This window comes from Saccharothrix carnea, from assembly GCF_003014735.1.
Classification (GTDB): domain Bacteria; phylum Actinomycetota; class Actinomycetes; order Mycobacteriales; family Pseudonocardiaceae; genus Actinosynnema; species Actinosynnema carneum.
This window is the reverse complement of the sequence record NZ_PYAX01000007.1, coordinates 224687-282357: the sequence shown is the minus strand read 5'-3', so window position 1 is coordinate 282357 and position 57671 is coordinate 224687. Positions and strand designations below refer to the sequence as shown.

Genomic DNA, 57671 nt, shown 5'->3' with positions numbered 1-57671 from the left:
ATTGCCCATAACGCCACCGGCTGCCCGAGGGGGGTTCCGGCAGGTGGCCGACTTCGTGCCGGCCGACGCCCCCGGCGTGAACGCCTTACGGAACGTGGATGCCCGCCGCGACACCGGCGAGCGAAGGACTTCCCTGAGCGTCAACGGGGTCAGTTCGCCGGTGAACGTGTTCTGCCTGCTCGCCCCGGTGTCGCGCGGTCGAGTTCCCGGAGCAGGTCGTCGACCAGTGCCACCATCGACATCTTGATCTCGTCGGGATCGCCGAAGCCCGACTCGGCGTCGGCCGCGTCGGTCGTGGTCGGCGCGGTGACGAAATCGGCGTCACCCGCGTGGAGGTAGACAGCCTGCGCGCCGACGAGCACCACCGCGTCCCGGTGGGCACCGAGTCCGTCGAGGGCATCCAACGACACCGAACGAGCCTTGACGTACTCCTGCGGGATCACGACACCCAACCTCGATCACCGGCACCGAGCACAGCCATCAACTGCTCGGCCTCTTCGCTCGACCGGCCAGGCCCGGTCAGGAGGTCTGCCACCACTTGCGCGGGTGGGGCGAAAGCGATCCCGTCGACGATCGTCGCCTTCGTGTACACCACCTCGTCGTACGGCCGCAGGACCAGGACGTTCGCGCCCCGGTCGACCGCTCTCAGGCGCAACTGCTCGATCAATCCGATCGGGTCCTCGGCGTACAGGCTCAACGACACGAGTGGCGATACCGGCGTCACGCCGTCCGGGAGGTACGCGCGCACAGCGGCTGAGCCGGTCACGGCGATACGCGTGTCCGCCTTCGACAGCGCCTGCAGCGCGTGGTTCAGCCCGCGCGGGTCCAGCGTGGTCACGACCTCGTTCGAGGTCATGACGTGGTAGTCCTGCACCCAGCGCTCGATCAGGGCCCGTTTGCGGACAACGGTGACCGAGCCGTGCTCTTCGCGGTCGATGACGGCTTCCCGGTCGAGCAGGTCGAGGACCCTCGCGCTGGTCGCGGCACCGACCTGTGCTCGTTCGGCGAGGTCGCGCACCCCCATGGGGAGCAGCGTCTCGCACAGCTCCAGGAGTACTTTCGCGGCGGCCGGCCCGCGCAGTGACTTGAGCAACCGATCCGCCGGGTCACGCAGCACGCTCCGATCCGCACCAACGCGATCGAGGAACACCGCCGGCCGGTCCAGCCTGAGGCGGAAGTTGCCGGTGGTGTCGAACCAACCCAGGCCGTGCACGTCCAGCTGAGCGCGGGTCGTGGGGGAGACGAACGGGACGGCCAGCAACGCCCCGCCGATCGCCCGGCCCTCCGACCCCTCCGTGTTGGCGTACAGGTGCAACTGCTCGGCCAGCGAAGCGACGTCACGCGGCACCACGGCCGCCTTGCACTCGATCAGCACACCGACCTTCGCGCCGTCTGGTGCGGTGATCGTGGCCACTCCATCCGGCCGGTAACCGCGGCGTGAGCCACCCGACGGCAAGTCGCGATCGACGGAGATCGACCACGTCCGGGGCAGCGTCGAGAGCAGGGCTTGCTCAACGAGCGACAGCAGTTGCACCGTTGGGGCCGTTCCGCGTTTCACCTGGTTCCGTGACACATGGAACATGTTAGTTTGCGGAACACGGTGGAACTGCCACAACAGGGTCACTCGATGGTGGCCAATCCGGCCGCGGTGGCGGCGGCGCGGAGGACGTGTTGGAGCATCGGCTGGGTCAGCTTGCCGGTGAACGTGTTCTGCTGGCTCACGTGGTAGCAGCCGAACAGGTGCAGAGGGGCGCCGCCGTCCTGCGCGGGCAGTTCCACGTGCGCGCCGTGGCCGAAGGCGGGGCGGGGGCGGGGGACCTGCCAGCACGCGGCCAGTACCGGGAGGGCGGCCTGCCAGCCGAACGCGCCCAGCACGAGCACCGCGCGCAAGGTCGGCCGCAGCAGTTCCAGCTCGCGGATCAGCCACGGGCGGCAGTTGTCGCGTTCCTCCGGGGTCGGCTTGTTCTCCGGCGGCGCGCACTTCACCGGTGCCGTGATGCGGGTGCCGATCAGCTCCAGGCCGTCACCGACGTGCGTGGCCGTAGGCTGGGTCGCCAGGCCCACCGCGTGCATCGCCGCGTACAGGAAGTCGCCCGAACGGTCGCCGGTGAACATGCGGCCGGTGCGGTTGGCGCCGTGCGCGGCCGGCGCCAGGCCGATGATCGCCAGCGACGCGTCCGCCGGCCCGAAGCCGGGCACCGGACGCCCCCAGTACTCCTGGTCGCGGAACGCCGCCCGCTTGACCCGCGCGACCTCCTCGCGCCACGCCACCAGCCGCGGGCAGGCCCGGCAACTGGTAACCCGTTCGTCAAGAGCGGAAAGCGGGAGCACTGACGACGACTCCGATCGTAGAGTTCGACCATGACCGACAAGAACGGCGACGAGCAGGCCGGCAAGGACAACGGCGACGAGCAGGACCTCCCGGTCGACGACCTCGTCACCACCCAGCACAGCATCACCGTCAAGCGGCGCAAGCTGAACTACACCACGACCACCGGTCGGGTGGTGCTGCGCCAGGAGGTGCTGACCGAGGGCAAGTTCGACGGGCACCTGCCGAAGGCCGAGGTCTTCGTCACCGCGTACACGTTGGACGGCGCGGACCCGGCGAAGCGGCCGGTGACGTTCGCGTTCAACGGCGGTCCCGGCTCGTCCAGCGTGTGGCTGCACCTGGGCCTGCTCGGACCGCGCCGGGTCGTCTCCGGTGACGTCGGCGCGCTCACGCCACCGCCGTACGACCTGGTCGACAACGCCGAGACGCTGCTCACGCACAGTGACCTGGTGTTCATCGACCCCGTGTCGACGGGCTACTCGCGGGCGGTGAAGGGCGAGAAGCCCGGCCAGTACCACGGTTTCCAGGGCGACCTGGAGTCGGTCGGCGAGGTGATCCGGCTGTGGACCTCGCGCAACGGGCGGTGGATGTCGCCGAAGTTCCTGGCCGGCGAGTCGTACGGGACCACGCGCGCCGCCGGGCTGGCCGACTACCTGCAGTCGCGGTACGGCATGTACCTCAACGGGCTGATGCTGATCTCGTCCGTGCTGGACTTCGCGACGCTGGACTTCAGCGAGGGCAACGACCTGCCGCACACGCTGTTCCTGCCGACGTACGCGGCGATCGCGCACTACCACGGGCTGCACGGCGACCGGTCGCTGGAGGACGTGCTGGCCGACGCGGAGGACTTCGCGTCCCGCGACTACCCGTGGGCGCTGGCGCGCGGCAACCGGCTGTCCACTGAGGAGCGTGCGGCGGCGGTGGCGCGGCTGGCCGGGCTGACCGGGCTCGGCGAGGACTACGTGGACCGGGTGAACCTGCGGATCGAGCACGTGCGGTTCTTCACCGAGCTGCTGCGCTCCGAGCGCAAGGTCGTCGGCCGGCTGGACTCGCGGTTCACCGGCGCGGACGCGGACTACGGCCGCGAGCACTTCAGCGAGGACCCGTCGTACTCGGCGATCCTCGGCCCGTACACGGCGGCGTTGAACCACTACGTGCGGGCGGAGCTGGAGTACGAGAACGACCTGCCGTACGAGATCCTGACGATGAACGTGCGGCCTTGGTCGTACAAGGAGTTCGAGGGCACTCACGTGACGGTGGCGAACAAGCTGTCGTCGGCGATGCGCGCGAACCCGCACCTGAAGGTGCACATCGCCTACGGCTACCTGGACGGCGCGACGCCGTACTACGCGGCCGAGCACGTGGTGGCGCACCTGCAGATCCCGGACGAGCTGCACGCCAACATCGAAGCCGCGTACTACCCGGCGGGGCACATGATGTACGTGCACGAACCGAGCCGGTTGCAGCAGTCGAAAGACCTCGCGGCATTTGTGGAATCGGCCTCGAACCGCTGAGCCGCGTGGGACGGATGTGGGACACGAGGGTCCCGGTGCACGCGTTGCCGCCGGGACCTTCGCCGCATCACGGCACGACGTGACGTTCCTCGGCGAAGTGGCAGGCGCTCGGGTGGTTGCCGACGCGGGTCACCAGGGCGGGTTCGTCGGTGGCGCACACGTCCCGCGCCTTCCAGCACCTCGTGCGGAACCGGCAGCCGGAGGGCGGGTCCACCGGTGACGGCACGTCCCCGGTCAGGCGGATCACGTCGCGGCGTCCCCGCAGGGCCGGGTCCGCCACCGGCACGGCGGACAGCAGCGCCTGCGTGTACGGGTGCGTGGGGTGCCGGTAGATCTCCTCCTCCGTGCCGATCTCGACGATCTTGCCGAGGTACATCACGGCCACCCGGTCGGACAGGTGCCGCACCACCGACAGGTCGTGCGCGATGAAGATGTAGGCCAGCCCGAACTCACCTTGCAGCTCGGCCAGCAGGTTCATCACCTGCGCCTGGATCGACACGTCCAACGCGGACACCGGCTCGTCGCACACGATCACCTTGGGCCGCAACGCCAACGCCCGCGCGATCCCGATCCGCTGCCGCTGCCCGCCGGAGAACTGGTGCGGGTACCGGTTGAGGTGCTCCGGGTTCAGCCCGACGACGTCCAGCAGCTCGCGCACCCGCCCGGCCCGCGACCCGCGCGGCGCGACCTCCGGGTGGATCTCGAACGGCTCGCCGACGATGTCGCCCACGGTCATCCGCGGGTTCAGCGACGTGTACGGGTCCTGCAGCACGATCTGCATGTCGCGCCGCCACCGCCGCAACGCCGCGCCGCGCAAGGAGAACATCGGCTCGCCCTCGAACAGCGCCGTCCCCGACGTCGGCGGCTCCAGCCGCATCAGCACCTGGGCCAACGTCGACTTGCCGCACCCCGACTCGCCGACCACACCCAGCGTCTCCCCCGCCCGCAACGAGAACGACACGCCGTCCACCGCGCGCACGTGCCCCACGGTCCGCCGGAACGCCACCCCGCGCGTCACCGGGAAGTGCTTCACCAGGTCGCGCACCTCCAACAGCTCAGCCACCGACGCCCCCTCCACCGACGACACCCTCCGCGAAGTGGCACGCGCTGGTCCGCCCGAGCCCCAGCCGCACGTCCGGCGGCACGTGCGTCACGCACACGCCCTGCGCCCGCGGGCACCGGGGGTGGAACGGGCAGCCGGGCGGGATGCGCAGCAGGCTGGGCGGCAGCCCGCGGATCGTCTCCAGCGCGGTGCCCTTCGAGTCCAACCGCGGCAGCGAGCGCATCAGCGCCGCCGTGTACGGGTGGCCGGGCGCGCGGAACAGCGACACCGCGTCGGCCTGCTCCACGATCCGCCCCGCGTACATCACCACGATCCGGTCGGCCACCTCGGCGACCACCCCGAGGTCGTGCGTGATCAGGACCAGCCCCATCCGCCGCTCGCGCTGGATCTCCGCGAGCAGGTCCATGATCTGCGCCTGCACGGTCACGTCCAGCGCCGTCGTCGGCTCGTCCGCGATCAGCACCTCGGGGTCGAGCGCCAACGCCATCGCGATCATCGCCCGCTGCCGCATCCCGCCGGAGAACTGGTGCGGGTACTCGCGGACCCGTTGCCGGGCCGCCGGTATCCGCACCAGGTCCAGCAGCTCGACCGCGCGCGCCCGCGCCTGCGCCCGGCTCATCCCGCGCCGCAGCCGCAGCTGCTCCTCGATCTGGAACCCGACCGTGAACACGGGGTTCAGCGCCGACAGCGCGTCCTGGAAGATCATCGCCACGCCCTCGGCGCGGACCGCGCGCCGCCGTTCGGGCGACGCCGTCAGCAGCTCCTCGCCGTGGAACCGCACCGAACCCCGCGTCACGTGCGCGGGCGGCGTGTCCAGGATCCCCATGATCGCCTGCGCGGTGACGCTCTTGCCCGACCCGGACTCGCCGAGCACGGCCAGCGTCTCCCCCGCCGACACGTGGTAGCTCACGCCGTTGAGCACGCGCGCCACCCCGTCCCGGGTGCGGAACTCCACGTGCAGGTCCTCGACCTCCAGCACGGTCACCCCTTCCTCAGCGGAGCTTCGGGTCGAGGGCCTCGCGCACCGCGTCGCCCAGCATCACGAACGCCAGCACGGTCGCGGTCAGGAAGCCCGCCGGGAACAGCAGCGCGTGCGGCGCGACGCGCAGGTAGTCCTTGGCGCTGTTGATCATCACGCCCCAGGACACGACCGGCTGCCGCAGCCCGATCCCGAGGTAGGACAGGGTCGCCTCGGCGCCGATGAACGCACCCAGCGCGATCGTCGAGTAGACGAGCACGGGCGCGACGCAGTTGGGCAGCATGTGCTTGCCGATGATCCGCCCCGACGACGCGCCCAGCGCCCGCGCCGCCTTCACGTAGTCCTGCTGCTTGGCCGCGATCGCGGTGGACCGCATGATCCGCATCGCCACCGGCCACGACAGCACCGAGATCGACAGCACCACCTGCGCCACGATCCGCACCGGCCCCGCGTCACCGCCCGCGTTCAACGTGGTCAGGATGACGATCGCGCCCAGCACGAACGGCACGCCCACGAACACGTCCGCGATCCGCGACACCACCGCGTCCAGCCACCCGCCGTAGAACCCGGCCAGCATCCCGATCGTGGCCCCGACCAGCACCACGCCCGCCGTGGCCAGCAGCCCGACCACGATCGACGCCCGTGCGCCGTGGACGACCCGCGTGTAGATGTCGTAGCCCTGGTTGTCGTACCCGAACCAGGCGGCCGACGACGGCGCGCCCCGCGACCGGGACAGGTCCGCCGCGTTCGGGTCGCCGGAGGAGAACAGCCCCGGGAACGCCGCCATCAGCAGCACGAGCAGGATCAACGACACCGAGACCCAGAACAGCGGTCGGCGCCGCAACGCGTGCCAGGCGTCCCCGAACAGCCCGCGCGGCCGTTCGGCGACGAGTGCGGCCACTTGGTCAGTCATAGCGGATCCTCGGGTCCAAGACCGCGTAGAGCAGGTCCACCAGCAAGGTCATCAGCAGGTACACCAGGACCAGCACGGTGACCACGCCGGTCACCATCGCGCCGTCCTTGGTCAGGATCGAGCGGAACACCAGGCCTCCGACACCGGGCACGTTGAAGATGCCCTCGGTGACGATCGCGCCGCCCAGGAACGCGCCCAGGTCGGTGCCCAGGAACGTGATCACCGGGATCAGCGAGTTGCGCAGCAGGTGCACGCCCACGATCCGCCGCGTCGGCAGTCCCTTGGCCAACGCCGTGCGCACGTAGTCCGCCCGGCGGTTCTCCGCGATGCTCGCGCGCGACAGCCGGGCGACGTAGGCCATCGACAGGCTGGCCAGCACGAACCCGGGCACGACCAGGTTGCCGAACGTCGGCGAGGTGACCGTCGGCGCGATCCACCCGAGCTGCAGCCCGAACACCAGCTGCACCACGTACCCGGTGACGAACACCGGGATGGAGATCAGGAACAGCGTCGACACCAGCACCAGGCTGTCCAGGAACCCGCGGTTGCGCAGGCCGGACACGACGCCCGCGGTGATGCCGATGACGGCCTCGACCAGCAGCGCCACCAGCGCCAGCTTCAACGTCACCGGGAACGCCGCGGCGATCCGGTCCACCACCTGCACGCCGGACGACGTGACGCCGAAGTCGCCCTGGACCAGGTTCACCAGGTACTTCCAGTACTGCAGCAGCAGCGGGTCGTCCAGGTTGAACCGCTCCCGCATCATCGCCACGTACGAGGCGGGGCAGTCGCGTTCACCGCACTTGCCCTCGAACGGGTCGCCCGGTACCGCCCACACCAGCACGTAGATCAGGAACGTGGTGCCCACGAACACCGGCACCATCTGCAGCAACCTGCGCAGCACGTACTGCCCCAACTCCGCACTCCCCTCGGTCGGGGCCGGCCCGGGGATCGCCCGGACCGGCCCGAAGTGCCGCGGTACTAGGCCACTTCCACCGTGTAGAGGTCGAGCACGCGGAACGGGTCGAGGTTGGCCACCTTCAGCCGGTCGGACCGGCCGCCGATGGTGTTCTGCGTCCACAGCGGGACGGACGGCAGGTCGTTGGCCAACATGCGCTCGGCTTCGAGGTACAGCTCGATCGCCTCGTCCTCGCTGGTCGCCCGGTCGGCCTCGGCGAGCTTCGCGTCGAACGCCGGGTTGGAGTACAGCCCGTCGTTGGACGACGCGCCGGTGCGGAAGATCGGCGTGAGCCAGTTCTCGATCGACGGGTAGTCGGCGACCCAGCCGGCCCGGTACATGCCGGTCATCTCGTGCGCGTTCACCTTCTGCCGGAACTCGCCGAAGCTGGTCGACGGCACGAACCGGGCCTCCACGCCGAGGGTGTTCTTGATGCTGTTGACCACCGCCTCGGCCCACTCCTGGTGCCCGCCGTCGGTGTTGGAGAGCAGCACGATCTCCCCGGTGTAGCCGGACTTGGCCAGCGCCTCCTTGGCCTTCTCCGGGTTGTACGTGCAGTACTCGCCGCACTGGCCCGGCCGGTAGCCCTTCATCAGCGGGTGCACCCAGCCGTCCGCGGGCTTGCGGGTGCCCTCGAAGATCCGCTCGGTGATCTCGTCGCGGTTGATCGCCATGGAGATCGCGCGCCGCAGGTCCACGTTGTCGTAGGGCTCGAGGTAGAACGGGAACGCGATGGTCTGGTTGTTCAGCGTCTCGCGCTGGACGACGCGGTCGCCGAGGTCGGTCTCGTACTGCCTGCCCGCCAGCGCGTTGGGCGGCAGTTCCTCCATGAAGTCCAGGTTGTTCGCCACCAAATCGGCGTAGGCCGACTCACGGCTCTGGTAGACCTTCAGCGTCAGGTCTTTGAACTTCGGCTTGTCGTTGCCCTTGTAGTCGTCGTTGCGGGTCAGCTTGATGTCGGTGCCGACCGTGCGCGAGACGTACTTGAACGGGCCGTTGCCGATCGGGTTGGCCTCGAAGGCGGCGCGGTCGGCGAAGAACGCCTCGGGCAGCGGGGAGAAGACCTCGTAGCCGATGGTCACCGGGAACACGGCGAACGGCTCGGACAGCGTGATGGTGAACGTGTGGTCGTCCACGACTTCGAGGCCGGACAGGGTCTCGGCGGTCGGCGCGGGCGGTTCCTGGGGGCCGTCGGCGCCATCGGGGTCCTTCGGGTGGACCGCGTCGAAGCCTTCGATCTGGGAGAAGAAGCTGGCGCCCTGGGTGGCGTTGGGCCCGTAGGCGGTCCAGTTCCAGGCGTCCACGAAGCTCTTCGCGGTGACCGGCGTGCCGTCGTGGAACAGCCAGTCCTTCTTGATCGTGACGGTGAAGACCTTGGAGTCGGTCGTCTCGATCGACTCGGCCATGGCGTTGACCGGCTGCGCGTCCTGCGCGCGGTACTCGACCAGGCCGGTGAACAGGGGGTCGAGGACGCGGCTGCCGCCGACCTCGGTGGTGTTGCCCGGGACGAGCGGGTTCTCCGGCTCGGTGTTGAAGATCGTGATGCCGGCGTCGGTGTCGGAGCCGGTCGGGGTGTCCGCCGAGCCGCAGGCGGTGGCCGCCAAGGCGACCGCCACGGCTGCGGGGACTAATCGTGCACGGGACATGGGTCCTCCCACCTGATCGGGCGTGACCGAGCAGAGTCGACCGCTTTCACAGCGTGAGAGTGAACCTAGGGGCCGCGTGACGGAGGCCACACGGGTGAGGGCGTTACGACCTGGTCACGATCAATCCCAGTTGACAGGAATCGACCGTTGCGGCCCTCAGACCAGCGCGAACGCGATGCCGTCGAGGATGTCGTGCTCGCTGGCCACGAGTTCGGTGACGCCCTGGGTCTCCAGGTGGTCGGCCAGCGTGCGGACGACCAGCGCGCCGCCGCAGATCACGTCCACCCGGCCGGGGTGCATCGGGCCGAGGGCCGCGCGCTCGTCGTGACCCATGGTGAGCAGCTTGGCGGTGACCTCGCGGATCCGGTCCAGGCTCAGGCGGGCGAGGTGGATCTCCCGCGGGTCGTAGCGCGGCAGTTCCTCGGCCAGGGCGACGAGCGTCGTGACGGTGCCGGCCACGCCGATCCACGTCTTGGCGCCGGCGGTCGGCACGGCCGCGAACGCCTCGGCGAGGACGTCCCGGGTGACGCGGACGGCCTGCTCGACCTGCGCCTCGGTCGGCGGGTCGTCGCGCAGGCAGCGCTCGGTGAGCCGCACGCAGCCGATGTCGACCGACCGGGCGGCCTCCACCTCGCCGTGCACGCCGTCCCACGTGCCCAGGACCAATTCCGTCGACCCACCGCCGATGTCGGAGACGAGGAACGGGCCCTCGTCGGCGTCCAGGTCGGACACGGCACCGGTGAACGAGAGGCGGGCTTCCTCGTCACCGGTGATGACCTCGGCCTCGACGCCGAGCACCTCGCGGGTCATGTCGAAGAAGGCGGCCTTGTTGGCGGCGTCCCGGGTGGCGGAGGTGGCGACCATGCGGACGCGCTCGGTTCCCTTGCGGCGCAAGATGTCCGTGTAGTCGACGAGGGCGGCACGGGTGCGCGCGATGGCGTCGGGGTGCAGCTCACCGGTGGCGTCGACGCCCTGGCCGAGCCGGACGACCCTCATCTCCCGGTGCACGTCCCGCAACCACCGCTCCCCACCGTCCGAAGTGGTCACGTCGGCCACCAGCAGGCGGATCGAGTTGGTCCCGCAGTCGATCGCGGCCACGCGCGCCATACCCGACGTCCTTCCGCTGGTGAGTGGTGCTCACCGCAGGGTAGTGGTGCCGGGGCCGGTGGCCGGACTCCGGTGGGGAGTCGCCGTCCTCCGGCTCTCAAGCGGGCCGGCTCAGGTGGCCTGCATGGACGACGTGATCGACGGCGGTGCGGACGAACCCGAACCGGTCGAGGACGTGCCGCTCGACGTGCTGCCGGGCACCGTGTCGGCCGAGGTCGTCGCGACGGGCGGCGTGGTCGCCTCGGTCGTCGTCGTCGTCGTGGTCGTGGTGGTGGTCGTCGGCGTGGGGCAGCCGGGCGGGATCGACGGCGTCGTGGTGGGCGTCGTCGTGGTCGTGCTGGTCGTCGTCCCGGTCGGCCACGTGGGGCACGTCGTCGTGGTGGTCGGCACCGTCGACCCCGGCGGGAACGTCACCGTGACCGTCACCCCGGGCGGCCGGGTCGTCGTCGTGGTGGTCGTGGTGGTCGGCGGGTTGGACGTGCCGGAGGACGGCGGGGTCGTGCTGCCGGGCGGCGAGGCGTTGCTGTTGCCCGGCGTGGTGCCGTTGCCCGCGTTCTGCCCGAAGTCGTCGTCCGAGCCGACCAGGTCCGGCAGCACCGGCACGCCGTTGGCGTACACGTCCGCCCAGTACAGCACCGTGGCCACGTACTCGTTGGAATGGTTGTAGCGGAACACCGAACGGGCGCGCTGGACCGGGTCGCCCAGGTCCGAACCGTGCGCGCACAGGTAGTTGCCCGCGCCGATCGTGGCGTCGTAGATGTTGTTCGGGTTCTTCTCGCCGTCCGCGTTGCCGTCCGCCGCGTAACCGGCCCAGGTGGAGGGGATGAACTGCATCGGGCCCACGGCCCGGTCCCACGAGCGGTCGTCGTCGAACCGGCCGCCATCGGTGTCGCGGATCGCGGCCATGCCGGGCGCGCCGTTGAGCACCGGGCCCAGGATCTTGTCGACCGTGGTGCCGTTCTCGGTGACCCGGCCGCCGCGGGCGTGCCCGGACTCGATGCGGCCGATGCTGGCCAGCAGCGGCCAGTCCAGCCGGCAACCGGGAGTGGTCTGCGCCAGGCGGTCCGCCGCGCGCATGTACGCGTCGAGCATCACGCCGGGGATGCCGTGCTGGCCCTCGCGCAGGAACCCGCCCTCCAACGGGGGCAGGTCGTCCTCGAACTCCGAGGGCTCGTCGGCGTCGGCCAGCAGGCGGGCGCTCAGGTCGTCGGTCTCCGGCAGCCGGCCGGTGGCACCGAGCTTGCCCCGGGCGTCCAGCGCGAGCGTGCCGAGCACGTCACCCGGACCGGGCGGGACGGCTTCGGAACCGGCGCGGTCGGCGAGGGAGGTCCAGTCGATCGGCGAGGCCGTGTGCAGCAGCGCGGGCACCAGCATCGCCGCCGTCGCGGTGGCCGCGATGCCCCATTGCCGAGGCGTCATCGTGCCCGGATGGACCTTGGTCCGCTTCCGCCCCCGACGCTTCGACTTCGGCACAGCCACGAACTCCCCATCGACTCGTCACCCGGCCTGCAGACCAGCCTGCCTGATCCGAACGGCGGTGTCACGGGCACGCCTGAGCTTTGTGCCCGAAGAACTGCCCGTACGGTCAGTTTTTCACCTTTGACGCGCATTCACCGCTCGGCCACCACTGCGCGAGCAGGTCAAGCGCCTCGTCGCCGAACGGGTTCACCCCCCGGCCCGCGGCCAGCGAGTGCGCCACGTGGACGTGCAGGCACTTGACGCGGTCCGGCATGCCACCCGCGGTGACGGTCGTGCCGAGCGGTTCGATCGCGTCGCGCTCAGCCAAGTACACCTCGTGCGCCCGGCGGTAGCGTTCGGCCAACTGTTCATCCGCGGCCAACCGGTCGGTCATCTCCTTCATCAGCCCGGCGCCTTCCAGCCTGCTGACGTAGGAGTTCAACCGCGAGCAGGTCAGGTAGTACAGGGTCGGGAACGGCGTGCCGTCCTCCAGCCGGGGACTGGTCTGCACGACCGCCGGGTGCCCGCTGGGGCACCGCGCGGCGACCGCCCGCATCCCCCTCGGCGCGCGGCCCAACTGCGCCGCGACCGCCGCCCGGTCCTCGTCGCTCACCGTCATCGTGCCGCCGCCGAATCCCACAACTGCTCGTACCACGCCTTGTCCTCGGCCGGTTTGGTCTCCGGTCGCTGTTGGTCCAGTTCACGCTCCGCGTCACCGGGGAGCTGCACGATGTAGGGCGTCTCGCCCGGCCGCACGTAGTGCAGCCTGCGCCGTGCCTCGGCCTCCACGTGCGCCGGGTCGGCCAGTTCCCGCTTGCGCTGCTCCAGCTGCCCGACCTCGGCCCGCAGCGTCTCCTGCGAGGCCGTCACCTCGCGCAGCTCCTCGCGCTGCGCCAGGTACGTGCGCAGCGGCACGGCGATGCTCAGCGCCAGCGCGCAGACCACCATCGCCAGCAGCGCGGCCCGGCGCGTGCCGGTCATGCCGAACGCGCCACCCGTGCCCGCGCCCGCCCTGGTCCGCGCCCGGGACTGCGGCTTGCGCGCCGCCGGCCTCGGGCGCGGTGGCGTCTCGCGGCGCTCGCGCGGCTGCCCGTCGCGGGCGCGTGCAGGGCGGGACCTCGGCGTGGCCTCGCGACCACGCCGGGGTTCCCGTTCCCGTCGTGCCATCAGCTCTCCGGCGTGTACCGCGGGAAGGCCAGGTCACCGGCGTAGCGCGCGGCGTCGCCCAGGGCTTCCTCGATGCGCAGGAGCTGGTTGTACTTCGCGGTGCGCTCACCGCGGGCGGGGGCGCCGGTCTTGATCTGGCCCGCGCCGACGGCCACCGCGAGGTCGGCGATCGTGGTGTCCTCGGTCTCGCCGGACCGGTGCGACATCATCGACTTGTAGCCGTAGGACGTGGCCAGCGCGACCGCGTCCAGCGTCTCCGACAGCGTGCCGATCTGGTTGACCTTCACCAGCAGCGCGTTGGCCGCCCGGCGGGAGATGCCCTCCTCCAGCCGCTCCGGGTTGGTCACGAACAGGTCGTCGCCGACGATCTGCACGCGCTCGCCCAGCTCGGCGGTCATCTGCACCCAGCCGTCCCAGTCGTCCTCGGACAGCGGGTCCTCGATCGACACCATCGGGTAGGCGTTGACCAGCTCGGTGTAGTAGCCGGTCATCTGCTCGGCGCTGCGCTTGGTCTTCTCGAACGTGTAGGCGCCATCGGAGTAGAACTCCGTCGCGGCCACGTCCAGCGCCAGCGCGATGTCGCGGCCCGGCGTGAAGCCCGCCTTCTCGATCGCGACCAGGATCAGGTCCAGCGCGTCGCGGTTGCTCGACAGGGACGGCGCGAAACCGCCCTCGTCGCCCAGGCCGGTGCCCAGACCCTTCGACTTCAGCACCGACTTCAGCGCGTGGTAGGTCTCCGCGCCCCAGCGCAGGGCCTCGCGGAAGCTCTCCGCGCCGATCGGCGCGATCATGAACTCCTGGATGTCCACGTCGGTGTCGGCGTGCGCGCCACCGTTGAGGATGTTCAGCATCGGCACCGGCAGCACGTGCGCGTTCGGGCCGCCGACGTACCGGAACAGCTCCAGGCCGCTGGACGCCGCCGCCGCCTTCGCCACCGCCAGCGAGACGCCGAGGATGGCGTTCGCGCCCAGGCGGGACTTGTCCGGCGTGCCGTCCAGGTCGACCAGCTTCTGGTCGACCACCCGCTGCTCGACGGCCTCGATGCCGACCAGCTCGGGGCCGATCTCGTCGAGCACCGCCGTGACCGCGCGCTCGACGCCCTTGCCCAGGTAGCGCTTGGCGTCGCCGTCCCTCAGCTCGACCGCCTCGTGCTCGCCGGTCGACGCGCCGGACGGCACCGCGGCGCGCTCCAGCGTGCCGTCGTCCAACGCCACCTCTACCTCGACGGTCGGGTTGCCTCGCGAGTCCAGGATCTCGCGGGCGCCGACCTGCTCGATGACCGCCACGTGCGCTCCCTCGTCAGACCATCTGTGTATCGATGCCGAGCCTAGTTGGTGCAAGGTGTGGGACGGCCCCGGCTCGCCTGTTGGGGCACTGGCCGGAAGGGGTTCACCGGTGGTTCACGTGGCACGGGGTGGGGACGGGCCGCTGCTGGTGCTGCTGCACGGGCTCGGCGCGACGGGGTCGGTGTGGCGCGGAGCTGCGGGTTCGTGGCCCGGGTCGTGGTTGGCGGTCGACCTGCCCGGCCACGGTCGGTCCGCTCCGCTGCCGCGGTACTCGTTCGGGTCGCTGGCCGCTTCGGTGGCGGCCGTCGTCGGCTCGGGGCCGGTGGCGGTGCTGGGGCACTCGCTGGGCGGCGTGGTGGCGTTGACGCTGGCCGGCGGCTGGTTCGGGGTGGACGTGCGGGCAGTCGGCGGGCTCGGGATCAAGCTGCGGTGGACCGACGAGGAACTGGCACGGGCGGCTTCGCTGGCGGCGAAGCCCGCGCGGGTGTTCCCGACCCGCGAGGAGGCGGCGGCGTGGGCGTCGAAGCTGGCCGGCGTGCCGCTGGACGACGGCGTGGTCGAGGTCGACGGCGGGTGGCGGGCGGCGCTGGACCCGGCGGCGTTCGGGGTCGGTGCGCCGGACGTGGCGGGGCTGCTGGCGGTGGCCAAGGCACCGGTCGTGCTGGCGGCCGGCGAGGCCGACCCCATGTGCCCGCCGGAGCACCTGCGCGCGGCGCAGGCGGGTGGAATCGTGCTGCCAGGGGTGGGTCACAACGCCCACGTGGAGCAACCGTCGTCGATCAAGCCGGTGCTCGACCGGCTGCACGCCGCTCTCGTCGCGTGACACACCGATCCCGTCATCCGGTCGGCTGTCGTACGGCGGCCGGATGGCCGGGTAGCGTTGATCGAACCATGACCGACAGCACCTTCGAGGCGTTCCGCCGAGCCGAGGCGCTGCTCGCGGAACGCCGACCGCTGGAGGCGCTGCGCGAGCTGCGGGTCGTGCTCGAAGCGGCGCCGGAACGGGCCAGCGTCCAGCTGCTCGCGGGTCGGGCCTACCTGGGTTCGGCCCAGCTCAACCGTGCCGAGGCGGCGTTCCGGAAGGTGCTGGAGATCGACCCGAGCGACCACTACGCGCGGTTCGCGCTGGGTCGGACGCTGCAGCGGCAGAGCCGGTTGACCGAGGCGTTGACGCAGTTGCGGATCGCGGCGGCGATGAACCCGTCACCGGAGTACCAGGAGGCGTTGGGCGAGGTCAGCGCCCGGTTGGCGGTCGAGCGCGACCGATGACCGCCTACGAACTCGGTGCGGTGGTCGCCGACCGCCGGGTGGAAGCCGTCGCCGGTGACGGCACCCGCGCGCCGGTCGTGATCAGGATCGGCACGCCCCACCCCGACCCGCTGAGCCCGAACGGCGACTGGTGCTGCCCGCACCAGGTCGTCGGGCTGGGTGACGAGGCGGTCGGCGCCTCGTTCGGCGTGGACTCGCTGCAGGCGCTGCTGCTCAGCGTGTACCGGGTGAAGCTGGACTTGGCGGCACGGGCGGAGGCGGCCGGGGTCGAGCTGGACTGGCTGGGCCAGCCGGACCTGGGCCTGAACGTGGACCCTCGACCGCACCGGTTCCCGGGCGGTGCCGCCGACGCTTGACCGGCTCAGAGCCTCCCCGCTCGGTGGCCTCCCGCTCGGTGGCTTCCGGGCCGACTCGGTCACTTCTGGGCCGACTCGGTCACTTCCGGGCCAGCTCGGTCGCCTCCGGGCCTGCTCGGTCACCTCCCGGCAGGGTCGGCGGGCCCGGCTCGGTCACTTCCCGGCACGTCGGCGGACCTCGGTCGGCGTGGGACGATCGGCGCGCGTGTGCCGCTCTTCGGCGCCCAGGCGTGCTTCGCAGGAGTCCCCTCCAGGGGACCCCTGTCTTTATTTTGCCGGCCGGGTCCGACAATTTCGGCGGCTCGGACGTCGGCTGTGGACAGGTTGTGGACAGGGCTGGCGTGGGCGCGGTCGGGGTGTGAGGGTGGCGGCTCACCCCCCGGTGGAGCCGCCACCGGAGACAAGCATTCGGCATCGTCGGTGGGTGAACACGCCGAAAACGTGGAATCCGCTGATCACAGCGATTCCAAGAGTCAAGCGGAAGGTGCGGGCACGGGGGTTGAGCGGGTGACGGCGGAGTTGCGGGTGCTCGGCGAGGTCGAACTCCGCGTGCGCGGCTTCCGGGTGGAGGTCGGGCACGCGCGGCAGAGGTCGGTGCTGGTCGCGTTGGTCATGGACGCCAACCGGGTGGTCACGGTCGACCGGCTGCTGGACCGCGTGTGGGCGCAGCACGTGCCTCACCGCGCCCGTGACGTCGTCCGCAACTACGTCTCCCGCCTGCGCCGTCCCCTGGCCGAGGCCGGCATCGCGGTCGAACGCCGGTCCGGCGGCTACGTCCTGCACGTCGACCCCGACTCGGTGGACGTGCACCGGTTCCACCGCCTGGTCGACGACGCCCGCGCCGCCACCGACGACGAGCACGCCGCGGCCACGTTCGAGCAGGCGCTCGGGCTGTGGCGGGGCGAGGCGTTCGCGGGCCTGGACACCCCCTGGCTCGACACCGTGCGCCAAGTCCTCGACCAGGACCGGTTCGGCGCCGAGGCCGACCGGATCGACGTCGAGCTGCGCCGGGGCGGGCACGCCGCGCTCCTGCCGACGCTGCGCGCACGGGCCACCGAGCACCCGTTGGACGAACGGGTCGCCGCCCAGTACATGCTCGCCCTCTACCGGGCGGGGCGGCAGGCGGACGCGTTGACCGAGTTCGACCGGGTCCGCACCCGCCTGGCCGACGAGTTCGGCGCCGACCCCGGCCCGTCGCTGCGGTCCCTGCACCGGCAGATCCTCACCTCCGCGCCCTCGCTCACCCCGACCGCGACCGCACCCACGCCGGTGCCGCGCCAGCTGCCCGCGCTGCCGACGTCGTTCGCCGGGCGCAGCGCCGAGCTGGACGCCCTGGACGCCAGGCCGGGCGCGATCTCCACCATCGGCGGCCCCGGCGGCATCGGCAAGACGTCGCTGGCCGTGAGCTGGGCCTACCGGCACCTCGACCGGTTCCCCGATGGCCAGCTCTTCGTCGACCTGCGCGGGTTCAGCCCGGACAGCACGCCGATGGACCCGGCCGTCGCGGTCCGCGGGTTCCTGACCGCGCTGGGCGTCGAGCCGAGCCGGGTGCCCTCGGACGCGCACGCGCAGGCCGCGCTGTACCGGAGCCTGGTCGCGGACCGGCGGATGCTGGTGGTGCTGGACAACGCCCTGGACGCCGCGCAGGTCGAGCCGCTGCTGCCCGGCGGCGGGACGTGCACGGTCGTGGTGACCAGCCGCAGCAGGCCGGCGGGCGTGATCACCGGCCACGGCGCCCGGCACCTCGCGCTGGACGTGCTGTCCGATGGCGAGGCGCGCGAGCTGCTGACCCGCCGGCTGGGCACGTCCCAGGTGGCCGCCGAACCGGCCGCGGTGGCCGAGCTGACGGCGCTGGGCGGCGGGTTCCCGCTGGTGCTGAGCATCATCGCCGGGTGGGCGCACACGTGGCCGGAGCTGTCGCTGTCGGCGTTGGCGGCCGAACTGCGGGACGGCGCGCTGCACGACGACGACCCCACTGCGAGCCTGTCCACGGTGCTGTCGTGGTCGCACCGGGCGTTGACGACGGAACAGGCGGCGGTGTTCGGGCTGCTGGGCACCGCGCCCGGGCCGGACCTGAGCCTCGCCGCCGCCGCGGCGCTGACCGGAATGCCCGCGGCCAGCGCGCGGGCGGCGCTGCGGGCGTTGGAGCAGGTGTCCCTGCTGACCCGCGACCGCGCCGGCCGCTACCGCATGCACGACCTGATCCGCCGCTACGCCACCGACACCTCGCCCGCCCACCTGTCACCGAGCGACCAGGACGCCGCGCTGCGCCGGCTCGCCGACTTCTACCTGCACACCGCCCGGACCGGTGACGCGCTGCTGGAGCCGGGGACCTCGCCGTTCACGCTCGACCGGTCCGCCGGACAGCCCCTCGGGTCGCGGGCGGATGCGTTGGCGTGGTTCGAGGCCGAGCACGCGTCCCTGCTGGCCACTCAGCACGCCGCCGCGGCGCACGGCTGGCACGAGGTCGTGTGGCGGCTGGCGTGGACGTTGAAGACGTTCCACCACTGGCGCGGACACCTGTACGACGACCTGGAGTCGTGGCGGGTCGCGCTGGTCGCGGCGGACCACCTCGGCGACCCGATGGCGCAGGCGTTGAGCCACCGGTTCCTGGGGCGGGCGCAGATCAAGGTGCACCGGCACGAGGAGGCGCTGCTGCACCTGGAGCAGGCACGGGTGCTGAGCGAGCGGATCGGCGACCGGGCCAACCTCGCGTTGGCACACCAGGCGTTGGCGTGGGCGTGGGAGCTGAGCGGCGAGGACGTGCGGGCGTTGGAGCACGCCGTGCGCGCGCTGGAACTGCACACGGCGTTGGACGACCGGGTGCGCGAGGCGGGGTCGTTGAACAACGTCGGCTGGTACCTGGCGCGGCTGGGCCGGTACGAGGAGGCGCGGTCGCACTGCGAGGCGGCGCTCGTGCTGCAACGCGGGCTGGACCACCGGTACGGGGCGGCGCACACGCTGGACAGCCTCGGCTACATCCACCACCGGCTGGGCGACTACCGGGCCGCGGTCGACCACTACGAGCAGGCGCTGGTCCTGTACCGGGACGTCGGGTACAGCTACGCCGAGGCCGACACGCTCGACCACCTCGGCGCGTCGCACGCCGCGCTGGGTCGTCACGCGGACGCCCGTGACGCCTGGCAGGAGGCGCTGCGGCTGTTCCGGGCGCAGGAGCGCACCTCGGACGCCGACCGCGTGCAAGGCGACTTGGACGGTCTGCTCGTGCGTTAGCCGAGGCTGGCGCGGGCGTAGGCGTCGGCGCCGCTGTAGACGTTCTGGCCGTACTCGGTCGAGTTGTTGTAGTCCAGCACGGCGGCCCACCAGCCGGCGCCGGTGCCCAGGTCACGTCCGCCCGAGCAGAGGTAGCGGGCGGCGGCGAGGGCGGCGTCGTCGATGTTCTGCGGGTCGGGCGCCTGGCCGTCGCCGTTGGCGCGCACCGCGTACCGGGCCCACGTGGTCGGGATGAACTGCATCGGACCGACCGCCCGGTCCCACTTCGTGTCACCGTCGAGGACACCGCCGTCACTGTCCGCGATCGCCTTCACGCCGGGTGAGCCGTCCAGCGGGATGCCGATGATGGGGCGCGACGGCCGACCGTCCTCGCCCAGCCGCAGGCCGCCGATCGTGCCGTGGTGCGACTCGATCCGGCCGATGCCGGCCAGCGTCGCCCAGGACACCCGGCAGGCCGGGTTCTGCGACCGCATGACCAGGTCGGCGACCGCGTACGCGCGCAGTGCCCGTGCCGGGACGTCGGTCTTCTCCGACAACGCCGCCGCCCAGGCGATCAAGGGGTCCGCCGCGGCGGGCTGCGGTTCACCGTTCGACGGCACCGCGCCCGCCGACCCCGGGGCCGCCGCACCCGGCTGGACCTCCAGGAACGGCACCGGGAACGGCGGATCGGCGGCGGGCCGGGGCGCGGACCGGTTGAACGTGCTCAGGGCCCAGGCTCCCCCCGCCACGACGACCAGCAGCAGGAGCACCAGCGCGAGGCGTCCGACGAGGTTGCCGGCACTGCCACGCGACGGAGGGCGGGGCTCGGTCTTGGACGGCGGCGGGACGACCACCGCCCCAGGCTACGTGCTGAACACGGGTGCCCGAGCGTCCTCGCCCCGACCAATCCGGAACCGGCCGGCCGGACCCCCTACCACCAGCGCCATTCCGACCGGGCTGTCCTGAACGTTGAATTCGGGGGTCCTGAACGTAGGACACGCGCGTTCCGAACGTAGGACACGCGGGACCTGAGCGTTCGACACGCGCGGGTGTCAGGGGCTGGGCGGGGTGGGCGGCACGGTGGTGGCCGCGGGTGTGGTGGGAGTCGGTGACGGCGTGGTGGGAGGCGGTGACGGCGTGGTGGGTGAGGTGGGCGCTGTGGTGGGTGGGGTGGTCGGGGTTGGGGTTGGGGTGGTGGTGCGGGAGCGGGTGGTGGGGAGTGGGTTGGCCCTGGCGTTGGCGGTGGGGGTGGGTGGTGGTGAGTCGGGAGGTGGGGCGGCCGGTGCCGGTTGGCGGGATGGGATCGGGCGATCGGTGGGCGCGGGTGAGGTGGGCAGGGGCACGAGGAGGGGTGGGGGTGGGGTTCGGGAGGTCGCCAGGGCTTGGTGGGCCGGTTGGGCTTGCGGGGCCGGCGGGGGCGGCTGGTGGATCCGGGATGCGGTTGTCGGTGCTGGTCGGGGTGGTGTTTGAGGGGATGGTGGTGGGGCGGGGTGGCCGAAGGTCAGGACCAGGGCGGCCAGCCCGCCCGCCGCCGCCATGGGCAGCAGTACTACCGCCGGCAGGCACCCTCGCCCGCCGCGCGGCACCGCACGATGACTCAACGAAACCGAACCCCCCGGACGTGATCTTGCGTGGTACCCATTGGTCGGTTCGGGACCACCGGCCGCAAGCACCGCGACGTCACACGCCCGGGTGGACTCGATCAGGTGAGGGGCGGGAGCTGCGGCGGAACGGCCGCCGGCCTCGTCTCCAACGCCTCCAGGGCCAGCCGGACCGCCGTGTCCAACTGCGGGTCGCGCCCGGCCACCCTGTCCTGCGGCGTGACGACCACCTCGACGTCCGGGTCGACGCCGTGGTTCTCCACGCCCCACCCCGGCCCGGCGAACCACGTGGCGTAGCGCGGCTGCGTCACCAACGTGCCGTCCACCAGGTGGTACTGCATGTCGATGCCGATCACCCCGCCCCACGTGCGGGTGCCGACGACCGGCCCGATGCCCATCTCCTTGATCGCCACGTTCACGATGTCGCCGTCGGACCCGGCGAACTCGTCCGCGATCGCGACCACCGGCCCGCGCGGCGCGTCACCGGGGTAGCTGTCCGCCGTGGTGTACCCGCGCGCCACCGACCAGCCGATGATCTTGCGCCCCAGCTTCTCCACCACCAGCTCGGACGTGTGCCCGCCGCCGTTCTCCCGCACGTCCAGCACCACGGCCTCGCGCGCCAGCTCCACCCGCAGGTCGCGGTGCAGCTGCGCCCAGCCCGCGCCCATCATGTCCGGCACGTGCAGGTACCCGACCCGCCCCTCGGTCAGCTCGTGCACGCGTGCCCGCCGGTCGGCCACCCACGCGTGGTAGCGCAGCGGCTCGTCGTCCTCCAGCGGCACCACCACGACCCGGCGCGGCTCGCCGCCACCACCCGGCCGCACGGTCAGCTCCACGGGCTTGCCCGCCGTGCCGACGAGCAGCGGCGCGGGCCCGGTCAACGGGTCCACCTGCCGCCCGTCGACCGCCAGGATCGCGTCACCGGCCCGCACCGCGACCCCCGGTGCGGCCAACGGCGACCGCGCCGCCGGGTCCGACGTCTCGCCCGGGATCACCCGCACGACCCGCCACGCGCCCGCCTCGTCCCGCTCCAGGTCGGCGCCCAGCAACCCCACCGCGCGCCCGCGCGACCCGCCCGAGGGGATCACGTAGGCGTGCGACGTCCCCAGCTCGCCCTGCACCTCCCAGAGCAGGTCCACCAGGTCGCTGTAGCTGCCCAGCCGGTCCACCAGCGGCCGGTACCGCTCCAGCACGCCCGCCCAGTCCACGCCGCCCATGTCGGTGCGCCAGAAGTGGTCCCGCATCAGCCGCCCGGCCTCCGCGTAGGCCTGCCGCCACTCGGCGGCCCGGTCGACCACCACCCGCACCCGCGAGAGGTCCACGTCCACCGAGTCGTGTTCGTCGGAGTCGACCTTCCGGTCCGTGGGCACGACCCGCAGGTCACCGCCGTCCTGCACGACCATCCGCTGCCCGTCACCGGTGACCTCGAACGCGTCCACGCCGTCCACCAGCGTGTCGGTGCGCGACTTGGCCAGGTCGAACCGCTCCAGCACGGCCCGCGGCGGCCGGGCGGACGGGCCGGCCAGGTTGTCGCCCAGCACCCCCCGCAACGGCGACCGCAGCCACAGCAGCCCACCCTTGGCCGCGGTCAACCCGGCGTAGCGGGCTGCCGCGACCGGCACCGTCACCACCCGGTCGGCCAACCCGTCCAGGTCGACGACCGTGATCGGGTTCTCCTCGTCCTTGTCCTTGTCCTTGTCCGACGAGTCGTCGCCGACCGACCGGCCCAGGCGCAGCGGGTCGAACGGCGACGGCGTGGTCGCGGCCAGCGGCAGCAGGTAGGGCCGGCAGCCGGTCGGGAACGACAGGTCGAACACGTGCGCGTCGTACACGGGGTCGAAGCTGCGCACCGACAGGAACGCCAGGTACCGGCCGTCCTCGGTGAACGTCGGCGAGAAGTCGGAGAACCGCAGCGGCGTCACGTCCACCACCGACAGGTCCGTCGTGTTCGTCATCCGGATGTGCTGCAACGGTCGCGGACCGGGGTGCGACCACGCCAACCAGTTCGAGTCCGGCGCGAACGCCAGGTCGCTGACGTGCGGGTTAGCCCCCTTCAGCACCTCGCGCACCTCACCGGACTCCACCTCGACCAACAGCAGCCGCCCGTCGTGGGTGGCCACGGCCAACCGCCGCCCGTCCGGCGAGACGGCCAGCTCCAGCACCCGCCCCAGCTTGCCGACCGCCACCCGACGCGGCTCGTTGCCCGGCTCGACACCACCGATCGGCGAGAACTCCAAGCCCTCCTCGCCGTCCGCGTCGGTCACCCACACCACGTTGTCGCCGACCACGCGCGGCAGCCGTGCCCGCACACCGGGCTGCTCGGCCAACGCCCGCACCGGCCCGTCCCGGTGCGTCACCCAATGCACCGTGCCGCGCACCTCGACCACGCTCGCGCGCCCCGTCTTGTCCGGGTGGAAGTCGTCCGGCCGCGACGACACGGGCCGCGGCCTCCGCGCCGTCCGGGGACCACCGAGCCTGACGTCCAACCGCCGGGGTTGCGCACCGTCGAGGTCGTCGAGCACCCACAACTCACCCGCGTGCTGCCAGACGATCCGCTCACCGTCACCGGACGCGACCCGCGCGTAGAACTCCTGCTCGGTGTGCCGCCGCAGGTCCGACCCGTCCGCCGCCACCGAGTACAGGCTCCCGACCCCGTCGTGGTCGGACAAGAACGCGATCCTGTCACCGATCCACATCGGCGACGTCAACGAGGACGTCAACTCGGACAGGATCCGCACGAACTCCCCATCACCGTTCACGTCGACCCACAACTTGGCCGCCGCCCCACCGCGATACCGCTTCCACCAGGCCGGATCCCGCCCGTACACGGAGGTCACGACCACCTGCCCGGCCGCCCCGAACGACACGTCGTCCACCCACCCGAACGGCAACCGCCGCCCCGGCCCACCATCCGTTGGCACCGCGTGCGCCCACTGCCGGTTCGACGTCGCCTGCCCGGCCGACGTGACGGCCACGACCTCACCCCCAGCCGTCCACCCACGCACACCGGTCGTGTAGTCACCCCAGTACGTGAGCCGCTTCGCCTCACCACCCTCGACCGGCGCCAAGTGGACCTCGGGCGCACCGTCACGCCGACTGGTCCAGGCCAACAAGGTCCCCGTCGGGTCGAAGCGGGGGAAGGACACAGGCACCTGATCAGCGGTAACCCGCCAAGCCCGACCACCGTCGAGCGGGGCGAGCCACACATCGTCTTCGGCTACGAAGGTCACCAGGTTGCCGTGCAAATGCGGGAAGCGGAGGTAGGCCTCGGTCACCTCTTCGACCATATCGGACCGGCTAACCGACCAACCAAGACCCGCGAACTGACCGACCGAACTTCACACCCACAACTGACCCGCCGCCGCCCTCCGAGCTCAGCAGACTCTCCTGCCCACAGCGGACCCGCAGCCGACCGCAAAAGGCCCGATTTTACCTGGGGTTCGGGTGCTTTAGGCTGGTCGAAGCCGGGCAGGCTTGGCGGGCGCTTCATCCGCCAGGCCTGCCCGGCTTTGGCCTGCCTGGAGTACCCGTAAGGGGCCCCATGTCAAATCGAGCCTGCCCCAACCACCGAGCCTGACCCAACCACCGAGCCTCACCCAACCACCGAGCCACCCCTCAACCACCCCAGTGCGCACGCCAATCCTCAGCCCTCAACTTCCCCACCCCCACCGCCCGCGCCGACCGCTCAGCCGCCCGCACCCGCGCCTCGAACCTCCGCGCCACCGCCCGCAACTCCGTCTCCGGATCCTCCCCGGCCAACTTCGCCAACGCCGCGACCACGAACAACGTCTCCCCGGTCCCGTCACCCTCCGGCAGCAGGTCCACCGGGAACCCGGCCCTCGCCACCCGCTGCGCCAGCTTCCCCGCCAACGCCACCGCGGGCTGCCCGGTCGCCACCCCGTCGACACTCGACTCGCGCCGCTTCTCGACCTGCTTGAGCTCTTCCCACCGGTGCTCCTGCGAGGCCGCGTCACGCACCGCCGGATCCCCGCCGGAGAACACGTGCGGATGCCGCCCGACCAGCTTCGCCACCAGGTCGCCCGCCACCTCGTCGATCCCGAACGGGTCCTCGGCGTCCTCCGCCGCGATCCGCGCGTGGAACAGCACCTGCAGCAGCACGTCGCCGAGCTCTTCCCGCAACGCCGCCCGGTCGCCGTCCTCGATGGCTTCCAGCAGCTCGTAGGTCTCCTCGACCAGGTACTGCCGCAACGACTTGTGGTCCTGCTCGGCGTCCCACGGGCACCCGCCGGGCGAGCGCAGCCGGTCCATCACGGCCACCGCGTCCAGCACCGGCGCGCCGGGCGTCCGGATCACCTCGGACCCCGCCGAGATCAGCTCCACCGCCGCCGGCTCGCCCGGGTCCGTCGTGATCAACACGACCGAGGGCCCCGCCGCGAACTCCGACACCGGCACCGCCGACCACGCCGCGGCGTCCACGCCCTCCCCCGCGTACACCACCGCCGCGCCCCGCAATGCGGGTAGCGCGGCGGCGGGCAGAACCGGGGTGGTGCCTACGACGACAACGGTCACGGCGACTTCTGCCGCACCGTCGCCTGGTAGCCGCTCAACTCGCCCTCGCTCGGCGCGAGCGAGATGGCGGCGCCGTCCCACAGCCCGTACCGCGGGTTGACCTGGATCTCGGGCTCACCGGCCAGCGTGTAGACCAGCCGCAGCCCGATCTGCTCCAGCAGCTGCGGCGTCAGCTGCTCGGTGGACGAGTCGCCGGACGACCGCACGTCGGTCTTGCGGTCGGTCACGTACGCCACGATCCACTGCGCGCTGCTCGGGTCCGGCGCGAACGCCACCACGGTGCCGGCCGGCACGCCGAACAGCGGCGACTGCGCGGCCTGCGGCGACTCGGCCGACCGCACCCGCTCGCCTTCGTTGGACAGCTTCCGGCCGTCGACGCCCTGCGGCGCGGCGGCCACGAACTCGGCCATCTTCGCCGGGTCCGCCGCGACCTGCTTGGCCTTCTCGACGGCCTCGGCGTTGTCCTTGGTGAAGAAGTAGTCGAACGTGACTTCCATCCGGTCGACGTACTTGCGCGCCAGCTCGACCGCCAGCAGCTGGTCGCGGGCCCGCTCGCGGAACGTCGCCGGGTCGTACACCGTGTTCTGCGAGGCCAGTTCCGCGCCGCCGGCCTGCTCGACCGACTCGGTCACGGCCTCCTCGGACACGGACACGCCCTCGCGCCGGGCCGCCTGCTCGATCAGCTCGTGCTGCACGCCCAGGGTTACCAGCTGCCGCGCGACCTGGTCGAGTTTGCGCTGGTCGTGCAGCTTCTGGGCCTCGGGCTCCTTCTTGAGCACGATGTCCAGCCGCTGCTGCACCTGCTCCAGCGGCAGCACGGTGTCGCCGACGATCGCGGCCGAGCCGACGTGACTCGGCCCGGTGCCGCAGCCGGCCACCAGCACAGCCACCGAAGCGACAGCCGCGCCGATCAGGGTGAAGCGCCTCTGCACAGTCCTCACGACCAGTACCTTCTCACGTCCTCGTGACGCCGCTCACGGGAGTCCCCGCCAAGGATTCCAGGAAGTGCGCGCACCAATCCAGCAGCTCCTGGTCGCGCAACTGGGGTGCGCCCATCCGGCCGCCGGCCGCTCCCTCGGTCGGACGCAGCACGCTGACCGTGCGCGCGGCCTGCTTGTGGACCGCCTTCGGGAACAGCCGGCGCAGCCGCACCAGCTGGCTGTCCTTCAGCTCCAGCGGCGCGAAGCGGATCGTGGCGCCCTGGGTGGCGACCTCCGTCACGCCGTGCGCGCGGCACGTCTGCCGGAACCTGGCCACCGCGAGCAGCCGTTCCACCGGCAGCGGCGGCGTGCCGTAGCGGTCCTTCAGCTCGTCCCACACGCTCTGCAACGCCTCGGCGTCGCTCGCCGCGGCGATCTTGCGGTACGCCTCCAGCCGGAGCCGCTCGCCGGGCACGTAGTCGTGCGGGATGTGCGCGTCCACGGGCAGGTCGACGCGGACCTCGGCCAGGTCCTCCTCGACCTCGCCGTCCGCGCCCGCGTGCTTGCGGAACGCCTCCACGGCCTCGCCGACCAGCCGCACGTACAGGTCGAACCCGACGCCCGCGATGTGCCCGGACTGCTCGGCGCCGAGGATGTTGCCCGCGCCGCGGATCTCCAGGTCCTTCATGGCCACCGCCATGCCCGCGCCCAGCTCGGTGTTCTGCGCGATCGTGGCCAGCCGGTCGTGCGCGGTCTCGGTCAGCGGCGCCTCGGGCGGGTAGAGGAAGTAGGCGTAGCCGCGTTCCCGGCCGCGGCCGACGCGCCCGCGCAGCTGGTGCAGCTGGGCCAGGCCGAGCAGGTCGCCGCGCTCCACGATGAGCGTGTTGGCGTTGGAGATGTCCAGGCCGGTCTCGACGATCGTGGTGCACACGAGCACGTCGTACTCGTTCTCCCAGAAGCCCTGGATGATCTTCTCCAGCTTGTCCTCGTTCATCTGGCCGTGCGCGGTGATCACGCGGGCCTCGGGGACCAGCTCGCGCAGGTGCCGCGCGGCGCGTTCGATCGAGGACACGCGGTTGTGCACGTAGAACACCTGGCCGTCGCGCAGCAGCTCGCGGCGGATCGCGGCGGCGACCTGCTTGTCGTCGTACCCGCCGACGTAGGTCAGGATCGGGTGCCGCTCCTCGGGCGGGGTGAGGATGGTGGACATCTCCCGGATGCCCGCCAGCGACATCTCCAGGGTGCGCGGGATCGGCGTGGCGGACATCGTGAGCACGTCCACGTGCGTGCGCAGCGCCTTGATGTGCTCCTTGTGCTCGACGCCGAACCGCTGCTCCTCGTCCACGATCACCAGGCCGAGGTCTTTGTAGCGCAGGCTCTTCTGCAGCAGCCGGTGCGTGCCGATGACGATGTCCACCTCGCCGTCGGCCAGGCCGGCGATCGTCTGCTCGGCCTCCTGCGGGTCGGTGAACCGGGACAGGCCCTTGATGTTCACCGGGAACGCCCGCATGCGCTCGCTGAACGTGTTCAGGTGCTGCTGGGCGAGCAGCGTGGTCGGCACGAGCACCACGACCTGCTTGCCGTCCTGCACCGCCTTGAACGCCGCCCGCACCGCGATCTCGGTCTTGCCGTAGCCGACGTCGCCGCAGATCACCCGGTCCATCGGGACGGTGCGCTGCATGTCGGCCTTGACCTCGTCGATCGCCGCCATCTGGTCGATCGTCTCGGTGAACGGGAACGCGTCCTCCAGCTCGCGCTGCCACGGCGTGTCCGGCGCGAACGCGTGACCGGGCGCGGCCTGGCGCGCGGCGTAGAGCTGGACCAGCTCGGCGGCGATCTGCTTGACCGCCTTCTTGGCCTTGGCTTTGGTGTTCTTCCAGTCGCTGCCGCCCAGCTTGTTCAGCGTGGGCAGCTCGCCGCCGACGTAGCGGGACACCTCGTCGAGCTGGTCGGTCGGCACGAACAGCCGGTCGCCGGGCTGGCCGCGCTTGCTGGAGCCGTACTCCAGGACCAGGTACTCGCGGGTCGCGGTGTTGCCGGCGGTGTCCTTGGTCGTGCGCTGCACCATCTCGACGTACTTGCCGATGCCGTGCTGCTCGTGCACCACGTAGTCGCCGGGCCGCAGGGCCAGCGGGTCGACCGCGTTGCGGCGGCGGCTGGGCATGCGGCGCATGTCCTTGGTGGACGTGCCGTGCCGCCCGCCGGTGAGGTCGGTCTCGGTGAGCACGACCAGGGCCAGCTCGGGCAGCGAGAAGCCGTCCTCCAGCGCGCCCCGCACGACCGTGACCGCGCCCTTGCGCGGCGCGGTGTCCAGGGTCTCGCGGAGCACGACGGTCACGTCGGCTTCGCGCAGCTGCTCGGTGGCGCGCTGGGCCGTGCCCGCGCCGGGGACGACGAGCACCGCCGTGCCGCCGGAGACGGTGTGCGCGCGCAGGTCGGCGAACGCCCGGTCGATGTCGCCCTGGTAGGCCTCGACCTGCTTGAGCTCCAGCCGGACGACGTCCTCGCCCTCGGTGGTGAGCCGGCTGAGCGTCCACCAGGGGCGGCCCTGCGCCCGCGCGGACTGCGCCACGTCGGCCAGGCCGTGGTAGGCGCTGGAGTCCAGGTCGATGGGGCTCTGCCCGCCGCCCGCCGCGGCCATCCAGGACGCTTCCAGGAACTCCTGGCCGGTGCGCACGAGGTCCGCGGCGCGGGCCCGGATCTTCTCCGGGTCGTTCAGCACGACGTGCGTGCCCTCGGGGACGACGTCGGTGAGCAGTTGCAGCTCGCCCTCGCACAGGGCCGGGATGAGGGCTTCCATGCCCTCCGCCGGGATGCCCTCGGCGATCTTGGTCAGCAGCTCGCTCAGGTGGGCGTCGGCCGTGTGCCGCTCGGCCAGCGCCGCCGCCTTGGCCCTGACGTCCGCGGTCAGCAGCAGCTCGCGGCACGGCGGCGCGACGAACCCGTCGACCTCCTGCGGCAGCGACCGCTGGTCGGCGACCGCGAACGGGCGGATCTCGCTGACCTCGTCGCCCCAGAACTCGACCCGCAGCGGGTGCTCGGCGGTCGGCGGGAAGATGTCCAGGATGCCGCCGCGGACGGCGAACTCGCCGCGCTTCTCGACCATGTCGACGCGGGTGTAGGCGATCTCGGTCAGGTTGACCAGCAGCGCCTCGAAGTCGTGCTCCGAGCCGACCGCCAGGCGCACCGGCTTCAGCTCGCCCAGGCCGGGCGCCATCGGCTGGATCAGGCTGCGGACCGTGGTGATGACGACCTTGAGCGGGTTGCCGTCCGGGTGGGCCAGCCGGCGCAGCACCTCCAGCCGGGCGCCGACCGTGTCCGCCCTCGGTGACAGCCGCTCGTGCGGCAGCGTCTCCCAGGACGGGAACAGCGCCACCTGCTCGGCGCCGATGAGGTCGCACAGCACGGCCTTGAGGTCGTCCGCCTCACGGCCGGTCGCGGTGACCGCGAGCACGGGCGCGTGGTTCGCCAGGGCCGCCGCGACCAGCGGCCGGGCCGCCGGCGGTCCTTCCAGTTCGAGGTCGGGCACGCCGACCGAGTCGGCGAGGGCGCGCAGCGCCTTGTCGGGCAGGACGGCGGTCAGCAGGCCGGACAGCGGGCCGGGCTGGGGCATTGCGGTGGCTCCCCGATTCCAAACGCGGACAGACCCCTGCCCGGGACCGAACGTCCACGTCCACCGGAGGGGTTCTCGACTGCCCAGCCTACGGCCCTCCCCCGCCGGGTGCGCCGTGATTTCGGTTGACCGCGGGGTGACCCTGGGTACGTGGAGCAGAGAGAGATCAGAGCCGACTACGACGATCGGCACATCACCGTGTACCAGGCTTACCCGCCCGCCATCGCCGAGCCCGCGCTGGCCGCGGGGCGGTTCGTGCCGCCGTTCAAGCGCGGCCGGATGACGTGGATCAAGCCGTCGTTCCTGTGGATGATGTACCGCTCCGGGTGGGGCACCAAGCCCGACCAGGAACGCGTGCTGGCCGTGCGAATCACCCGATCGGGGTTCGACTGGGCGGTGCGGGAGGCCGTGCCGAGCCACGAGGGCGTCGGGCTGAAACCGGACGTGCGCGTGCAGTGGGACCCCGAGCGGAGCCTGCGGCTGGGCGAGCTGCCGTACCGGTCGTTGCAGCTCGGGCTGGCCGGTGAGGCGTCGCGGCGGTACGTGGACGAGTGGGTCGTGGGGCTGACCGACGTGACGCCGTTGGCGCGGGAGGTGCACGCGCTCGTGCGGGCGGGTGACCTGGACGGCGCGCGTGCCCTGCTGCCCGTGGAGCGGCCCTACCCGATGCCGGTCAACTCAGCGCCGGTCAACTCAGAGCCGGTCAGCCCGGGGCCGGTCAGCCCGGGGCCGGTCAGCTCGGACGGGCGGTGAGCACGGCCTTCAGCGCCGCCGGGTCGACCGCAGTCGGCACGAGGTCGGCGAGCCGGTCCGCCAGCCGGGTGTCGCGGAACAGCACGCCTGCCGCGAGGCCCTCGGCCACCGCCGCCCCGTCCCGCTCGCGCGCCGCGTACACGGCCGCCAGCTCGCCGTCGAGCAGGCGTTCGTAGTCCTCTCGCCAGTGCCAGCCGACGTCCGCGCCGAGCCGGGTGTTCGCCGCGTAGGCCGAGCCGCCGTTGGCGATCTTGCGCGCGTAGTGCTCGTAGCCGCGGTCGGGCACGTGCAGGATCTCCAGGGGCGTGAGAGGTGACTCCGCGCCGATCAGGGGACCGGTCGCGGTGTGGTTGCCCTGCGCCACGTCCACGTCCGGGTCGGCCCGGTGGCACACCTTGGGACCGATGCGCGTGCCGCGCGCCGACAGCGAGGCGGTGTCCCTGATGACGAGGCGGTCCACCCAGGCCGCGGTCGGGTCGACCGCCGGGTCGGGGACGAGGTTGTCGCGGCGCGACCGGACCAGTCCCGCCGGGCCGGCGGCGGCGAACGCGGCCGGGAGCGCGTCCCGCCCGGGGGTCGTCTCCCCGGCCGGCCAGAAGAACTCGTCGGCGTCGGCGTTGATCACCCAGTCCGCGCCGAGGTGGGCGGCGCGCCTGGCCATGCGGGTCACCCAGCGGCCCTGCTCGTAGTCCTGGCTCGGCTCGTGGTGCAGTTCGAGCACGCCCGCGGCCTGGTAGGACTCCAGGATCTCCACGGTGCCGTCACGCGAGCCGTTGTCGGTCGCGACGATGAAGTCCACCCCGGCGGCGAGGTGGTGCTCGACGGTCGCGGCGACCACGTCGGCCTCGTCACGCACCAACAACGTCATCAGCACGCGCACGGCACAACCCCCCAAGTCCCCGTTCGGGCACGGGCAGCGTACGGGATCACCGGACGCGTGAACGGGGAGCACACACGGGGGTTGCCATGCTGGTCGGCATGCGTCGGTTTGTCGGGTTCGCTGCGGTGCTGGCCGCGTGTGCGGCGTGTTCGGCCGAGGGTTCCGGCGGCAGCGCGCCGTCGACGACCACGCCCGAGGGGCTGAAGGTCGAGGTCGTGGCGTCCGGGCTGAGCCACCCGTGGGACGTGGGGTTCCTGCCGGACGGTCGGGTGCTCGTGCCGCAGCGGCCGGGGCGGATCGCGTTGGTCGCGGATGGTCGGGTGACCGACGTCGAGGCCGATCTCGGTGACGTGGAGGCGCGGGGTGAGGGCGGGCTGATGAGCCTGGTCGTGCACCCGGACTTCGCCACCAGCAGGCGGTTCACCACGTGCTTCAACACGTCGTCGGACGTGCGGCTGGTGACGTGGGAGCTGGACGGGACCAAGGCGACCAGGGTGAAGGACCCGCTGCTCTCAGGCCTGCCAACGGCGTCGAGCGGACGTCACTCCGGGTGCCGGATGGCGCTCGACCGTGACGGGAACCTGCTGATCGGGACGGGTGACACCGCTCGCGGCACGGTCTCGCAGGACAAGTCGAGCCTCGGCGGCAAGGTGCTGCGGGTCGACCTGGCGACCGGTGAGGGCGTGCCGGGCAACCCGTTCGGCGACCGGATCTACACCTACGGGCACCGCAACGTGCAGGGTGTCGCGGTCCGGCAGGACGGCATGGTGTTCACCGCCGAGCACGGGCCGGACGTGGACGACGAGGTCAACGTGCTCAAGGCCGGTGGGAACTACGGCTGGGACCCGTCGAAGGGCGGCACGACCGGCGGGTACGACGAGGACGTGCCGATGACGGACCTCTCGCGCTTCCCCGACGCCGTGTCGGCCGTGTGGTCGTCCGGGCGTCCGACCGAGGCGATCTGCGACGCCGCTTTCCTGGTGGGCGAGCAGTGGGGCTCCCTCAACGGCGTCCTGGCCGTGACCGCCCTGAAGGGCTCGAAGCTCCTGCTCTTCACCGTCACCCAAGAGGGTGGCGTCCACTCCGTCGCCATCCCCTCGGAACTGGACGACACCCACGGCCGCCTCCGCGCCGCCGAACTGGGCCCCGACAACGCCCTCTACGTCACCACCTCGAACGGCACCGACGACAAACTCCTCCGCATCACCAACAACTAACCGCGAGAGTCCAACGCTCAGCGCCCGAGAGTCGTACGTTCACGCACCCTGAATTCAACGCTCACGACGAACGGTCGATGGCCGAGTGTTGAATTCAGGGGTCCTGAGCGTTGGACTCTCGCGCGCTGAGCGTTGGACTCTCGCGGCGTGAGCGTTGGACTCTCGCGGCGTGAGCGTTGGACTCTCGCGGCGTGAGCGTTGGACTCTCGCGTCAGCGGGTGCGGAGGCGGGGTTTGTGGTCCATGTGGGACAGGCCCTTCCAGGCCAGGTTGACCAGGTGGGCGGCCACTTCGTCCTTCTTCGGCTTGCGGACCTCGAGCCACCACTGGCCCGTCAGGGCCACCATGCCCACCAAAGCCTGGGAGTAGAGGGCGGCCAGCTTGCGGTCGTAGCCCTGGCGGGAGAAGTGCAGGCCCAGGATCGACTCCACCTGGGACGCGATGTCGTTCAGCAACGACGAGAACGTGCCGGTGGACGACGCCACGGGCGAGTCGCGCACCAGGATCCGGAAGCCGTCCGTCGAACCCTCGATGTAGTCCAGCAACGCGCACGCCGCCTGTTCCAGCAGCTCACGCGGGTGCCCGCCGGACAGCGCGTTGACGATGTGGTCCATCAGGTACTGCATCTCGCGGTCCACCACGACCGCGTAGATGCCTTCCTTGCCGCCGAAGTGCTCGTACACCACGGGCTTGGACACGCCGGCCCGGTGCGCGATCTCCTCGATGGACGTGACCTCGAAGCCCTTCTCGGCGAACAACGCGCGGGCCACGTCGAGCAGTTGCTCGCGCCGCTCCTTGCCCGTCATCCGCACGCGCGGCACCGGTGTCCCGTCGCCACGCCGTCTCACCGCCACCCAGACCACCCTAAACGCCTGCCCCCCGCGTGGGACGCGAGGGGCAGGCGACAGCTCGTTCCGACCGCTTACTTCTTGGTGCTGATGCGGGCCAGGCGCTGCTGGTTCGGCCAGCGCACGTTGGTCGCCCAGCCGAACTTCTCGAACAGCCAGATCATCCGCGCGGACGTGTCGATCTGACCGCGCTTGACGCCGTGCCGCGCACAGGTCGGGTCGGCGTGGTGCAGGTTGTGCCACGACTCGCCGAAGCTCAGGATCGCCAGCGCCCACACGTTCGCGGAACGGTCACGCGCGGCGAACGGGCGGTCGCCCACCATGTGGCAGATCGAGTTGACCGACCACGTCACGTGGTGCAGGAACGCCACCCGGACCAGACCGGCCCAGAAGAACGCCGACAGCGCACCGGCCCACGACATGGTGACCAGACCACCGATCACGGCGGGGGCGAGCAGGCTGATGGTCGTCCACAGCCAGAACAGCTTGTCGATCTTGACCAGGTCCTCGTCGGCCAGCAGGTCCGGCGCGAAGCGCTGCGCGTTGGTCTTGTCGCGCTCGAACAGCCAGCCCATGTGCGCGTGCCAGAAGCCCTTGGCCAGCGCGACCGGGCCGCTGCCGAACAGCCACGGCGAGTGCGGGTCGCCCTCGCGGTCGGAGAACGCGTGGTGACGGCGGTGGTCGGCGACCCAGACGATCACCGGTCCCTGCAGCGCCATGCTGCCCGCGATCGCGAGACCGATCTTGAGGGCGCGGTTGGCCTTGAAAGAGCCGTGCGTGAAGTACCGGTGGTACCCGATCGTCACGCCGAGGCCGGCCAGGTAGTAGAACGCGACGAACAGCGCGACGTCGACCCAGCCCAGACCCCACCCCCAGGCGAGCGGGACGGCCGCGAGCAGAGCCAGGAACGGCACGATGACGAACACGTACACGCTGAACTGCTCGACGTGACCGCGTCGCCCTTCGATCATCGGCTTGGGTCCGCGATCCTCCGGACCTTGCGGCGTGGACCTGCTCTCCAGGGTGCTGGTCATACATGTACCTCGTTGTGTATCGGTGCTACTTACGGAACCGTAACTTACGGGAGCGTAAGTTAGGTGAGCCTCGTGCCGCCATAGTGGAAGCCGAACTCATGGCGTGTTCTCAGGAAGTCGGGCGTGTCGATCAACGCCGGGGCATCATTCGGTGATGGGGTCACCGAACGTCCGCGGGCGCCGCCGCCTACGCATCGCACTGGTCACGCTCGCGGTGGTGTTTCTGCTGTTCACGGGGGGTCTTCTGGGGTTCGGCTGGTACTACAGCGGCCAGCTCCTCGACCCGGAGAACGCCCGTCCCGGCTACCGCGACACGGTCACGTCGTCGGCTTCGGGGACCGTCTCGCTGATGGAGTCCAGGGTCACAGTGCTCCCGGGCACGTGGGGGCTCGTCTGGCCGGGCGGCGGCGCGAAGATCGGCCAGGTGACCCAGCGGTCCGAGGGCACGGTGGTGCGCGAACTGCAGGGCACGGCACCCGCGAATGGCACCCAGGTCCGACTGGAGACGTCGGTCTGGAGCACCGACCCCGCCACCGCGCACGACCTGGAGTACACGGAAGTGCGAATTCCTACCGAATTGGGTGACGCCCCGGCCTGGCTGGTCCCCGCGACGTCGTCCACCTGGGTCGTCGCGGTCCACGGTCGGGGCGGCACGAGGGCCGAGGCCTTGCGGGTCATGCCTGCACTGCACCAACTCGGGCTACCCGTTCTGGCCGTGACCTACCGCAATGACGAGGGCGCACCGCGCTCCCCGGACGGCCTGTACCACCTGGGCGACACGGAGTGGCGTGACGTCGAGGCGGCCGTGCGGTACGCCCGCGAGCACGGCGCGCGCAACGTCGTGCTGTACGGGTGGTCGATGGGCGGCGCGATCGTCGGCCAGTTCCTCGGCCGCTCGGCGCAGGCGGGCGACGTGGCCGCCGTCGTGCTCGACGCACCCGTCGTGAGCTGGACGAAGACCTTGGAGCTGCAGTCGCGCAACCGGGGCGTGCCCGAGCAGCTGGTGCCGGTCGCGGAGCTGGTCTCGGACTGGCGCGTCGACCTGGAGTTCAGCCGGTTCGACCTGGTCGCCAGCCCTCCCGCGCACCGGCCGCCGACGCTGCTGTTCCACGGCGGCGCGGACGGCACCGTGCCGGTCCAGGCGTCACGGGACCTGGCCGCGGCGGCGGACCGGCTCGACTGGCCGCTGCGGTACGTCGAGGTGCCGGCGGCGGAGCACACGGCGGCGTGGAACGTCGACCCGGAGTCCTACGACCGCGCGCTGACGGACTTCCTCGACTCGGTCGCCGCGATCCGCTAGCCCGGACGGCGGCAGCTCACGACGCACACGGCGGCACTCCGTCGCGCACACGGCCGCACCCCACCGTGCCCGTTCGACTACGCAAGGTAGTTAAGCGTGTGATTGTTTCGGCCGAAATCGTGTCGAACAGGCGTCGATGGACCCCCGCACGGCACCACTGAGCGTCGCCGCACGGCCTTGGCGAGTTCACCGGACCGTGATCCAGGCCACCTCGCGCGAGCCTCTGACCTGCGACAACACACAGTGTCATGATCGCGTTACGGTGGGGTTGCCGCCACATGAGTGGTGGTGCTGACCTTCGAGGGGGACTCGTGACAACATGTGTTCGCGCGGTCGGGGCGAGCCCCGACCGTTCCGCCATGGTGTAAAGGCAGCACCTCGGATTTTGGTTCCGATGGTCCAGGTTCGAATCCTGGTGGCGGAGCGAGGAGGCCGGGCCACGAAGGGTCCCGGCCGCCCTGCGTCTGCATGGGGGTGTGAGTCGCTGCGCGAGGAAGCGGTCGACGAGCAGGGCAACGTGGCGACTCCGGCTCTCCACGAGATGTCCGACGCGTGGCTGGTCGGCCGCGCGAGTGAGCTCGTGGCCGTGGCCCAGAGCAGCCACCTGTCCGACCAGCTCGACGCGGCGCACGAGGTCGACGAGATCCTGGCCGAGGCGCAGGGCCGCGGCGAGCCGCGGATCGTCGGCCAGCTGCTGCGCGCGGCGGCCGTGGTCCGGATCGTCACCCCCGGCCTGGTCGACCTGTCCGACTCCGTGCTGGACGAGATGCTGGCGCACTGCCGCCGGCACGGCCTGCTGGTGCTGGAGGCCGAGGCGCACGCCCTGCGCGGGCGCCGCTACCTGCTCGGCGGGTTCGAGGACAAGGCGTTGACCGAGGTCGCGGCGGGCCTGGCGATGCTGGAGGAGGACCTCGCCCCCGACCCGATGCTGGACAAGCGCACCTGGGACCGGCTGCTCGCCTCCGCGTTGCAGACGACCGGCCTCGTGCTCACCCAGCTGGGCGTCTACGAGATGGCGGACGAGGTGATGGCACGGGCGCACAACGCGATCCGGGACAGCGCCTACCCGCACCTGATCTACGTCCACCTGGTCAACCGGGCCCGGCTGCTGATCGGCTGGGGCCTGCGGCTGGAGCGGGTGGGCAACTTCGAGGAGGCCGCCGAGCGGTTCGCCACCGCGTCGGCCATCGCCACCGCCGTCGAGGGCCCGTTCCGCGAGTCGCTGCACCCCGGCAGGCGTGACCGCACCGCCGCCGAGCAGGTGCCGGTGATCGGCGCGGCGCACGCGCTGGCCAAGCCGGGCGCCGAGCACATCGCGCGGCTGTGGTCGCTGCGCGAGCTGGCCATGTACGCCCGCGAGCTGATCATCGTGTCGATCGCGCTGGCCCGCTGCCTGGAGATGGAGGAGCTGCCGCAGCAGGCGCTCCAGGTGCTGCACGACGCGCAGGACCGGCTGGAGCACGACAACTCCGAGCCCACCCTGATGCTGTGCCTGACCCGCGAGTACGCCCGGATGTCCGGCCCGCACGGCGAACGCACCATCTCGGCGCTGCAGACCTACGCCAACGCGCTGGAGGTGGAGCTGTGGCTGATGCAGGAGGCGCGCACCGCCACCCTGCTCACCCGGCGCGACCACGAGCGGCTGACCCGGGCGCACGGCGCGATCGCGCAGCAGGCGCTGCAGGACCCGCTGACCGGCCTGCCGAACCGCCGCGCGCTGGACGACCGGCTGGCCGCGCTGATCAACGCGCAGACCCACCCGATGGCCATCGCGCTGGTCGACCTCGACGGGTTCAAGGTCGTCAACGACAAGTACTCGCACGCCGAGGGTGACGATGTCCTCCGCGTGATTGCGAGCACACTGCGCCAGGCGTTGCGGGGTGACGACCTGGTGGCCCGCTACGGCGGTGACGAGTTCGTCGTGCTGCTGCCCGGCGCGCCGCTGCACGCCGCCGAAGCGGCCCTCGGCCGGGCCGTGGATGCCGTCGCGGACTTGCCTTCCGACCTGTCCAGGGGGGTGACGCTGTCGGTGGGCGTGATCTCCGTGCGACCGCGCGAGGCGGCGCACGCGGCGCTGGCCCGTGCCGACTCGGCGATGTACGTGGCGAAGCGGCGAGGTGGCTGCCAGGTTGCGGCCGTGGAAGGCGAGGCCTCCTCGGAGGCTTAGTATCGGCACCTGGCGGGAAGCCAGGCCCCTCCCGCTGAAGGCACGCACTCAGCTAGGGAGAGCGCTGATGCTCGAGGGTGTCCCCACCCCAGTCAGCACGATCGTCCTCGCAGCGGGTGAAGGCACCCGCATGCGCTCAGCCACCCCGAAGGTGTTGCACCGAATCGCCGGTCGTTCCCTGGTGGAGCACGCCGTGCGCGCCGCCGCCGGGACCGAGCCGGACCACCTGGCCGTCGTGGTCGGCCACGGCCGCGCCGCGGTGGCCGACCACCTCGACACCCTGGCCACCGCGCTGGACCGCAAGGTCACCGTGGCGGTGCAGGAGCAGCAGAAGGGCACCGGGCACGCGGTCGGCTGCGGCCTGGCCGAACTGCCCGCCGACCTCGGCGGCACGGTCGTGGTGACCTACGGCGACGTGCCGCTGCTGGACGCCGACACGTTGCGCGGGCTGCTGGCCGAGCACGGTGCGCGCGGCAACGCGGTCACCGTGCTGACCGCCGTGGTGGCCGACCCCACCGGGTACGGGCGGATCGTGCGGTCCGCGGACGGCTCGGTCGAGGGCATCGTGGAGCAGAAGGACGCCACGCCCGAGCAGCGGGCCATCACCGAGATCAACTCCGGGGTGTACGCGTTCGACGCGGCCGTGCTGCGCGACGGGCTCTCCCGGCTGTCCACCGACAACGCGCAGGGCGAGCTGTACCTGACCGACGTGCTGACCATCGCGCGCTCGGACGGTCGGCGCGTGGGCGCGCTGGTGACGTCGGACGCGTGGCTGGTCGAGGGCGTGAACGACCGCGTGCAGCTGGCCCGGCTCGGCGCGGAGCTCAACCGCCGGATCGTGGAGCGCGCGATGCGCGCGGGCGTCACCGTGGTCGACCCGGCCACCACCTGGCTGGACGCCGACGTGCGGCTGGAGCGCGACGTGCTGATCGAGCCGAACGTGCAGCTGCGCGCGGGCACCACGGTCGGCGAGGGTGCGGTCGTGGGGCCGGACACGACGCTGTCGGCGTGCGTGATCGGCGCGGGCGCGACCGTGGTGCGCACCCACGGCTCCGGCTCGGAGATCGGCGCGGGCGCGTCCGTGGGCCCGTTCGCCTACCTGCGGCCGGGCACCCGGCTCGGCGAGCGCGGCAAGATCGGCACGTTCGTCGAGACGAAGAACTCCGACATCGGCGCGGGCAGCAAGGTGCCGCACCTGAGCTACATCGGCGACGCCACCATCGGCGAGCACTCCAACATCGGCGCGGCGAGCGTCACGGTCAACTACGACGGCGTGAACAAGCACCGGACCACGATCGGGTCCTACTGCCGCACCGGTTCGGACAACATGTTCGTCGCGCCGGTCACCGTGGGCGACGGCGCGTACACCGGCGCGGGGACCGTGGTGCGGCGCAACGTGCCGCCCGGCGCGCTGGCCGTGTCCGGTGGACCCCAGCGCAACCTGGACGGATGGGTGGTGTCCCGCCGCGCGGGCACCCCTTCGGCCGAAGCGGCGGAGCGCGCTCTGACGCCCGAGAATGCAGGCACAACCGATGAAGGGCGCTGACGTGAACCCCACGATGGCCGGGACACCCAAGAAGAACCTGATGCTCTTCGGCGGGCGTGCCTACCCCGAGTTGACCGAGCAGGTGGCCAAGCACCTGAACGTGTCGGTGACCCCCCAGTCGGCGTACGACTTCGCCAACGGCGAGATCTTCGTGCGGTTCGAGGAGAGCGTGCGCGGCTGCGACGCGTTCGTCATCCAGTCGCACTGCGCGCCCATCAACCAGTGGCTGATGGAGCAGCTGATCATGGTGGACGCGCTGAAGCGGGCGTCCGCGAAGCGCATCACCGTGATCATGCCGTTCTACCCGTACGCGCGGCAGGACAAGAAGCACCGCGGCCGTGAGCCGATCTCGGCCCGCCTGGTAGCCGACCTGTTCAAGACCGCGGGCGCGGACCGGCTGGTGGCCGTCGACCTGCACACCGCGCAGATCCAGGGCTTCTTCGACGGCCCGGTGGACCACCTCTGGGCCATGCCGCTGCTCGCGGAGCACATCAAGGACAAGTACGCGGGACGCGACATCACCGTCGTCTCCCCCGACGCCGGCCGCACCAAGCTGGCCGAGAAGTGGGCGGACACCCTCGGCGGCACGCCGATCGCGTTCATCCACAAGACCCGCGACCCGCTGCGGCCGAACGAGGTCGTGGCCAACCGGGTGGTCGGCCAGGTCGAGGGCAGGCTGTGCGTGGTCATCGACGACATGATCGACACCGGCGGCACGATCACCAAGGCGGTGGACCAACTGCTGGCCGAGGGCGCGTCCGACGTCGTCATCGCGGCCACCCACCCGGTCCTGTCCGGCCCGGCGGTCGACCGGCTGCGCGACTGCGGCGCCCGCGAGGTGGTGTTCACCGACACCCTGCCGATCCCGGCCGAGAAGCGGTTCGACGCGATGACCGTCCTCCCGATCGCCCCCCTGCTGGCGCGCGTGATCCAGGAGGTCTTCGAGGACGGCTCGGTGACCTCCCTGTTCGACGGCAACGCCTGACGTCCCGACGAGGGCCCGGCGCACCTACGGGTGAGCCGGGCCTTCGGCGTTTCACGCGCCACGCGGAGGGGAACGAACCCCCGATTAGGCCCCGCCCAGAGCATCGGCCTACACTGGCCAGGTTGCCTCGGCGAGGGCGAGCATCACGCTCGGCGTGATCGACGCGGCGGTTGTGATGCCGCGCGTGTTCACCCTCCGCGCCGCCCGCCGCCGCAGGCCAACCCCCGCTTCGCCCCGCCCGACGTACCCGCCGACGTTTACCAGGCCAGACCGTTAGGAGAGCCCCACCGTGTCCGAGGTCCGTCTCGCCGCAGAGCAGCGCACCGAGTTCGGCAAGGGCGCCGCCCGCCGCACCCGCCGCGCCGGCAAGATCCCCGCGGTGCTCTATGGCCACGGTTCCGACCCGAAGCACCTGGCCCTGCCGGCGCTGGAGTTCGCCCGTGTTGTCCGCGAGCACGGTCAGAACGCAGTTCTCACGCTGGACATCGAGTCCTCCACCGAGCTGGCGCTGACCAAGACCGTCACCACGCACCCCATCAAGAACTACATCGAGCACGTCGACCTGCTGCTCGTGCAGCGGGGCGAGAAGGTCACCGTCGAGGTGCCGATCGTCCTCACCGGCGACGCCGCCGCGGCGACCCTGCTCACGCAGGACCTCACCACCGTCCAGGTGGAGGCCGACGCGCTGAACATCCCCGAGCAGGTCGAGTTCTCCATCGCGGGTCTGGCGGCGGGCACCCAGGTGCACGCGTCCGACCTCACGCTGCCCGCCGGCACCACCCTGGTGACCGACGGCGACGCGATGGTCCTCGCGGTGAACGCCGCGCCGACCGCCGCCGAGCTGGACGGCGACACCGGTGAGGCCACCGAGTCCGAGGCCACCGAAGAAGGCTGAGCCCATCACGTCGGGCAACTCGGACGGCACGCTTCCCCCGCCACCCGGCTGGGGTGGCGTGCCGTTCCCGTTTCTGAGCCCGGCTCAGGTCCGCGCCGCCCGGTTCCCCCGCCGCCGGGGCAAGGGCTACGACCCGGCGCAGGTGGACGCGTTCGTGCTGCGCATCGCCGACGCGCTCGCCGGGCGCACCACGCTGGTCCCCGACCAGGTGCGCACGATCGTGTTCACGGAGATCGCCGGCGGCTACGACCAGCGGACCGTGGACGACTTCCTGGCGGTGTGCGAGCACCAGCTGCGGTCCGGGCACGTGCCGCCGACCACGTTGCAGACCGGCGAGGCCGTGCTGGCGGTGAAGCTGCCGCGCTCGCCGAACGGCTACGATCGCGGCGAAGTCGACGCGTTCCTCGGCCGGGCCGCCGCGGCGCTGGACGGCCGGGGGCGGATGACCTCCGGCGAGGTGCGCCACACCAGGTTCACCACCACGTCCGGGCTCCGGCGCGGCTACCAGGTGCGGGCGGTCGACGCCCTGTTGGACGAGCTTGAGCAGGAGTTGCGGTTCCGTGGTCGATGACGTCGCCCTGGTCGTCGGGCTGGGCAACTCCGGCCCCAAGTACGAGGGCAACCGGCACAACGTCGGCTTCCTCGTGCTGGACGAGCTGGCCGCGCGCGTGGGCGGGAAGTTCAAGGCGCACAAGGGCGGCGCCGAGGTGGTGGAGGGCCGGTTGGCCGGCCGCCGGGTCGTGCTGGCCAAGCCGCGCGGCTACATGAACACCTCCGGCGGTCCGGTGGCGGGCACGGCGAACTTCTACAAGGTGCCGCCGGCGTCGGTCATCGTGGTGCACGACGAGCTGGACCTGCCGTTCGGCGCGGTGCGGCTCAAGCTCGGCGGCGGCGAGAACGGCCACAACGGGCTGCGGTCGATCACCAAGTCGCTGGGCACGAAGGACTACCACCGGGTGCGGTTCGGCGTGGACCGCCCACCGGGCCGGATGGACCCCGCCGACTACGTGCTGCGCGACTTCTCGCTCGTGGAGCGCAAGCAGCTGGCGCTGGAACTGGACCGGGCAGCCGATGCGGTGGAAGCCCTGCTGGAACTCGGACTGGAAGCGGCCCAGAACAAGTTCCACTGAGCACCGACCACACCCCCAACAGCACCCACATCGGACCGCCGCCCGCCCTCCGGTGCCACCGGTTCGACGTGCCCACAACGGACCCGCAGCCAGCCCACCGGACCCAAGTCACGCACCAATAACCCGAACTGCGCGAACCAAGCCGATCACCGCCCGAAGCGGGCCAACAGGTGCCACACCTTCTTCAACTCCTGCTGGTCATACCGGTCACGCGCGTCACCGATCATCTTCGGCGTCAGCACACCGTCCACCGCGAGTTCCACCCCAAGGTCAACATAACGCCGCCCCCGGTAATCGGCGTGGCGGCGCAACTCATCGACGTCCAGACGGAATCCCGGATGCCATTCGACAGAACACGGCAGACTGTATGCAGCATCCTCGATCTTCGTGCCCCGATAACTCGGGTCGAGCACGAGCGCTTCCACGTCGGTCTCCAGCGACACCGGGCCGTGCACGTGCGCCTCGATGTAGTCGTCCAGCAGATCACGGTCGTCCGCGCGGGCGATCTCGATCAACGCCATGCGGTCCGCCGTGCCGAACGTCTCCGGCTCCAGCACGCTGTCCGGGTAGCAGAACGTGGTCCGGTCCAGCGTCCCCTCGGTCAGCCGAAGGTGTGCCGACCCGAACCGCGGTGACGCGCCGTGAGGTCTGAGGCGGAAGTTCAACCCGCCGTACACCGGCCGGTCGTGCGGTGGCGCGTCGTCGTACGCGCCGCCGAAGATCCGGCTCTCCCAGCGCCACCGGTCACCACCGGCGAACGCGGTCAAGCCGCCGTTGCCCGTCCCGGTCACGAACTGCGAGACGTAACGACCCGTGTCCGCGAGAGCGGCGACCACCCGTTCGGGGTGGAAGTTCAGGGTGACGCGCAGGGTGCGGTCGAGCGGCCGACCGGTCGACCGCGCCCTCACGTGCTCCAGCGCGCGCTCCGCCGGTGACATCACACAGTGGGTACCAGGGCCGCGGCGGCGGCGCGGCGGAGTTTGCCGGACGGCGTCTTGGGCAGGCTGCCCGGCTTGAGCACGACCACCGAGAACGGCCGCAGCCCGACCGCGTCCACGACCCGCGCGCTGATCTCCTTGCCCAACCCGCGCACCGCCTCGTCGTCACCGGCCAGCTTCGACTCGACCACCACCGCGAACCGCTCGCGCCGCGTACCCGCGTCCAGCCGCACGGCCACCGCGTTCCCCGGCCGCACGCCCTCCACGGCCGTCGCGGCGCGCTCGATGTCCGTGGGGTAGATGTTGCGCCCACCCATGATGATCACGTCCTTGCGCCGCCCGCAGACGACGACCTGGCCGTCCACCACGTACCCCTCGTCACCGGTGTCCAGCCAGCCTTCGGCGTCCTGGGTGGCGCGCGGGCCGTCCACGGTGAGGTAGCCGGGCGTCACGGCCTCGCCGCGCACCCGCAGCTGACCGACCTCGCGCTCGCCGAGCACCGCGCCGGACTCGTCGACCACCTGCACCTCCAACCCCGGCAGCGGCGGCCCGAGCAGCGGGAACGCCCGCGCGTTCGGGCTGTCCGGCGGCACGGGCACGGCGCGGTGACCGGCCTCCAGCTCCTCCGGGTCGACCACGTCGACCGAGATGCCGGTGAACACCGGCGCGAACGCGACACCGAGCGTCGTCTCCGCCATGCCGTACGCGCACAGCACGCACTCGGGGCGCAGCCCGAACCGCGCGCCCGCGTCGGTGAACATCTTCACCGCGGCCGGGTCGATGGGCTCGGCGCCGTTGAGCGCGATCCGCAGCGCGGACAGGTCGAACGCGCCGTCGTCCACGCCCTGCATGCGGCGGGCGGCGATGGCGTAGGCGAAGTTCGGCGCGGCCGTGATGGTGCCCTGGTAGCGGCTGATCAGGTCCGGCCACAGGGTCGGCCTGCCGAGGAAGTCGACCGGCGTGACCTTGACCAGGTCGATGCCGAACAGCATGGGCACGGTCAGGAAGCCGACCATCCCCATGTCGTGGAACAGCGGCAGCCAGGAGACCATCCGGTCGGTCTCCGGGTCGAGCTCGGCGGCGGTCTCCATCGCCTTGGCGTTGGACCACAGGTTGCCGTGCGTGATGCGGACGGCCTTCGGGTCGGCGGTGGAACCGCTGGTCAGCTGCAGCAGCGCGGGCAGGTCCTCGTCGACGTCGACGGGCGCCTCCAACGGCTCGCCGTCCAGCTCCGCCAGCCTGCGGTAGGAGACGCCGTTCTCGTCCAGCACGCCCGACAGCGCGTCGAACGGCGCGCCCAGCAGCACCAGCTTCGCGCCGATCATGGTGAGCACGCGCAACGTGTCGGCGGCCCACTCGGCCAGGTCGGTGCGCGCTGTCGGCTGGTGCAGCATGGTCGTGCTGCCGCCGGCCAGCCACACCGCCTGCACGGCGGGCGCGATCTCCGCCGGGTCACCCGCGAGGACCGCGATCGACTCGCCGCGCGCCACCCCGCCCGCGACGAGTGCGCCGGCCATGCGGGTGGCCTGCTGGTGCACCTCCGCCCACGACCGGCGGGTGGGCGCGTTCGGCTCCCCCGTGGTCATGCCCCGCGCCCGCCCCCCGGCACCCGTAGCGGTTGCCACCATCGTGTCCACGAACCGGCTCATGCCCGCCAGGGTAGAGCGATCTTCCGGCGCATTGAGCCGATAGGGCGAAACATCGGGCTCATCGTCCGGCGATACTCCCCGGTACACCACACGAAGGAGGTAATGGGGTGGCCGGGTTCGACGCTCGCCGGCACATGCCGGCACATCCGGCGCCGCTGTTGGGCGCGCAGGATCTGCGGCAGGTCGCCTTCCACCGCCCGCCTCCCGGCCAGCCGGGGTACGACGAGGGTCAGGTGGACGCCTTCCTGGACCGCATCGAGGCGACCCTGCTCGGCCGGGACGACGTCACTGAGCAGGACGTGCGCCGGGTGCGGTTCAGACCGGCGAGACCCGGCTACTACGCGGCCGAGGTCGACGCGTTCATGGACCTCGTGGCCGAGACGCTCGGCTCCACGCCCCAGCGGCGCCAGGCCACCGCTCCCGCGCAGGGCGCGCACGCCACGTCGACCGGGATGCGCCCGGCGGCCAGGCTGACGCCGCAGGACGTGCGCGGGGTGCGGTTCCACAAGCCCAGACCGGGCAACCGCGGCTACCACGAGGGCGAGATCGACGCGTTCCTCGACCGGATCGAGAACACCCTGGCGGGTCTCGACGACCTGACCGCCCGGGAAGTGCAGGACTTCGAGTTCAGCTACGCGCCGCCGGGGCAGGTGGGTTACGACGAGGACGACGTGGACACGTTCCTCGACCTCGTCGTGGTGACGTTGGAACGGATGCCCGCCCCCGTCCGGCCGGCCGCCTCGGCTCGGGTCACCGTTCCACCTGCCGCTCCTGCTGCTGCCGCTCCTGCTGCTGCCGCTGTTGCTCCTCCGGCCGTTCCCGCTCGACCGCGTCCGGGTCCGGGCACGCGCCCGTTGACCGCTCGCGACGTCCGCACCGCCGCCTTCGGCAAGCCGCCGCGTGGTCGGCGCGGCTACCAGGAGTCCCAGGTGGACAAGTTCCTGGACCGGATCGAGAACACGCTGCTCGGGCAGGACGACCTGACCGCGCGCGAGGTGCGCGAGGTCCGCTTCAGCAGGCCCATGTTCGGCCGGCGCGGGTACGACGAGACCGAGGTGGACGCGTTCCTGGCGCGGGTGGAGAAGCAGCTGGGCGAGGGACCTCTGCGGCCGAGCGCGCTCCCGCCGATCACGTCGTGGAAGCAGCTGCGCCTGATCAAGGTTCCGTTGGCCGGGCCGGCGCAGCGCGGCTACCGGACGTCGCAGGTGGACCGGGTGCTGGAAGAGGTCGGGATCGCGCTGGACGGCATGGTCGGCGCGTCGTCGGCGGAGGTGGCGAAGACGAAGTTCGCCACGTCGCTGATGGCGGGGCAGGGCTACGACTGCGCGTTCGTGGACGAGCTGATGCCGATGCTGGCGGCGGAGCTGCGGCGGCGCGGTCGTTAGGGTGTCCGTGCTCCGATCGTCACCTGGAGGCGAGATGGCCGAGGTAGTGCTGTTCCACCACGCGCACGGGTTGACGTCCGGTGTGCGGGAGTTCGCCGAGCGGCTCAGACAGGCCGGTCACACCGTGCACACGCCTGACCTGTTCGAGGGACACGTGTTCGAGCGGCTCGAAGACGGCGCGGCGTACGCGCAGGAGGTCGGGTTCGGCACGATCGTCGAGCGCGGGCGCGCGGCCGCGTCGGAGCTGCCGTCGGACGTGTTCTACGCCGGGTTCTCGCTGGGCGTCCTGCCGGCGCAGATGCTGGCCCAGACCCGCCCGGGCGCCCGGGGTGCGCTGCTGTACAGCGCGTGCGTCCCGGTGTCGGAGTTCGGCTCGGCGTGGCCTGACGGCGTGCCGGTCCAGGTGCACGCGATGGAGGGCGACGAGTTCTTCGTCGAGGAGGGCGACCTGGACGCCGCCCGCGCCCTGATCTCGTCCACGCCGACCGCCGCGCTGTTCCTCTACCCCGGCGACCACCACCTGTTCGCCGACCCGAGCCTGCCGACCTACACCCCCACCGCCGCCACCACCCTCCTGACCCGCACCACCACCTTCCTCACCTGACCCCGCGAGAGTCCAACACTCAGCGCGCGAGAGTCGTACGTTCGGAGCGCGAGAGTCCAACACGCAGAACGCGAGAGTCCAACGCTCAGGTACCCCGAGTTCAACGCTCACGACGAGCGGTCGTGTGCTGAGCGTTGAATTCAGGTGCGCTGAACGTTGGACTCTCGCGGCGTGAACGTACGACTCTCGCGGGTCAGGGTTCGGCGGTTTCGGCGGCGGCCAGCCACTGGGCCTCGACGTCCTCGGCCTCGGCCAGGACGGCCTTCAGCTCGGCGTCCAGGGCCAGCAGGCGTTCCGGGTCGGTGGCGGCCTCGGCCAGGGCCGCGTGCAGCTGGGCTTCCTTCTTCTGCAACGTCTCCAGGCGCCGCTCCAACCGGGCCAGCTCCTTGCGCGCCGCACGCTGGTCAGCCGCGGACGAAGGGGCGGACGCGGCCGGCTTCGCGGTCGGCACGGCGGCTTCCTTCTGCTTGTCCCGCCGCCGCAGGTACTCCTCGATGCCACCCGGCAAGTCGGTCAACCCGCCGTCGCCGAACAGCGCCACCACCTTGTCGCACACCCGTTCCACCAGGTAGCGGTCGTGCGAGATCACCACCAGCGTCCCGGGCCACGAGTCCAGCAGGTCCTCCAGCTGCTGCAACGTGTCGATGTCCAGGTCGTTGGTCGGCTCGTCCAGCAGCAGCACGTTCGGCTCCGCCATCAGCAACCGGCACAGCTGCAACCGCCGCCGCTCACCGCCGGACAGGTCACCCACCGGCGTCCACTGCTTCTGCGACGAGAACCCGAACCGCTCGGCCAGCTGCGACGCCGACATCTCCTGCTTGCCCAGCACCACCCGCCGCGCGACCTCCTCGACGGCCTCCAGCACCCGCATCGACCCGTCCAGGTCGTGCAGCTCCTGGCTGAGGTGCGCGAGCTTCACCGTCTGCCCCTGGACGCGCTTGCCGGTCTCCAGCTCGCGCTCACCGGCCAACGCCCTGAGCAGCGTCGTCTTGCCCGACCCGTTCACGCCGACGATGCCGATCCGGTCACCCGGCCCGATCCGCCACGTCAGGTCGCGCACGAGCACCCGGTCGGGCACGGTCAGCGTCGCGTCCTCCAGCTCCAGCACGGTGCGCCCGAGCCGTCGCTTGGCGAACGCCAGCAGCTCGACCGAGTCGCGCGGCGGCGGCACGTCGGAGATCAGCGCCTCGGCGGCGTCGATGCGGTAGCGGGGTTTGGACGTGCGGGCGGGCGCGCCGCGGCGCAGCCACGCCAGCTCCTTGCGGGCCAGGTTGCGGCGCTTCTCCTCGATCGTGTCGGCCAGCCGGGCGCGTTCGGCGCGGGCGAAGATCCAGTCCGCGTAGCCGCCCTCGTACTGCTCGACCTTGCCGTTGACGACCTCCCACGTGCGGCTGCACACCGTGTCCAGGAACCACCGGTCGTGTGTCACCACGACGAGTGCCGTGCGACGGGCCAGCAGGTGCTCGGCGAGCCACCGCACGCCCTCGACGTCGAGGTGGTTGGTCGGTTCGTCCAGCACGACCAGGTCCAGGTCCTGCACGAGCGCCGCAGCCAGCGCCACCCGCCGCCGTTCGCCACCGGACATCGTGCCCACCGGGGAGTCGAGCCCGAACCCGGTGATGCCGAGGCCGTCCAGGATCGACCGCACCCGCGCGTCGGAGGCCCACTCGTGCTCGGCGTCGAACCCGAGCGGGTCGATCACGGCGTTGCGGACCGTCGAACCCTCGGCCAGTTCGGTGCGCTGCGTGACCACCGCCATGCGCAGGCCGCGGTTCTGGCTGACCCGTCCCTCGTCCGGTTCGGCGAGCCCGGCCAGCACTTCCAGCAACGTCGTCTTGCCGCCGCCGTTGAGGCCGACGACCCCGATGCGGTCGCCTTCGCCGACGCCGAGGGACACGCCGTCGAGCAGCGGACGCACGCCGAACGACTTGGAGACGGACTCCAAGTTGACCAAGTTGGCCATTTACCAGCACCTTCATCGAGATCGTGTGACAACAAACCGGGTGACAGCAGCCGTGTGACAACAGCGCGGTACGCCAGCCTAGCTACCGCTCCGGTGGCGGTGACGTGCGCCGACTCGTTGCCGGCGTGCGACGGGGGCGAGGGCGGGGGTGGCCGCAGGGGCGGTCGAGCGTCACGGCGGGGGTGGTCCCGACGTCACGGCGGGCCCAGGTCGGCGGTGGGTCAGGCGTGCACCTCGGGCGGGATCGGGCGGGGTGCTTCCTCGGTGCCGACGACGCGAGCCCCGTGCACCGGGCCTTGCGCGACGCGCACCGTCCGGCAGACGCCCGCACCCGCCAGTTCTGCGGCGACGCGCACCGCCGAGTCGCCGTCCGTGCAGAGGAACGCGCAGGTCGGGCCCGATCCGGACACCATGCCGGCCAACGCGCCCGCGTTCACGCCCGCACGCAGCGTGCGGCGGAGGTTGGGGCGCAGCGAGACGGCGGCGGCTTGCAGGTCGTTGCCGAGGAGCAGCGCGAGCTGGCGCGGGTCGCCCGAGGACAGGCCTTCGAGCACGGCTTCGGCTTCACCGACGCGGGGCGGGTCGCCGTCCGCGCGCAGCCGGTCGAGCTCGTCGAACACCTCGGGCGTGGACAGGCCGCGGCGGTCGAACGCGAGCACCCAGTGGAACGTGTGGCGGGACAGCACGGGCACGATCCGGTCACCCCGGTCCGTGCCGAGCGCCGTGCCGCCGTAGATGGCGAACGGCACGTCCGCGCCGATCTTGCCCGCGATACCGGCCAGCTCGTCCCGGCTGATCTCCAGCCGCCACAGCGAGGCCAGGCCGACCAGCGTCGCCGCCGCGTCCGCGCTGCCACCCGCCATGCCCCCGGCGACCGGGATCGACTTGCGGATGACGACGCGGACCTTCGGGTCGTCCGGGTCGCGGCCGACGTGCTGGGCCAACGCCCGCACCGCCCGCCAGGCCAGGTTGGACGCGCCGGTGGGCACCGAGTCGGCGCCCTCGCCGTGCACCTCGACACCGGGGTCCTCGGCGATGGCGACGGTCACCTCGTCGGTCAGCGACAAGGCCTGGAAGATCGTCACCAGGTCGTGGTACCCGTCCGCGCGGAGGTCTCCTACGGCCAGGTGCAGGTTGACCTTGGCCGGGACGCGGACGGTGACCGGGGGTGGGACGACAGCGAGCACGCCATGAAGCGTACGGGCGTTTCCGGGTAGCTCGCTGCCACTGACCGCTGACCTGCGGTGAAACGCACGTCAGGTGCGGTCGTTCGCAGTTGTCCACAGGCGCGGGGTTGGCGCTTCGGATTGTCGGTGTGGGCTGGAAGGATAAAAGCAGGGGTCCCCTTGGCGGGGACGTCTGCGTAGCTGGTGGCGGGGTCGGGTGGGGGTAGAAGCTCGAAAAGATCAAAAGCGTCCTCGCCGGACGGGCAGATCAGCAGGATGACCCCACGTCCCGTCCGGATCTCGTTCCGCCGGGCCGTCCTGTTGCGTCGTTGGTCCCGGGTTTCGTGCGGGATGACACGAAGCCCTCCCTCTGAGGAGAGGAAGGGCTTCGTGGGTGCACCGCGTCGGGGTCGAAGGGGCTCCGTGGCCGTTGGCGGCGCTGGGCCGGGGTCAGACGGAGAGGACGGAGCCGGCGAAGGTTTCCCGGATGTAGTCCTTGACCTGCTGGGACTGGAGGAGGGCGAGCAGGTCCTTGACGCGCTGGTCGTCCTTCAGCTCGGTACGGGTGACCAGGCCGTTCGCGTTCGGGTTGCCCTCGGCCTTCTCCAGGGCCAGCGCGTCGGTCGACGGCTTGAGGCCCGCGTCGATGGCGTAGTTGCCGTTCACGACGGACGCGTCGGTGTCGTCCAGCGAACGCGGCAGCTGGGCGGCCTCCAGCTCGACGAACTCCAGGTTGCGCGGGTTCTCCGCGATGTCCCGGATGGTCGCCGTCTTCTCCGTGCCCGGCGTCACCTTGATCAGCCCGTTGGCCTGCAGCAGCTGCAGGCCCCGGGCTTCGTTGGTGGCGTCGTTGGCCACGGCCACCCGGGCGCCGGACGGCAGGTCGGCCAGCGACTTGTGCTTCTTCGAGTACACGCCGAGCGGCTCGAGGTGCACCGGGCCGATCCACTCCAGCGACGCGCCGCTCTCCGCCTTGAACGTGTCCAGGTAGGGCACGGTCTGGAAGTAGTTCGCGTCCAGCGAGCCGTCCACGAGCGCGACGTTCGGCTGCACGTAGTCGGTGAACTCCACGACCTCGATCTTCAGGCCCTTCGACGCGGCCAGGTTGTCCGCGACGTAGCGCAGCACCTGGGCGTGCGGGACGGGGCTCACGCCGACTTTGAGGGGTGCGTTCGGGTCGGACGCGGCCCCGGTGTCGCCACTACCGCAGCCCACTGCGGTCAGCAGCACGGCGAGCAGGGCAGCACGAATACGCATTTCGTTCCTTAGGTGAGGAGAAAGACGATCAGACGGACGCGGTGCGGCGGCGGTCGACGCCGCGGGCCACGCGGTTGGTGATGAACTGGATCAGGGTGGCGATGATCGCCAGCACGACGACCGTGCTCCACAGGTAGCGGTCGTTGAAGCGCTGGTAGCCCATGCGCACGGCGAGGTCGCCCAAACCGCCGCCGCCGACCACGCCGGCCATCGCCGAGTAGCCCAGCAGGGCGATCGAGGTGACGCCGACCGCGTTGACCAGCGCGGGCAACGACTCTCGCAGCAGCACGCTGCGCACGATCCGCAGCGTGGACGACCCGGTGGTGACGGCGGCTTCGACCACCGACACGTGCACCTCGGCCAGCACGTTCTGCACCAGCCTGCCGACGAACGGGATCGCGCCGACCGCCAGCGGCACGATGGCCGCCGTGGGTCCGATGGTGCTGCCGAGCAGCAACCTGGTCAGCGAGGTGAGCACCACCAGCAGGACCAGGAACGGCATGGAGCGGCCCAGGTCCACGACGAACCCGAGGACCTTGTGGAGCACCGGCCGGGGCTTCAGCCCACCGGGAGCGGTGAGCTGAAGCCAGATGCCGACCGGCGCGCCGAGCAGAACAGCGATCAGGGTGGAGACGACCACCATGTACAACGTCTCGCCGGTGGCGACCAGCACGTCGTCGAACACGGTGGACCAGGGTGTTGCAGACCTCACGCAGCTACTCCCTGCGGACCCGACAGGGTCCGTCGCACCGAGCCGCCGGCTTCCGAGATCCACTCCAGCGCCGAGTCCGCGCGCTCACCCTTGAGGCCGACGCGGAACCGCGCCACCGGGGTCTCGCCGAGCCTGGTCAGGCCGCCGCCGAGCAGGTTCAGCTCGACGCCGAACCGGCTGGTCGCCTCGGGCAGCAGCGCGCCGACGGCGGCGAAGCCGATCAGCACGACGTCCGCGACCCGGTCGAACGAGCCTTCCAGCGCCGGGTTCTGGTCCACGGCGGGCAGCAGCGACGAGGCCGTGCGGCTGGTGGCGTCGGACACCAGGTCCAGCACCTTGCCGTGCTCGACGACGCGGCCGTCCTCCAGCACCGCGACGTCGTCGCAGATCTTGCGGACGACGCCCATGTCGTGCGTGACGACGAGCACGGTCACGCCCAGCTCGGCGCGTGCCCGGTCCAGCACGGTGAGCACCGAGCCGGTGGTGTCGGGGTCGAGCGCGGACGTCGGCTCGTCGGCCAGCAGCACGGACGGCGACGCGGCCAGGGCGCGGGCGACCGCGATCCGCTGGCGCTGGCCACCGGAGAGCTGGTCGGGGTAGGAGCCCGCCTTGTCGGTCAGGCCGACCAGGTCGAGGAGTTCGGCGACGCGGGTGCGGCGCTGCGGACCGGCCACGCCCGCGGCCTCCAACGGCAGCGCGACGTTGCCCGCGGCGGTGCGCTGGCGCAGCAGGGAGTCGCCCTGCGGCACCACGCCGATCTGCCGGCGGGCGGCACGCAGGGCGGTGCCGTCGAGGGAGACGAGGTCGGTGCCGTCGACGCGGATGGCGCCGCTGTCGGGGCGCTCCAGGAGCGCGACGCACCGGGCCAGGGTGGACTTGCCCGCCCCGCTGGGGCCGACGACGCCGAGCACGGTGCCCGCGGCGACGTCCAGGTTCACGCCGTCCAGCGCGCGAACCTGCCCGGTACTCCCGGGGAAGGTCTTGGTGAGGTTCTCGACAGTGATCACGTTTCGCTCCACGACAGCATGCGGCAGCGCACGCTCGTGGCGTGCGTGACCGGGGGCTCAGCTCAGAAAGGTGTCCCGGGACGGGGGACGGCGAGGACTCGAAAGCGCCTAGGGCTGCTCAGAAGCTGCGACAGGCGGACGACGTCCGGCGGCCGTGGTCGACGACCCGCCGGCGGGTGAGCATTCGCATCCTGGGCACGTGATCCTCCATCGGTCCTGGCTGAAGCACCTGCCCCCATGGAGGGGTGGTTGCTGCGGCGTCGTAGAGCCAGGTCTCTCGGCCGCTCGGGATGGCACCACGAGTAGACCTGACCGAGCCCGGCTGACGCAAGCCTGAAACCGGATCGTCCGGCAAATCACACTTTCGGCCGAAAGATCACCGACTACCGGGCGGACGCGACCTCGGCTATCCGGATGAAGTCACTGACGGCCAGTTGTTCGCCGCGCACCGCCGGGTCCACGCCCGCGGCGACGAGCAGCCGCTGGGCCTCGGCGGCCGAACCCGCCCAGCCGGACAGGGCGCCGCGCAACATCTTGCGCCGCTGCGCGAAAGCGGCGTCCACCAAGGAGAACAGCCGTTTAGGGTCCACAGTGGACAGCGGTGGGTGCCGCTCGAACGCGACCAGCGCGGAGTCCACGTTCGGCACGGGCCAGAACACCGAGCGCGGCACCGGACCGGCCCGGCGGGCGTCGGCGTACCAGGCGAGCTTCACGCTGGGCACGCCGTAGACCTTGCTGCCGGGACCGGCGGCCATCCGGTCGGCGACTTCGGACTGCACCATCACCAGGCCCGTGCGCAACGACGGCAGCACGGCCAGCAGGTGCAGCACGACGGGCACGGCCACGTTGTACGGCAGGTTCGCGACCAGGGCGGTCGGCGCGGTGGGGAGCTGGTCGGGTGTGACGCGCATCGCGTCCTCGTGCACGACGGTCAGCCGGTCGGCGAGATCGGGCGCGCGGTCGGCCACCGTGACGGGGAGGCGGTCGGCCAGCACCCCGTCGATCTCCACAGCCACCAGGGCGCGGCAGGACGGCAGCAACGCCAACGTCAGCGAGCCCAGCCCGGGGCCGACTTCGAGCACCACGTCGTCCGGGCGCAGGTCGGCGGCCGACACGATGCGCCGCACCGTGTTGGGGTCGTGCACGAAGTTCTGCCCGAGCTTCTTGGTGGGGCGGATGTCCAGCTCGGCGGCCAGCCGACGCACGTCGGCCGGCCCGAGGAGGTGGCTCCCCGAACCGGCCGACGTCGAATCCTCAGTCACCCGTGCATTCTCCACCACGTCACGCACGCCCCTGGACCACCATGGCGACGCCGGAGGCGGCGCCATGTCACGGCAGGCCCAGCTTCTGCTGGCAGTGGGGCCACGCCGAGTAGCCGCCGCGGGCGTCGCGCAGCTTGGTGGCCACCGCGATCTGCTGCTCGCGGGTCGCCTGGTGCGGGTACGCGGCGTACTGGGCGCCGCCGTAGGCGTCCCACGTGCCCTTGTTGAACTGCAGGCCGCCGTAGTAGCCGTTGCCGGTGTTGATGGCCCAGTTGCCGGTCGCCTCGCAGTAGGCCAGCCGGTCCCAGATCTCGCCGTCCGGCGGGAGCTTGGTGCCGACCTTGACCTTCTTCGGCTTCGGCTCCTTGGTGACCTTCGCACCCAGCTTCTCGCGGCCGACCTCGGCGCCGTTCTTCACGGTGACGCGGTAGGTGACGATCTGCTCGCCGGCCTCGCCCGGGTCCAGGACCTCTTTCTGGCCCTTCATCATCGTGTCGTCCTTGACCTCCTCGACGGGCGGCTGGATGGCCTCCGTCGCGTTGATCACCGACACGCCGGTGCGCGTGATGTGGACCTCGGCGCCGTTGGTGACGCGCAGGTCCACGGCCGTTTCGAGCTTGTCGTCCGGGCCGAGCGTGAGGTTCTCGTTCTTCAGCAGCTCCTCGACGGTCACGGCCGTGGTCCGGAGCTGCCGGGGCGCGTTGCCGCCGTCGTAGAGCGTGATGGTCTTGAGGCTCTTGACCTCGAGCGAGAGGCCGCTGAGGGGGACGTCCATGCCGCGGTCGTGCGAGAGCCAAGCGCCCTCGTCGTCGACCTGCATCTGGTCCAGCGCCTCGTCCACGGTGACCGAGCGGACCCAGCCCTCGCGCTGCTCGCCGTCGACCGTCATCTTCACCAGCCGGCCGCGGTCCAGCGAGATCTTGCCGCCGTCGCCGACCTTCGCCTGGGGTGACGGGCTGAGCGCGTCGTGCTCGCCGATCGTGATGCCCTCGTCGGCGAGGATCTCGCCGACCGTGGACTCGTAGGTGCGGACGGTCTTGGCTTCGCCGTCGACGTCGACCGTGACGGACTTGTCCATCGCGATCGCGGTGGCACCGCCACCGGAGATCGTCACCAGCACGGTGGCGACCGCGGCCTTGAGGAAGCGCCGCTTCCACTTCCCCGCGGCTTCGACCAGTGCGGCGGGCGGGGCGCTCGGCTGCTCGGCGGCCAGGCTGCCCGCGACCCGGTCCTGGGAGACCTCGTCGGGGATGATGATCGGGGGTAGGAGCGTGGTCTCGGCGTTGATCAGCCGGATCAGCTCGTCGACGTCGACGTTCGCGCTCTCGAGCAGCGCGTCGGCGTCAGGTCCCAGCACTTCCAGGACGTCGTCCGGGGTGATGGTGAACACCGCGGTGTCCCATTCGGACGGCGGCCCGGGTCTGTCCAGGACGTCGACACCGGTGATCGGTGCCTGCACGGGCGTAAACCAGTCGGTGTCCTCGTTGAACGAGTTCACGGGGTGCCATACCTCCTGAAGGCGCGAAGTCCGGCGACGCGCACGTTCGATGTCGGTGGTCAGCTGGTGATCTCCGGCAACTCCTGTGCGTGTTCGGCTTCATCGCTTCTGGTGTCAACGTGACCCGCCCCGACTGCGGGTGCGCCCCGAACTGCAACTCGGGGCACGGTCACGGGACCGTAACGGGTCCCGGGCGGTTGTGCCAACACCCCCGCAATCCTTGTGAGTTCAGTCACTCCGTTAGGGGAGCAAGTCTGTCCGCCATTCGTCGTAAGGAGGATTACGACTCCGCCGCGTCACGAAGACCGAAGACCCGTTCGGCGTTTCGGGTGATCTTCGTAGCCAGCTCGCCCAGGTCGATCTCACGCAGAGTCGCTAGATCGCGGACCGTGTAGTTGACGCAATAGGGCTCGTTCGGGCGACCTCGGTACGGGTGGGGCGTGAGGAACGGCGCGTCCGTCTCGACGAGCAGGTGGTCCTCCGGCACCCAGAGCGCGGCTTCCCGCAGGGCGTGGGCGTTGCGGAACGTCGTGGTGCCCGCGAAGGACAGCACGAACCCGCGTTCCACGCACGCGCGCGCGAAGGAGAGGTCACCGGAGAAGCAGTGGAAGACCACTGTGGACGGCGCGCCCTCGGCGTCGAGCACCTTCAGGATGTCGTCGTGCGCGTCCCGGTCGTGGATCATGAGCGGCTTGTCGACCTTCTTGGCCAGGTCGATGTGCCAGCGGAACGCCTCGTGCTGGGCGCTTTTCGGCGCGTAGTCCCAGTAGTAGTCCAGGCCCGTCTCACCGATCGCGACGACCCTGGGCTGTTCGGCGAGCCTGCTCAGCTCGGCCTGCTCGACCTCGCCGAACGTCGACGTGCGGGTCGGGTGCAGGGCGACGGCGGCGAACACCCTCTCGTCCCACGTCGCGGCTTCGGCGGCCCAGCGCGCGGCGGCGAGGTCGTCGGCGACGGTGATCACGCGGTCCACGCCCGCCTGGACGGCCCGGTCGACCACCTCGCGGACCTCGTCGGGTGTCGTCGCGCCGCACGCGTCCAGGTGGGTGTGGGCGTCGACCACCGGCGCCGGAAGGGGTTCCGGGACCGGTGGCCGTTCGCCGCGTGCCCTCGTCACGTCCGACACCGCGTCACTTGACGATCGGGGCCCACTCGGGGCCGGTCTCACCCAGTTCGGGGTCCAGCTTCGCGAACAGCGGCGCCGGCTTGGCCAGCGGCCTGCCCACCTCGATCGGGGTGGACGCCCAGGTCGCCTGCTCGCCCGCGTAGTCACCGGTCAGCACCGGGTACTCGCGGTCGGGCACGTCGAGGTCGGTGACGTCGGTCAGCTGCGGCTGGGCCGCCCACACGCCCGTGCCTCCCAGCGCCTCGTGCACCTTCTGCGCCGAGTGCGGCAGGAACGGCGTCAGCAGGGCGTTGGCGTCCTGCACGACCTGCAACGCGGTGTGCAGCACGGTGTCGCGGCGCTCGGGGTCGTCCTTGAGCTTCCACGGCTCCTGGTCGGACAGGTAGCGGTTGGCCGCGCCGACCACCTTCATCGCCTCGCCGGCCGCC

48 protein-coding genes, 1 tRNA gene and 1 riboswitch (1 of these 50 cut by a window edge) are annotated in these 57671 nt (G+C 71.5%); of the genes, 17 read left to right on the top strand and 32 right to left on the bottom strand.

Annotated elements, in window-relative coordinates; genetic code table 11:
- Nucleotides 1-149 precede the first annotated feature (149 nt).
- The 3 genes from B0I31_RS22345 to B0I31_RS22335 are packed head-to-tail and all read right to left on the bottom strand — an operon-like array spanning nt 150 to nt 2331.
- Nucleotides 150-443 (bottom strand): hypothetical protein, encoded by a 294-nt coding sequence (locus tag B0I31_RS22345; protein WP_106617311.1) that lies wholly within the window; start codon nt 441-443, stop codon nt 150-152.
- Nucleotides 440-1624 carry a type IV toxin-antitoxin system AbiEi family antitoxin gene (locus B0I31_RS22340; protein ID WP_146173906.1) on the bottom strand — a complete coding sequence of 395 codons (1185 nt, stop codon included), beginning with the start codon at nt 1622-1624 and terminating at the stop codon, nt 440-442. The genes B0I31_RS22345 and B0I31_RS22340 overlap by 4 nt, the downstream gene beginning before the upstream one ends.
- Complete coding sequence (locus B0I31_RS22335; protein WP_106617309.1) at nt 1621-2331, bottom strand: uracil-DNA glycosylase; 711 nt, start codon at nt 2329-2331, stop codon at nt 1621-1623. The genes B0I31_RS22340 and B0I31_RS22335 overlap by 4 nt, the downstream gene beginning before the upstream one ends.
- A 30-nt stretch (nt 2332-2361) precedes the next feature.
- Here B0I31_RS22335 and B0I31_RS22330 point away from each other — a divergent pair, with 30 nt between their 5' ends.
- Nucleotides 2362-3843: a S10 family peptidase gene (locus B0I31_RS22330; RefSeq protein WP_106617308.1), complete on the top strand. Its 1482-nt coding sequence runs from the start codon at nt 2362-2364 to the stop codon at nt 3841-3843.
- Between the two features lie 67 nt (nt 3844-3910).
- Here B0I31_RS22330 and B0I31_RS22325 read toward each other — a convergent pair whose 3' ends face one another.
- The 10 genes from B0I31_RS22325 to eno all read right to left on the bottom strand — a co-directional run bounded on the left by B0I31_RS22325 (nt 3911) and on the right by eno (nt 14420).
- A complete protein-coding gene (locus B0I31_RS22325; protein ID WP_106617543.1) occupies nt 3911-4906 on the bottom strand; it encodes an ABC transporter ATP-binding protein in 996 nt (331 codons plus the stop codon).
- Nucleotides 4899-5891 (bottom strand): ABC transporter ATP-binding protein, encoded by a 993-nt coding sequence (locus B0I31_RS22320; RefSeq protein ID WP_106617307.1) that lies wholly within the window; start codon nt 5889-5891, stop codon nt 4899-4901. The genes B0I31_RS22325 and B0I31_RS22320 overlap by 8 nt, the downstream gene beginning before the upstream one ends.
- A gap of 7 nt (nt 5892-5898) precedes the next feature.
- On the bottom strand, nt 5899-6798 hold the full coding sequence (locus B0I31_RS22315) for an ABC transporter permease (protein ID WP_106617306.1): 900 nt from the start codon (nt 6796-6798) through the stop codon (nt 5899-5901).
- Nucleotides 6791-7714, bottom strand: a complete 924-nt coding sequence (locus B0I31_RS22310) for an ABC transporter permease (RefSeq protein ID WP_106617305.1) — start codon at nt 7712-7714, stop codon at nt 6791-6793. The genes B0I31_RS22315 and B0I31_RS22310 overlap by 8 nt, the downstream gene beginning before the upstream one ends.
- 65 nt (nt 7715-7779) lie before the next feature.
- A complete protein-coding gene (locus B0I31_RS22305; protein WP_106617304.1) occupies nt 7780-9402 on the bottom strand; it encodes a peptide ABC transporter substrate-binding protein in 1623 nt (540 codons plus the stop codon).
- Nucleotides 9403-9558: 156 nt separating this feature from the next.
- Nucleotides 9559-10509 carry a Ppx/GppA phosphatase family protein gene (locus B0I31_RS22300; RefSeq protein WP_106617303.1) on the bottom strand — a complete coding sequence of 317 codons (951 nt, stop codon included), beginning with the start codon at nt 10507-10509 and terminating at the stop codon, nt 9559-9561.
- Between the two features lie 111 nt (nt 10510-10620).
- Nucleotides 10621-11928: a lytic transglycosylase domain-containing protein gene (locus tag B0I31_RS22295; protein WP_106617302.1), complete on the bottom strand. Its 1308-nt coding sequence runs from the start codon at nt 11926-11928 to the stop codon at nt 10621-10623.
- Between the two features lie 166 nt (nt 11929-12094).
- Complete coding sequence (locus B0I31_RS22290) at nt 12095-12586, bottom strand: DUF501 domain-containing protein (protein WP_106617542.1); 492 nt, start codon at nt 12584-12586, stop codon at nt 12095-12097.
- Nucleotides 12583-13134, bottom strand: a complete 552-nt coding sequence (locus tag B0I31_RS22285) for an FtsB family cell division protein (protein WP_106617301.1) — start codon at nt 13132-13134, stop codon at nt 12583-12585. Before B0I31_RS22285 ends, B0I31_RS22290 begins: the two co-directional genes overlap by 4 nt.
- Nucleotides 13134-14420, bottom strand: coding sequence for a phosphopyruvate hydratase (gene eno, locus B0I31_RS22280; protein WP_106617300.1), 1287 nt, complete (start codon nt 14418-14420; stop codon nt 13134-13136). The genes B0I31_RS22285 and eno overlap by 1 nt, the downstream gene beginning before the upstream one ends.
- A 109-nt stretch (nt 14421-14529) precedes the next feature.
- On the opposite strand from eno, the gene B0I31_RS22275 reads away from it, so the two are divergent.
- From B0I31_RS22275 to B0I31_RS22260, 4 genes are all read left to right on the top strand, one after another.
- The gene (locus B0I31_RS22275) at nt 14530-15243 is read left to right on the top strand and encodes an alpha/beta fold hydrolase (protein WP_245950237.1); all 714 of its coding nucleotides are present in this window, start codon (nt 14530-14532) and stop codon (nt 15241-15243) included.
- Between the two features lie 68 nt (nt 15244-15311).
- Nucleotides 15312-15689, top strand: a complete 378-nt coding sequence (locus tag B0I31_RS22270; protein ID WP_073895688.1) for a tetratricopeptide repeat protein — start codon at nt 15312-15314, stop codon at nt 15687-15689.
- Nucleotides 15686-16045, top strand: coding sequence for a DUF6968 family protein (locus B0I31_RS22265; RefSeq protein ID WP_106617298.1), 360 nt, complete (start codon nt 15686-15688; stop codon nt 16043-16045). The genes B0I31_RS22270 and B0I31_RS22265 overlap by 4 nt, the downstream gene beginning before the upstream one ends.
- A gap of 507 nt (nt 16046-16552) precedes the next feature.
- A complete protein-coding gene (locus B0I31_RS22260) occupies nt 16553-19279 on the top strand; it encodes an AfsR/SARP family transcriptional regulator (RefSeq protein WP_106617297.1) in 2727 nt (908 codons plus the stop codon).
- Here B0I31_RS22260 and B0I31_RS22255 read toward each other — a convergent pair.
- The 5 genes from B0I31_RS22255 to mfd all read right to left on the bottom strand — a co-directional run bounded on the left by B0I31_RS22255 (nt 19276) and on the right by mfd (nt 29922).
- Complete coding sequence (locus tag B0I31_RS22255; protein WP_106617296.1) at nt 19276-20112, bottom strand: lytic transglycosylase domain-containing protein; 837 nt, start codon at nt 20110-20112, stop codon at nt 19276-19278. The genes B0I31_RS22260 and B0I31_RS22255 overlap by 4 nt on opposite strands.
- Nucleotides 20113-20960: 848 nt before the next feature.
- Nucleotides 20961-24146 carry a S41 family peptidase gene (locus B0I31_RS22250; RefSeq protein WP_106617295.1) on the bottom strand — a complete coding sequence of 1062 codons (3186 nt, stop codon included), beginning with the start codon at nt 24144-24146 and terminating at the stop codon, nt 20961-20963.
- Between the two features lie 328 nt (nt 24147-24474).
- Nucleotides 24475-25389: a nucleoside triphosphate pyrophosphohydrolase gene (locus B0I31_RS22245; protein WP_106617294.1), complete on the bottom strand. Its 915-nt coding sequence runs from the start codon at nt 25387-25389 to the stop codon at nt 24475-24477.
- On the bottom strand, nt 25386-26330 hold the full coding sequence (locus tag B0I31_RS22240) for a SurA N-terminal domain-containing protein (RefSeq protein ID WP_106617293.1): 945 nt from the start codon (nt 26328-26330) through the stop codon (nt 25386-25388). The genes B0I31_RS22245 and B0I31_RS22240 overlap by 4 nt, the downstream gene beginning before the upstream one ends.
- 13 nt (nt 26331-26343) lie before the next feature.
- Nucleotides 26344-29922, bottom strand: coding sequence for a transcription-repair coupling factor (gene mfd, locus B0I31_RS22235; protein WP_181320282.1), 3579 nt, complete (start codon nt 29920-29922; stop codon nt 26344-26346).
- 150 nt (nt 29923-30072) lie between these two features.
- Here mfd and B0I31_RS22230 point away from each other — a divergent pair, with 150 nt between their 5' ends.
- Complete coding sequence (locus B0I31_RS22230) at nt 30073-30675, top strand: DUF4291 domain-containing protein (protein ID WP_106617292.1); 603 nt, start codon at nt 30073-30075, stop codon at nt 30673-30675.
- On the opposite strand, the gene B0I31_RS22225 is transcribed toward B0I31_RS22230, so the two are convergent.
- On the bottom strand, nt 30656-31555 hold the full coding sequence (locus B0I31_RS22225; RefSeq protein ID WP_106617291.1) for a glycosyltransferase family 2 protein: 900 nt from the start codon (nt 31553-31555) through the stop codon (nt 30656-30658). The genes B0I31_RS22230 and B0I31_RS22225 overlap by 20 nt on opposite strands.
- 98 nt (nt 31556-31653) lie before the next feature.
- On the opposite strand from B0I31_RS22225, the gene B0I31_RS22220 reads away from it, so the two are divergent.
- Nucleotides 31654-32772 (top strand): PQQ-dependent sugar dehydrogenase, encoded by a 1119-nt coding sequence (locus tag B0I31_RS22220; protein WP_106617540.1) that lies wholly within the window; start codon nt 31654-31656, stop codon nt 32770-32772.
- Between the two features lie 211 nt (nt 32773-32983).
- Here B0I31_RS22220 and B0I31_RS22215 read toward each other — a convergent pair whose 3' ends face one another.
- Nucleotides 32984-33577, bottom strand: a complete 594-nt coding sequence (locus B0I31_RS22215; protein WP_053719425.1) for a TetR/AcrR family transcriptional regulator — start codon at nt 33575-33577, stop codon at nt 32984-32986.
- 116 nt (nt 33578-33693) lie between these two features.
- On the bottom strand, nt 33694-34653 hold the full coding sequence (locus tag B0I31_RS22210; RefSeq protein ID WP_106617290.1) for an acyl-CoA desaturase: 960 nt from the start codon (nt 34651-34653) through the stop codon (nt 33694-33696).
- A 217-nt stretch (nt 34654-34870) separates the two neighbouring features.
- Between B0I31_RS22210 and B0I31_RS22205 the strand changes: the two genes are divergently transcribed.
- From B0I31_RS22205 to pth, 8 genes are all read left to right on the top strand, one after another.
- Nucleotides 34871-35953 carry an alpha/beta hydrolase family protein gene (locus B0I31_RS22205; protein ID WP_245950233.1) on the top strand — a complete coding sequence of 361 codons (1083 nt, stop codon included), beginning with the start codon at nt 34871-34873 and terminating at the stop codon, nt 35951-35953.
- Nucleotides 35954-36306: 353 nt separating this feature from the next.
- A tRNA-Gln gene (locus B0I31_RS22200) sits at nt 36307-36377 on the top strand.
- A gap of 93 nt (nt 36378-36470) precedes the next feature.
- Complete coding sequence (locus tag B0I31_RS22195; RefSeq protein WP_245950231.1) at nt 36471-38120, top strand: GGDEF domain-containing protein; 1650 nt, start codon at nt 36471-36473, stop codon at nt 38118-38120.
- A 67-nt stretch (nt 38121-38187) separates the two neighbouring features.
- Nucleotides 38188-39666 carry a bifunctional UDP-N-acetylglucosamine diphosphorylase/glucosamine-1-phosphate N-acetyltransferase GlmU gene (gene glmU, locus B0I31_RS22190; RefSeq protein ID WP_106617287.1) on the top strand — a complete coding sequence of 493 codons (1479 nt, stop codon included), beginning with the start codon at nt 38188-38190 and terminating at the stop codon, nt 39664-39666.
- A gap of 13 nt (nt 39667-39679) precedes the next feature.
- Nucleotides 39680-40651 carry a ribose-phosphate diphosphokinase gene (locus B0I31_RS22185; RefSeq protein ID WP_106617539.1) on the top strand — a complete coding sequence of 324 codons (972 nt, stop codon included), beginning with the start codon at nt 39680-39682 and terminating at the stop codon, nt 40649-40651.
- 289 nt (nt 40652-40940) lie between these two features.
- The gene (locus tag B0I31_RS22180) at nt 40941-41546 is read left to right on the top strand and encodes a 50S ribosomal protein L25/general stress protein Ctc (RefSeq protein ID WP_106617286.1); all 606 of its coding nucleotides are present in this window, start codon (nt 40941-40943) and stop codon (nt 41544-41546) included.
- Between the two features lie 58 nt (nt 41547-41604).
- Nucleotides 41605-42117 (top strand): DivIVA domain-containing protein, encoded by a 513-nt coding sequence (locus B0I31_RS22175; protein WP_106617285.1) that lies wholly within the window; start codon nt 41605-41607, stop codon nt 42115-42117.
- Nucleotides 42107-42676 carry an aminoacyl-tRNA hydrolase gene (pth, locus tag B0I31_RS22170; protein WP_106617284.1) on the top strand — a complete coding sequence of 190 codons (570 nt, stop codon included), beginning with the start codon at nt 42107-42109 and terminating at the stop codon, nt 42674-42676. Before B0I31_RS22175 ends, pth begins: the two co-directional genes overlap by 11 nt.
- A gap of 146 nt (nt 42677-42822) precedes the next feature.
- On the opposite strand, the gene B0I31_RS22165 is transcribed toward pth, so the two are convergent.
- On the bottom strand, nt 42823-43614 hold the full coding sequence (locus tag B0I31_RS22165; RefSeq protein ID WP_106617538.1) for a DUF3626 domain-containing protein: 792 nt from the start codon (nt 43612-43614) through the stop codon (nt 42823-42825).
- The gene (locus B0I31_RS22160) at nt 43614-45263 is read right to left on the bottom strand and encodes a fatty acyl-AMP ligase (RefSeq protein ID WP_106617283.1); all 1650 of its coding nucleotides are present in this window, start codon (nt 45261-45263) and stop codon (nt 43614-43616) included. The genes B0I31_RS22165 and B0I31_RS22160 overlap by 1 nt, the downstream gene beginning before the upstream one ends.
- A 134-nt stretch (nt 45264-45397) precedes the next feature.
- On the opposite strand from B0I31_RS22160, the gene B0I31_RS42625 reads away from it, so the two are divergent.
- Both B0I31_RS42625 and B0I31_RS22140 read left to right on the top strand, forming a co-directional pair.
- Nucleotides 45398-46648, top strand: coding sequence for a DivIVA domain-containing protein (locus B0I31_RS42625; RefSeq protein WP_281262310.1), 1251 nt, complete (start codon nt 45398-45400; stop codon nt 46646-46648).
- A gap of 34 nt (nt 46649-46682) precedes the next feature.
- On the top strand, nt 46683-47252 hold the full coding sequence (locus B0I31_RS22140) for a dienelactone hydrolase family protein (protein WP_106617282.1): 570 nt from the start codon (nt 46683-46685) through the stop codon (nt 47250-47252).
- 193 nt (nt 47253-47445) lie between these two features.
- Here B0I31_RS22140 and B0I31_RS22135 read toward each other — a convergent pair whose 3' ends face one another.
- The 9 genes from B0I31_RS22135 to metG form a co-directional block, all read right to left on the bottom strand.
- A complete protein-coding gene (locus B0I31_RS22135; RefSeq protein ID WP_106617281.1) occupies nt 47446-49215 on the bottom strand; it encodes an ABC-F family ATP-binding cassette domain-containing protein in 1770 nt (589 codons plus the stop codon).
- Nucleotides 49216-49436: 221 nt separating this feature from the next.
- On the bottom strand, nt 49437-50402 hold the full coding sequence (locus B0I31_RS22130) for a 4-(cytidine 5'-diphospho)-2-C-methyl-D-erythritol kinase (RefSeq protein WP_106617280.1): 966 nt from the start codon (nt 50400-50402) through the stop codon (nt 49437-49439).
- A 429-nt stretch (nt 50403-50831) separates the two neighbouring features.
- On the bottom strand, nt 50832-51638 hold the full coding sequence (locus B0I31_RS22125) for a MetQ/NlpA family ABC transporter substrate-binding protein (RefSeq protein ID WP_106617279.1): 807 nt from the start codon (nt 51636-51638) through the stop codon (nt 50832-50834).
- A 28-nt stretch (nt 51639-51666) separates the two neighbouring features.
- Entirely contained in the window at nt 51667-52350 is a 684-nt protein-coding gene (locus tag B0I31_RS22120; protein WP_106617278.1) for a methionine ABC transporter permease, read from the bottom strand.
- Complete coding sequence (locus B0I31_RS22115) at nt 52347-53357, bottom strand: methionine ABC transporter ATP-binding protein (RefSeq protein WP_106617277.1); 1011 nt, start codon at nt 53355-53357, stop codon at nt 52347-52349. Before B0I31_RS22115 ends, B0I31_RS22120 begins: the two co-directional genes overlap by 4 nt.
- Before the next feature lie 204 nt (nt 53358-53561).
- Nucleotides 53562-53654: riboswitch (SAM riboswitch) on the bottom strand.
- Between the two features lie 86 nt (nt 53655-53740).
- Nucleotides 53741-54619, bottom strand: coding sequence for a 16S rRNA (adenine(1518)-N(6)/adenine(1519)-N(6))-dimethyltransferase RsmA (gene rsmA / locus B0I31_RS22110; RefSeq protein WP_245950229.1), 879 nt, complete (start codon nt 54617-54619; stop codon nt 53741-53743).
- Nucleotides 54620-54686: 67 nt separating this feature from the next.
- Nucleotides 54687-56117 (bottom strand): resuscitation-promoting factor, encoded by a 1431-nt coding sequence (locus B0I31_RS22105; protein ID WP_106617275.1) that lies wholly within the window; start codon nt 56115-56117, stop codon nt 54687-54689.
- A gap of 280 nt (nt 56118-56397) precedes the next feature.
- Nucleotides 56398-57234 carry a TatD family hydrolase gene (locus B0I31_RS22100; protein ID WP_106617536.1) on the bottom strand — a complete coding sequence of 279 codons (837 nt, stop codon included), beginning with the start codon at nt 57232-57234 and terminating at the stop codon, nt 56398-56400.
- Nucleotides 57235-57247: 13 nt separating this feature from the next.
- Nucleotides 57248-57671, bottom strand: partial view of a methionine--tRNA ligase gene (gene metG / locus B0I31_RS22095; protein WP_106617274.1) — the 3' portion only. Its footprint extends 1367 nt past the window's final position; 424 of the gene's 1791 nt are visible here — the last part of the coding sequence; its start codon lies off the right edge, out of view — the gene reads right to left on this strand; the stop codon is at nt 57248-57250.

What these genes read in the sequence shown, in the direction of transcription:
- B0I31_RS42625 (WP_281262310.1), top strand. Translation starts at nt 45,398, where the DNA reads ATGCCGGCACATCCGGCGCCGCTGTTGGGCGCGCAGGATCTGCGGCAG.
- B0I31_RS22220 (WP_106617540.1), top strand. Translation starts at nt 31,654, where the DNA reads ATGCGTCGGTTTGTCGGGTTCGCTGCGGTGCTGGCCGCGTGTGCGGCG.
- B0I31_RS22210 (WP_106617290.1), bottom strand. Translation starts at nt 34,653, where the DNA reads ATGACCAGCACCCTGGAGAGCAGGTCCACGCCGCAAGGTCCGGAGGAT.
- glmU (WP_106617287.1), top strand. Translation starts at nt 38,188, where the DNA reads ATGCTCGAGGGTGTCCCCACCCCAGTCAGCACGATCGTCCTCGCAGCG.
- B0I31_RS22265 (WP_106617298.1), top strand. Translation starts at nt 15,686, where the DNA reads ATGACCGCCTACGAACTCGGTGCGGTGGTCGCCGACCGCCGGGTGGAA.
- B0I31_RS22215 (WP_053719425.1), bottom strand. Translation starts at nt 33,577, where the DNA reads ATGACGGGCAAGGAGCGGCGCGAGCAACTGCTCGACGTGGCCCGCGCG.
- B0I31_RS22135 (WP_106617281.1), bottom strand. Translation starts at nt 49,215, where the DNA reads ATGGCCAACTTGGTCAACTTGGAGTCCGTCTCCAAGTCGTTCGGCGTG.
- B0I31_RS22305 (WP_106617304.1), bottom strand. Translation starts at nt 9,402, where the DNA reads ATGTCCCGTGCACGATTAGTCCCCGCAGCCGTGGCGGTCGCCTTGGCG.
- mfd (WP_181320282.1), bottom strand. Translation starts at nt 29,922, where the DNA reads ATGCCCCAGCCCGGCCCGCTGTCCGGCCTGCTGACCGCCGTCCTGCCC.
- B0I31_RS22300 (WP_106617303.1), bottom strand. Translation starts at nt 10,509, where the DNA reads ATGGCGCGCGTGGCCGCGATCGACTGCGGGACCAACTCGATCCGCCTG.
- B0I31_RS22160 (WP_106617283.1), bottom strand. Translation starts at nt 45,263, where the DNA reads ATGAGCCGGTTCGTGGACACGATGGTGGCAACCGCTACGGGTGCCGGG.
- B0I31_RS22140 (WP_106617282.1), top strand. Translation starts at nt 46,683, where the DNA reads ATGGCCGAGGTAGTGCTGTTCCACCACGCGCACGGGTTGACGTCCGGT.
- B0I31_RS22295 (WP_106617302.1), bottom strand. Translation starts at nt 11,928, where the DNA reads ATGACGCCTCGGCAATGGGGCATCGCGGCCACCGCGACGGCGGCGATG.
- B0I31_RS22290 (WP_106617542.1), bottom strand. Translation starts at nt 12,586, where the DNA reads ATGACGGTGAGCGACGAGGACCGGGCGGCGGTCGCGGCGCAGTTGGGC.
- B0I31_RS22270 (WP_073895688.1), top strand. Translation starts at nt 15,312, where the DNA reads ATGACCGACAGCACCTTCGAGGCGTTCCGCCGAGCCGAGGCGCTGCTC.
- B0I31_RS22330 (WP_106617308.1), top strand. Translation starts at nt 2,362, where the DNA reads ATGACCGACAAGAACGGCGACGAGCAGGCCGGCAAGGACAACGGCGAC.
- B0I31_RS22315 (WP_106617306.1), bottom strand. Translation starts at nt 6,798, where the DNA reads ATGACTGACCAAGTGGCCGCACTCGTCGCCGAACGGCCGCGCGGGCTG.
- B0I31_RS22165 (WP_106617538.1), bottom strand. Translation starts at nt 43,614, where the DNA reads ATGTCACCGGCGGAGCGCGCGCTGGAGCACGTGAGGGCGCGGTCGACC.
- B0I31_RS22250 (WP_106617295.1), bottom strand. Translation starts at nt 24,146, where the DNA reads ATGGTCGAAGAGGTGACCGAGGCCTACCTCCGCTTCCCGCATTTGCAC.
- B0I31_RS22185 (WP_106617539.1), top strand. Translation starts at nt 39,680, where the DNA reads ATGGCCGGGACACCCAAGAAGAACCTGATGCTCTTCGGCGGGCGTGCC.
- B0I31_RS22125 (WP_106617279.1), bottom strand. Translation starts at nt 51,638, where the DNA reads ATGCGTATTCGTGCTGCCCTGCTCGCCGTGCTGCTGACCGCAGTGGGC.
- B0I31_RS22285 (WP_106617301.1), bottom strand. Translation starts at nt 13,134, where the DNA reads ATGGCACGACGGGAACGGGAACCCCGGCGTGGTCGCGAGGCCACGCCG.